Annotated in this window: 34 protein-coding genes (1 of these 34 only partly in view); 18 read left to right on the top strand and 16 right to left on the bottom strand. The window is 60.5% G+C overall.

Features of this window, described 5'->3' with window-relative positions; translation table 11 throughout:
* Positions 1 to 447: the end of a Pls/PosA family non-ribosomal peptide synthetase gene (locus QP934_RS05515; protein WP_419127009.1), read on the top strand. It extends 3,477 nt beyond the left edge of the window; 447 of the gene's 3,924 nt are visible here — the last part of the coding sequence; its start codon lies off the left edge, out of view; the stop codon is at positions 445 to 447.
* 22 nt (positions 448 to 469) lie between these two features.
* Here QP934_RS05515 and QP934_RS05520 read toward each other — a convergent pair whose 3' ends face one another.
* The 5 genes from QP934_RS05520 to QP934_RS05540 all read right to left on the bottom strand — a co-directional run bounded on the left by QP934_RS05520 (position 470) and on the right by QP934_RS05540 (position 8,862).
* On the bottom strand, positions 470 to 2,116 hold the full coding sequence (locus QP934_RS05520; protein WP_419127010.1) for a metallophosphoesterase family protein: 1,647 nt from the start codon (positions 2,114 to 2,116) through the stop codon (positions 470 to 472).
* Between the two features lie 115 nt (positions 2,117 to 2,231).
* Positions 2,232 to 3,374 carry a lysophospholipase gene (locus tag QP934_RS05525; RefSeq protein WP_340419027.1) on the bottom strand — a complete coding sequence of 381 codons (1,143 nt, stop codon included), beginning with the start codon at positions 3,372 to 3,374 and terminating at the stop codon, positions 2,232 to 2,234.
* 272 nt (positions 3,375 to 3,646) lie between these two features.
* Positions 3,647 to 4,546 (bottom strand): polyphosphate kinase 2, encoded by a 900-nt coding sequence (gene ppk2 / locus QP934_RS05530; RefSeq protein ID WP_284787260.1) that lies wholly within the window; start codon positions 4,544 to 4,546, stop codon positions 3,647 to 3,649.
* 465 nt (positions 4,547 to 5,011) lie between these two features.
* Positions 5,012 to 6,658, bottom strand: coding sequence for a chaperonin GroEL (gene groL, locus QP934_RS05535; protein ID WP_086588229.1), 1,647 nt, complete (start codon positions 6,656 to 6,658; stop codon positions 5,012 to 5,014).
* 233 nt (positions 6,659 to 6,891) lie between these two features.
* Complete coding sequence (locus tag QP934_RS05540; RefSeq protein ID WP_419127011.1) at positions 6,892 to 8,862, bottom strand: OPT family oligopeptide transporter; 1,971 nt, start codon at positions 8,860 to 8,862, stop codon at positions 6,892 to 6,894.
* Between the two features lie 228 nt (positions 8,863 to 9,090).
* Here QP934_RS05540 and QP934_RS05545 point away from each other — a divergent pair, with 228 nt between their 5' ends.
* The 8 genes from QP934_RS05545 to QP934_RS05580 all read left to right on the top strand — a co-directional run bounded on the left by QP934_RS05545 (position 9,091) and on the right by QP934_RS05580 (position 18,757).
* Positions 9,091 to 10,458: a dipeptidase gene (locus QP934_RS05545; protein WP_419127012.1), complete on the top strand. Its 1,368-nt coding sequence runs from the start codon at positions 9,091 to 9,093 to the stop codon at positions 10,456 to 10,458.
* 331 nt (positions 10,459 to 10,789) lie between these two features.
* Positions 10,790 to 13,771: a Na+/H+ antiporter subunit A gene (locus QP934_RS05550; RefSeq protein ID WP_419127013.1), complete on the top strand. Its 2,982-nt coding sequence runs from the start codon at positions 10,790 to 10,792 to the stop codon at positions 13,769 to 13,771.
* Complete coding sequence (locus QP934_RS05555; protein ID WP_198492095.1) at positions 13,772 to 14,272, top strand: Na(+)/H(+) antiporter subunit C; 501 nt, start codon at positions 13,772 to 13,774, stop codon at positions 14,270 to 14,272.
* A complete protein-coding gene (locus tag QP934_RS05560; RefSeq protein ID WP_349821071.1) occupies positions 14,265 to 16,091 on the top strand; it encodes a Na+/H+ antiporter subunit D in 1,827 nt (608 codons plus the stop codon). Before QP934_RS05555 ends, QP934_RS05560 begins: the two co-directional genes overlap by 8 nt.
* Positions 16,084 to 16,611, top strand: a complete 528-nt coding sequence (locus QP934_RS05565; RefSeq protein ID WP_349821070.1) for a Na+/H+ antiporter subunit E — start codon at positions 16,084 to 16,086, stop codon at positions 16,609 to 16,611. Before QP934_RS05560 ends, QP934_RS05565 begins: the two co-directional genes overlap by 8 nt.
* Positions 16,611 to 16,886: a monovalent cation/H+ antiporter complex subunit F gene (locus QP934_RS05570; RefSeq protein ID WP_086588236.1), complete on the top strand. Its 276-nt coding sequence runs from the start codon at positions 16,611 to 16,613 to the stop codon at positions 16,884 to 16,886. Before QP934_RS05565 ends, QP934_RS05570 begins: the two co-directional genes overlap by 1 nt.
* Entirely contained in the window at positions 16,883 to 17,263 is a 381-nt protein-coding gene (locus QP934_RS05575; protein ID WP_349821069.1) for a monovalent cation/H(+) antiporter subunit G, read from the top strand. Before QP934_RS05570 ends, QP934_RS05575 begins: the two co-directional genes overlap by 4 nt.
* Positions 17,264 to 17,278: 15 nt before the next feature.
* A complete protein-coding gene (locus QP934_RS05580; protein ID WP_349821068.1) occupies positions 17,279 to 18,757 on the top strand; it encodes a glycosyltransferase 87 family protein in 1,479 nt (492 codons plus the stop codon).
* 25 nt (positions 18,758 to 18,782) lie between these two features.
* On the opposite strand, the gene QP934_RS05585 is transcribed toward QP934_RS05580, so the two are convergent.
* The 3 genes from QP934_RS05585 to QP934_RS05595 form a co-directional block, all read right to left on the bottom strand.
* Entirely contained in the window at positions 18,783 to 19,919 is a 1,137-nt protein-coding gene (locus tag QP934_RS05585) for a glutamate--cysteine ligase (protein WP_349821067.1), read from the bottom strand.
* Positions 19,920 to 20,099: 180 nt separating this feature from the next.
* Positions 20,100 to 20,900 (bottom strand): LytR C-terminal domain-containing protein, encoded by an 801-nt coding sequence (locus tag QP934_RS05590; RefSeq protein WP_419127014.1) that lies wholly within the window; start codon positions 20,898 to 20,900, stop codon positions 20,100 to 20,102.
* 23 nt (positions 20,901 to 20,923) lie between these two features.
* On the bottom strand, positions 20,924 to 21,199 hold the full coding sequence (locus QP934_RS05595; RefSeq protein WP_337887895.1) for a DUF3263 domain-containing protein: 276 nt from the start codon (positions 21,197 to 21,199) through the stop codon (positions 20,924 to 20,926).
* On the opposite strand from QP934_RS05595, the gene QP934_RS05600 reads away from it, so the two are divergent.
* The 4 genes from QP934_RS05600 to cls all read left to right on the top strand — a co-directional run bounded on the left by QP934_RS05600 (position 21,198) and on the right by cls (position 25,172).
* Positions 21,198 to 21,821: a peptide deformylase gene (locus QP934_RS05600; RefSeq protein ID WP_198492102.1), complete on the top strand. Its 624-nt coding sequence runs from the start codon at positions 21,198 to 21,200 to the stop codon at positions 21,819 to 21,821. The genes QP934_RS05595 and QP934_RS05600 overlap by 2 nt on opposite strands.
* Positions 21,821 to 22,810: an N-acetyltransferase family protein gene (locus tag QP934_RS05605; RefSeq protein ID WP_419127015.1), complete on the top strand. Its 990-nt coding sequence runs from the start codon at positions 21,821 to 21,823 to the stop codon at positions 22,808 to 22,810. Before QP934_RS05600 ends, QP934_RS05605 begins: the two co-directional genes overlap by 1 nt.
* 88 nt (positions 22,811 to 22,898) lie before the next feature.
* Positions 22,899 to 23,708 (top strand): exodeoxyribonuclease III, encoded by an 810-nt coding sequence (locus QP934_RS05610; RefSeq protein WP_337888551.1) that lies wholly within the window; start codon positions 22,899 to 22,901, stop codon positions 23,706 to 23,708.
* Positions 23,709 to 25,172, top strand: a complete 1,464-nt coding sequence (cls, locus tag QP934_RS05615; protein ID WP_419127016.1) for a cardiolipin synthase — start codon at positions 23,709 to 23,711, stop codon at positions 25,170 to 25,172. It abuts the gene before it with no gap.
* A gap of 114 nt (positions 25,173 to 25,286) precedes the next feature.
* On the opposite strand, the gene QP934_RS05620 is transcribed toward cls, so the two are convergent.
* The 3 genes from QP934_RS05620 to QP934_RS05630 are packed head-to-tail and all read right to left on the bottom strand — an operon-like array spanning position 25,287 to position 27,580.
* Positions 25,287 to 26,066: an ABC transporter permease subunit gene (locus tag QP934_RS05620; RefSeq protein WP_419127017.1), complete on the bottom strand. Its 780-nt coding sequence runs from the start codon at positions 26,064 to 26,066 to the stop codon at positions 25,287 to 25,289.
* Between the two features lie 6 nt (positions 26,067 to 26,072).
* Positions 26,073 to 27,056, bottom strand: a complete 984-nt coding sequence (locus QP934_RS05625) for an ABC transporter ATP-binding protein (protein WP_419127018.1) — start codon at positions 27,054 to 27,056, stop codon at positions 26,073 to 26,075.
* 29 nt (positions 27,057 to 27,085) lie between these two features.
* Complete coding sequence (locus QP934_RS05630; RefSeq protein WP_049377936.1) at positions 27,086 to 27,580, bottom strand: NUDIX domain-containing protein; 495 nt, start codon at positions 27,578 to 27,580, stop codon at positions 27,086 to 27,088.
* Between the two features lie 70 nt (positions 27,581 to 27,650).
* Here QP934_RS05630 and QP934_RS05635 point away from each other — a divergent pair, with 70 nt between their 5' ends.
* From QP934_RS05635 to QP934_RS05645, 3 genes are read left to right on the top strand one after another with little or no spacing between them, the layout of a single operon-like run.
* Positions 27,651 to 29,096 carry a hypothetical protein gene (locus tag QP934_RS05635; RefSeq protein WP_419127019.1) on the top strand — a complete coding sequence of 482 codons (1,446 nt, stop codon included), beginning with the start codon at positions 27,651 to 27,653 and terminating at the stop codon, positions 29,094 to 29,096.
* On the top strand, positions 29,096 to 30,109 hold the full coding sequence (locus QP934_RS05640; protein WP_340419778.1) for a glutamate ABC transporter substrate-binding protein: 1,014 nt from the start codon (positions 29,096 to 29,098) through the stop codon (positions 30,107 to 30,109). The genes QP934_RS05635 and QP934_RS05640 overlap by 1 nt, the downstream gene beginning before the upstream one ends.
* The gene (locus QP934_RS05645) at positions 30,106 to 32,679 is read left to right on the top strand and encodes a tetratricopeptide repeat protein (protein WP_419127020.1); all 2,574 of its coding nucleotides are present in this window, start codon (positions 30,106 to 30,108) and stop codon (positions 32,677 to 32,679) included. The genes QP934_RS05640 and QP934_RS05645 overlap by 4 nt, the downstream gene beginning before the upstream one ends.
* A gap of 119 nt (positions 32,680 to 32,798) precedes the next feature.
* Here QP934_RS05645 and QP934_RS05650 read toward each other — a convergent pair whose 3' ends face one another.
* Together QP934_RS05650 and pta are read right to left on the bottom strand one after the other, a co-directional pair.
* Positions 32,799 to 34,022, bottom strand: a complete 1,224-nt coding sequence (locus tag QP934_RS05650) for an acetate kinase (RefSeq protein WP_337888545.1) — start codon at positions 34,020 to 34,022, stop codon at positions 32,799 to 32,801.
* Complete coding sequence (pta, locus tag QP934_RS05655) at positions 34,023 to 35,384, bottom strand: phosphate acetyltransferase (protein ID WP_419127021.1); 1,362 nt, start codon at positions 35,382 to 35,384, stop codon at positions 34,023 to 34,025. It abuts the gene before it with no gap.
* Between the two features lie 228 nt (positions 35,385 to 35,612).
* Here pta and QP934_RS05660 point away from each other — a divergent pair, with 228 nt between their 5' ends.
* Together QP934_RS05660 and QP934_RS05665 are read left to right on the top strand one after the other, a co-directional pair.
* Positions 35,613 to 36,974 carry an FAD-dependent oxidoreductase gene (locus QP934_RS05660; RefSeq protein ID WP_419127022.1) on the top strand — a complete coding sequence of 454 codons (1,362 nt, stop codon included), beginning with the start codon at positions 35,613 to 35,615 and terminating at the stop codon, positions 36,972 to 36,974.
* Positions 36,975 to 36,977: 3 nt separating this feature from the next.
* Positions 36,978 to 37,484: a GNAT family N-acetyltransferase gene (locus QP934_RS05665; protein ID WP_337887900.1), complete on the top strand. Its 507-nt coding sequence runs from the start codon at positions 36,978 to 36,980 to the stop codon at positions 37,482 to 37,484.
* Here the strand turns inward: QP934_RS05665 and purT are convergent.
* The 3 genes from purT to QP934_RS05680 all read right to left on the bottom strand — a co-directional run.
* Positions 37,481 to 38,833: a formate-dependent phosphoribosylglycinamide formyltransferase gene (gene purT / locus QP934_RS05670; RefSeq protein ID WP_419127023.1), complete on the bottom strand. Its 1,353-nt coding sequence runs from the start codon at positions 38,831 to 38,833 to the stop codon at positions 37,481 to 37,483. The genes QP934_RS05665 and purT overlap by 4 nt on opposite strands.
* Before the next feature lie 151 nt (positions 38,834 to 38,984).
* The gene (locus QP934_RS05675; RefSeq protein WP_419127024.1) at positions 38,985 to 39,818 is read right to left on the bottom strand and encodes a class F sortase; all 834 of its coding nucleotides are present in this window, start codon (positions 39,816 to 39,818) and stop codon (positions 38,985 to 38,987) included.
* 155 nt (positions 39,819 to 39,973) lie between these two features.
* Positions 39,974 to 40,667, bottom strand: a 694-nt coding sequence (locus QP934_RS05680; RefSeq protein ID WP_419127025.1) for a VaFE repeat-containing surface-anchored protein, incomplete at its 5' end; no start/stop codon positions are given.

The raw sequence follows: 40,667 nt of genomic DNA on the forward strand, positions 1-40,667 counted from the left end.
GACCATCCGCTGTGGTCCGCTTTTGTCTGGCTCAATGAGCTGCAGGATACCTTCGTGGAGGTCGTCGCCGCGCCGTGGTTCTTCCAGCACACCTACGGCTCCGGCGAGATCAACCTGGGGCTGCGCGCCCTCGGCGTGGAAATCGGCCGCGGTGCGTGGATCAATTCCTACTGGTTCCCGGAAACGGACCTCATCCGCGTCGGTGAAGCCGCCACCGTGGGCCCTGGCACGGTGGTGCAAACCCACCTTTTCCAGGACCGCGTGATGAGCTTGGATACCGTCACCGTAGAGGCCGGATCTACACTGGCCTCCCATTCGGTGGCGCTGCCTGCCTCGCTGATTGGCAAGGCCTCCACCGTAGGCCCCGGCTCGCTGGTTATGCGCGGCGACCGCGTTCCCACCAACGCCGTGTGGCAGGGCAACCCCATCGAGCCGTGGGAGCGATAGGTCGCCGGCCATAATCTGCGCCCTACCGCGCGAAGTCCTGATACTTAATCATTTCGCCGGACTTGAAGTCCCAGGCCTCCACCCGGACGCGGTCAGCAAAGACCTTGACCCGCAGTCCGGTGGAGGCCTCTTCCGTTTCCTTGACAATTTTCTCGTCATTATCGCCTTCCGGCAGGTACTCATTGAGGATGGCGCCGGTGTTGACTACTGGGAAGCCGGTGCGGCCGGCCTCGCCCGTACCGTCGTAGCGGCGGGTTCCCCACCAGTTATTCTGGCGGAGCGAGGAATGGCTGTGGCTGCTAAACCACACGATGTTGTTGTATTTATTAACCACATTGGATAGCGCCTCAAGGTCCTCAAAGTCATTCTGGTACCACGCCGAATGCGACATCGATACTGTCTCCGGCAAAAGAGGATGACTAAAGACCAACGCCGGAGTGCCCTTCGCATCCCAATAAGCCAGGCGCTCATCTAGCCAATCAAGCTGCTCCTTGCTGATGCGCTGGAACGGCTCCTTGCCGTGGCGCAGGATATCGGAATAAAACTCGGTATTCACCGAAATCAGTGGCACTCCGTCAACTACCTCTTCCTTCCACGGTTTATCCTGGCCGGAGTATTTGAGGAAGCGCTCGAGGTACGTCTCAGATCCTTCCTTGCCATACATTTCGTGGTTGCCGATGGTCCACAATTCCTTGCCCGAATCGTGCGGCACCTCGCTGTGCGCGGCCAAGAAATCATCCCACTGCTGCTGCGAGCCATCGTCCACGAGGTCGCCGTTGAGCACCAGCGCCCCGGCCTTGTCCTCCATACCGTTCAACTGGCGTACCGCGTCGTTGTAGTCTTGGGGGTCGCCTTGGACGTCGGAAAGCACGTCCACGATAGCCTGCGGCGAGCTCTGAAGCTCACCGAGCGGCTTGACGACGCCCACGTTATCCACCGCCCACCACCAGTCATCATTGCCGTTGTTGTAGCTGAAGCTAACCTGCATATTCTTTGCGCCGGCCGGCACGTCCACGCCAATGGACTCGTGCTTGGAGAAGACGTCTTTATCAAAGACGGCGATTTCCTGGGCTTCCCCACCATCGAAGGAGACAGTCACCGTGGCATTTTGCCCGTCCTTGCCCTGGCGGTAATGGTGGTCGAATTCCACATTGACTCGCTCCTGCCCCGCCACCGGGATGGCCGGGCTCTTTAGACCCGCGGTCATGGAATCGCCTTCGGCTAGGCGCTGCTGCTTATTGTCGATGATGGCGAAGGTGTCATGCGCTTGGGTGAAGTAGTGACGCATATCGGTACCGGACGCCCAAGTCCAGTGGCGCATGTTGCCAAAGGTCCAGCCCTTCCAGCGGGCCTCCCCCGAGTCCACGCCGTGCACGTCGGTCTTCCACCCCTCCGGCGCGCGGTGGGTAAACCATGCCGGGGTATCCACCCCGTCGAAGCTTTCCTGCCACAGCACCCGCGAGTCGACGCCTTCGCGTTCTTCCGCTTTCGGTTGCGCCTCCTCTCCTGCAGAGGATCCCTGGGAAAAGTCATGAGAAGAGCCAAGCGACGACCCCAAAGACGAGCGAAGGGAAGATCCAGAAAGCGAAGACTGAGCCGCCGCCATGGGTGCACACAGGACTCCGGTAAGGGCCAGGACAGATGAGAAAGCACAAAGTTTGTTTTTCATAACTTTATTTCTATCTGACCTGGGCAACAAGGGGGTTACATATACGTAAACTCTTGGCAAGCACAACAAGCCTGCCAAGAGCTTTAGCGATTATTCTCCCTAGAGAACCTTCCGTTTAGGCGTGGCGGTCCAGCCAATCAACCACCGCATCGAGGGCCTGATCGGCGGCCGGCTCATTAAAGACCTCATGCTTCTGACCCTCCCAGGTCACATACTCCACGTCCTTGGAGGAGATAGAGTTATACCAATCCTGGGAAAAGTACGGCGGAACAATGCCATCCTTAGTGCCGTGCATAATAAGCGTTGGTGCGCTAAAGAGGTCCGCATTGACGGCGTCATAGGTTGCAATCGCCGCCAACTGCAGAGCGGTTCCAGCGCTGGTCTTCTGCGCGATGAGCGGGCTAGAGGCATACTCGTCCTTCACCGCCTGGCTAGTGGAGATACCATCCGTAAATGGATTAGACAGCTGAATGTCCTTGCTCCACTCCGGCGATTGTGCGCCGATTTTGGTGCGGTGCGGAATCAAGTTCTGCGCATAGTGCGCATTAAAGCTGGTGAGCTGGGCTAGCGGCAAGCGCTCAAAGATGGTGGGATCGAGCTTCTTCTGGGTCTCAGAAATGTCATCCGGGGTGATATTCTTTCCGGCCACATTCTTGCCCGAAAGGTTCAGCGGTGCACCACCACCGTTGGTGATAATGCCATCTACCTTGCCCGGCTCGCGAATCCCATAGGCCTCCACGGTCAGCGCACCCATCGAATGGCCCAGTAGGAAGGTCTTTACTCCCTGATTTTCTTCCTTCGCCATGTCCACGACACGGTCGAAATCATCGAGGATGTTCTGGAAATTATCGATATGCCCCATCGGTACGCTGCCGCCGGCGGATTTGCCGTGGCCGCGGTGGTCAACGCGGTAAACGTTGTAGCCGGCATCGAGCAAGCGCTTGGCGACGTAATCATAACGCCCCGAGTGCTCCGATACACCGTGCGCCAAAACCACCGCACCGCGTGGGTTTGCCACCTTCTGCTTCCGGTAGTAGATCTTTACACCCTGACCGCGCTGGCTATCGAAGTAGCCGTCCTCATCAGAAACCTGCTTGTCAGAGACGGTCGGGCGTCCCAATACATCTGGCTTCTTGTCTGCCGCTGGGGCCGGTGCCTCTTGAGCAGCTGCGCCAACTGTGAGCGTTCCGGATACCGCCACTGGTGCCGCCATGACAGCAGCCGCTGTCAAGCAAGCGGTTATATGCTTCTTCATCATCACCGTCTCCTCGTGGTGTTGTAGCTCATATTATTTTCCCAGATGAGATTGAGATAACAGTGATGCTAATTAAGTGACGATATAAAGAACAAATAAGTTCCAATAATGGAACCTACGGTTCCGTAAAATAACCGCACGGAAACGAACCTTTAGGAAGAACAAATCCTGCCGAAACTATTTCCCATCCCCACCCCACTACCCCCTAATACAAAAAGCGGGAAACTCGGAGTTTCCGGGTTTCCCGCCCACGTGGTGGCTAATTCATCTCAAGCTTAGTCACCAATCTGGTCGCGACCACGCTTAACAATATTCTCATCAACCTCGCCCACCAGCTCGTGATCCTTGTTTGTATACTCGAACTTGGACAGTACATAGCGCATAGCGTTAATGCGGGCACGCTTCTTGTCGTTGGACTTAATGGTAATCCACGGCGATTCTTCCGTATCCGTATAACGGAACTGCTCTTCCTTAGCACGGGTGTAGTCATCCCACTTATCCAGCGAGGCCAAGTCCATCGGGGACAATTTCCACTGGCGCACTGGGTCAATCTGGCGAATAGCGAAGCGAGTGCGCTGCTCCTTACGAGTAACCGAGAACCACAGCTTGGTCAGGGAGATACCCGAGCCCAGAATCATATTCTCCAGCATCGGAACCTCGCGAAGGAATTCCGCGTGCTGACTTTCGGTACAAAAGCCCATAACCCGCTCCACCCCGGAACGGTTATACCAAGAGCGGTCAAAGAAGACGATTTCACCACCGGCCGGGAAATGCTCAATGTAACGCTGGAAGTACCAAGAGGTGGACTCACGCGGCGACGGCTTTTCCAATGCCACTGTGCGGGCACCGCGCGGGTTCAGGTGTTCGTTAAAGCGCTTGATAGTGCCGCCTTTACCGGCTGCGTCGCGCCCCTCAAAGATAATAATATGACGCTGACCAGTTTCCTTGGTCCAGTTCTGCCACTTCAGCAATTCAATCTGCAGCGCGCGCTTAACGGACTCGTACTCATCGCGAGTCATGCGTTCATCGTAGGGGTAATTTTCACGCCAAGTCTGAACCGGGGAACCATCCGGCATGATCAGCGAAGGGTCATCCTCGTCGGTTCCATCGACGACGTAGCCGTCAGTTTCTGCCAGGTCGATCTCGGGAAGGTCGTCGTCTTTAATATCAGCCATGCATTAAGTGTAACCCGAATGTAGCCATCTAGCGCGATGAATCTTCACAGTTCAGCCTTCGAATTCTTCCCTCCTATGAGAAAAGCTCAGAGGCCCAAGATGGGGCTAACGAACCGGAGAGTCTTTTTTAAAGCCCTAAAACTCCCACCTATCAGCCCCGATCAAAAACATAACTAGAGCAGTTCGGACGGTTATTCAGCGCATCAACGATGCAGCCGAATAAACCTCACGATAATTCAATAAACTCGATATGCAGACAAGGACCCGTAGTGTTTGCGAGACCCTAGAAGAACTGATCAATACTCGTCATCCTATGCTCAATCTCCCGTTACGGAAGTGAACCGAGGGGAAGCTCTGCTTCTCAGAGTGCCGAGTCCATTAGATACCCAAATGTGCCCCGCAACATGCTTTCCAAAGCATGTTGCGGGGCACGAGGTCAAAGCCTACTAGCTATGTGTAGGAAAATTAGAAGCCCATACCGCCCATGGCGTCAGCATCCGGCATGCCGTTGTTGGCGCCGGCCGGCTCAGGCTTGTCGGCGACGACAGCCTCGGTGGTCAGGAACAGAGCTGCAATGGAAGCAGCGTTCTGCAGCGCAGAGCGGGTGACCTTAACCGGGTCATTGATGCCAGCCTCCATGAGGTTGACGTACTCACCGGTAGCAGCGTTCAGACCCTCGCCTGCCGGAAGGGAGGCAACCTTGTCAGCAACAACGCCTGGCTCGAGGCCCGCGTTGTGTGCAATCTGCTTCAGCGGTGCAGACAGGGCCTCGCGGACGATCTTGACGCCGGTAGCCTCATCGCCCTTGAGATCATCCAGGGAATCCAGGACGGAAGCGGCCTGCAGCAGGGCTACGCCACCGCCGGCAACGATGCCTTCTTCCACGGCAGCCTTTGCGTTGCGGACTGCATCCTCGATGCGGTGCTTACGCTCCTTGAGCTCCACCTCGGTAGCGGCACCGACCTTGAGGACGGCAACGCCGCCGGAGAGCTTAGCCAGGCGCTCCTGCAGCTTCTCGCGGTCGTAGTCGGAATCGGAGCTTTCGATCTCGGCACGAATCTGCTTGATGCGGCCGTCGATCTGCTCCTGGGAGCCAGCACCCTGAACGATGGTGGTCTCGTCCTTGGTGACAACGACCTTGCGTGCCTGGCCCAGGTACTCGAGCTCGGCGGTCTCGAGGGAGAGTCCGACCTCCTCGGAGATGACCTGGCCGCCGGTGAGGATGGCCATGTCCTGCAGGGTGGCCTTGCGGCGGTCGCCGAAGCCCGGTGCCTTAACCGCAACGGACTTGAAGGTGCCGCGGATCTTGTTTACAACGAGGGTGGACAGGGCCTCGCCCTCAACGTCCTCAGCGATGATGAGCAGCGGCTTGCCGGACTGCATAACCTTCTCCAGCAGCGGAACCAGGTCCTTGATATTGGAGATCTTGGAGGAAACCAACAGGATGTACGGATCCTCAAGGACGGCCTCCTGACGCTCCATATCGGTAGCGAAGTAGCCGGAGATGTAGCCCTTATCAAAGCGCATACCCTCAGTTACCTCGAGGTCAACACCGAAGGTATTGGACTCTTCCACGGTGATAACGGAGTCCTTGTTTACGGAGCCGTTGCCCACGGTGTACATAGCCTCAGCGATCTTCTCGCCGATGGCCGGGTCAGCAGCAGAGATGCCAGCGGTGGTAGCGATCTGCTCCTGGGTTTCTACTTCCTTGGCGGAAGACAGCAGGGAGTCCACAACCTTCTTGGTTGCGGTCTCGATGCCGCGCTTGATGCCCATTGGGTTGGAACCTGCGGCTACGTTGCGCAGACCCTCGCGTACCAGAGCCTGTGCCAGCACGGTTGCGGTGGTGGTGCCGTCGCCTGCGACGTCGTCAGTCTTCTTGGCAACTTCCTTGACCAGCTCGGCGCCGATCTTCTCGTAAGCATCCTCGAGCTCGATTTCGCGAGCGATGGAAACACCGTCATTGGTAATAGTCGGGGCGCCCCAGGACTTTTCCAGGACGACGTTGCGGCCCTTGGGGCCGAGGGTGACCTTGACGGCGTCGGCAAGCGTGTTTAGGCCGCGCTCAAGGCCGCGGCGGGCCTCTTCATCAAAAGCGATAATCTTTGCCATTGTGTTTGTGCTCCTTGGTTTATTGAGGACGACACTCACGTCTTTCTCGCTGCGGACGCCCGCGACGGCATGGCTGGTGAGTGTGAACCAACCTCAACCACAACGATGTAGATTTATCTAGCACTCATACTGTGCGAGTGCTAACGACCATTCTGGCACTCTCCCACCGTGACTGCAAGAAAAAATGACGCCCCCGCGAAGAGACGCCATTATATTAAGGAATGGATCAGGAACTAAGCGCTTTTCACCGTGCGCTTGGTCCAGCGGTAGATGAACGTCAGCGCGACGATAAAGAGAATCACGCCGACGATGGTGGCAGACGTGCCGCCCTCGAAGATTTCCAGCGGACTATCGCCCCCGGCAGCGGCGATGATGCCGGCATTGACCACGCCAAAGAGGGACTCGCCCACGATGAGGCCGGTGGCCAAGAGGGTGCCCATGCGCTTGGCAAATTCCGGACGGGACTGCTTTGCAGCCCACTTGTCATAGAAGGTGCCCAAGATGGCGCCAATCGGAATGACGATGGTCAGCGCGGCCGGCAGGTACATGCCCATGCCTACCGCCAGCGGGGAGAGCGAGTACTTATCGGTAAATTTGCGCAGCAATTCGTCAACAATAATTAGGACAGCGCCGATGGCCATGCCAATAAAGATGAGGTTCCAGTCCAGCGAGCTATCGAAGATGCCGGAGGCAACGGAGGACATCAGGGCGGCCTGCGGGGCGGCCAAGGCGTCTTCGCCGGCGCCTTCCATACCTTGGAAGCCGAAGCCATTGAGCATGACCTGCAGGATCGGCGGGATAACGAGAGAGCCGAAGACCACGCCGATAATGAGCGCTACCTGCTGCTTCCACGGAGTAGCGCCAACGAGCTGACCGGTCTTGAGGTCCTGCAGATTGTCATTGGAAATGGTGGCTATGCCAAAGACGATGGCCGCGGTGAAGAGCGTGTAGGCCACCAAAGACAAAGGATCCGCAGTGGTGCCGCGGGTGACGGCCGCGATGAGCAGCGAGGCAGCGAGCACGGCGATGATGCCGATGGAGGAAATTGGCGAGTTAGACGCACCAATCAGGCCGGCCATGTAGCCGCACACGGAGGCGATAATCAGGCCTACCAACAGGGTGAAGAGGACGGAGACGGTAATGAGCACGGCCATGTGGTCGTGAATATCAGTACCGCGCACAAAGTCCCACAACAGCAATGCGATAGGCACCATGAACGCCACGATGGTGGTGGCGACATAGGGGAAGGGAATATCGCGCTCGGTGACGTCCACGACGGAACCGGACTTGCGCGCACGCGAGGAGGCCAGGGACTGGCGGATGCCCACAGCAATGGGAGCGGCGATCTTCAGCAGGGTCCAAATGGCGGCAATGGCCATGGTGCCCACGCCGATGAAGCGGATGTCATCGGAGAAAGTGGTATCGACGACGTCGGCAAGCGCGGTGGCGCCCGTAATATCGCCGGTGGTGAAAATGGGCAGCAAAATGAAGTAGGAAATCACCACGCCGACCAGCATGGCAATGCCTACCGGCAGACCCACCAAGTGGCCGACGCCGATAAGCGCGGTGGACAGGCTGGTGCCCAGGGTGGTCGCGCCGGCGCCGAGCTTGAAATAAGCGATGACCTCGGAGGCGGCGGCCTTCATTGCGGCCAGCAGCGCCATGACGGCCGAGGTAATGCCGCCGGCGACGATGACGCGCAGGCCCTTGGCATTTTCTTCCTGGCTGGTGCCGGAAGCATTCTCATCGCCCACCTTGAGGACCTCGGCCGCGGCCACGCCCTCCGGGTAGGGCAGATCGGAGCCGGTCACCAAAGCGCGACGCAGCGGGATGGAATACATCACGCCCAGCACGCCGCCGATGATGCACACGCCGGCCGTCTGCAGAAAGCCAAAGCCCTGCCAGTACCCCACCATCACCAGGCCCGGGAGGACGAAGATGATGGCGGACAGGGTGCCCGCAGCAGAGGCAATGGTCTGCACAATGTTGTTTTCTTTAATGTTGTGACCCTTGAACCGGCGCAGCACCGCCATAGAAATCACGGCGGCAGGGATGGAGGTAGCAAAGGTCAAGCCCACCTTCAGGCCTAAGTACACATTGGCAGCGGTGAAGATGAGGGTAATCAGGCCACCGATGATAATGCCGCGCAGAGTCAGCTCGGGCAGGGAGGCCTTGGAACCTGCGGCGGATGATGCGTTCGCCATGCCAGGTCCTTTCTATTCTCGGCTATGAAAGTTTCTCGTTTCACCCTGCGTAGCAAACCGCGGCCTGCCACGTCCGTTTCTGTCTGTTTGACGCCGGTTTCTTCCCGGAATAGGGTCCGAACGGACAAAATCCGCACAGGGTGGAATGAATAAATTTTAGTTCACCACCCCAGCGTTTTCCTATTCCGGTTGCTCTATAGCTTGGGGCGGGCGGGTACCGTAGAGAACATGACTGTACTTAATGAAAGCATTCGCAACGATCGCGAGACCATTTTCCGCCAGCTCAGCGAGCTCGTGGCCTTTAACTCCGTCCATGACGAGGAAGGCCTGGAGGACCAGACCAAGGGCGCGAGCCAGTGGGTTAAGTCCGCACTGGAAGAAGCCGGAGTGAGCGTGGAAACCATCACCACGGCCGATGGCTCCACCGCCATCTTGGGTGAGCGCAAGGGCGATGAAGGCGCCAAGACGGTGCTGCTCTACTCCCACTATGACGTGGTGCCGGCCGGCAACCGCGAGGCTTGGAAATCCGATCCGTTCACTCTTACCGAGCGCGAGGCCGCCGATGGCTCCACCCGCTGGTATGGCCGCGGCGCCGCCGACTGCAAGGGCAATGTGGCCATGCACTTGGCCGCTCTGCGTGCGGTGGACAATAACGGCGGCACCAAGGTGAACCTGAAGTACCTCATCGAGGGCTCCGAGGAGCGCGGTGGCGAGGGTTTGTCCCAGCTCATCAAGGACCGCCCGGAGCTTTTTGCTGCCGACGCCATCCTCATCGCCGATGCGGGCAACGCCGCTGTGGGCCAGCCGACCTTGACCACGTCCCTGCGCGGCGGCGCGCAGATTGGCGTGCAGGTCGATACCTTGGCCTCCGCCGTGCACTCCGGCCAGTTTGGCGGCGCGGCACCGGATGCCGCTAAGGCGCTGATGCGCGCCATCGACTCCCTGTCCGATGAGTACGGCCGCACCGTTATCGACGGCGTGGATACCACCGCCGAGTGGTCCGGCCAGGAGTACTCGGCCGAGGCCTTCCGCGCCGACGCGCAGCTGCTGGAGGGCACCAAGATCATGGGCGAAGACGACCCGGCCGGTGCCACCTCGGTGGCCAACATGGTCTGGTCCCGCCCGGCCATTACCGTGACCGGCTTTACTTCGACCCCTGTGTCTGAGGCTGTCAACGCCGTGCCCGCCACCGCTACCGCGCAGCTCAACTTGCGCGTTCCGGCCGGTGCCGATGCCGCCGCGATTGCCGACGCCGTCTGCGATCACCTCCGCGCCCACACCCCATGGGGCGCCCACGTTAAGGCCGAGGTGCTGGAATCCAACGCCGGCTTTGCCACCGATCCTGAAAAGCCAGCCGCTGCCCTGCTGGGCGAGTGCCTGTCTGAGGCTTATGGCAAGGAAACGGCCGCACAGGGCATGGGCGGCTCCATTCCGCTGACCACGGAGCTGCAGGAAGCTCACCCCAACGCGGAGATCGCTCTCTACGGCGTGGAGGAGCCAAAGTGCACCATCCACTCCGCCAATGAGTCCGTCGACCCCACCGAGATCGAAAACATCGCCGCCGCGGAAGCACTCTTCTTGCAGCGCTATTCCTAAGGCTTGCGCCCCCTAGCCCAGCCTGGGCCCTACCTACCGCCGCGGCACTGCGGCATACCCTGCTCCTTGGGGAGCGGGGTTTCTTTATGCCGCAAAACAGCAGCATATAATACAGTGCCAAAAATAATTCTTTCAAAGCCGTAGAAAAGCCGGTAAAATAGCAAAACGTTGGCCCCGCGCTCGGCCATGTTGCTTGCACTATGCCACCGCGGCGTACTCAGCGGCGTGCGGCTCGTGAATGTTCTCGTCTCTCATTAGTTGTGATGCTCGTGGTATTCGCGGCAGCGGGGCAAGAGAACGTGACACAACCAAAAGGAGCGCAGTAACCAACGTGCTAATACTCCTGGGTACTCTCATCGCCGCCACCGTGGTAGCACCGCTGCTCATCATGCGAATGGGTCGCCCGGCATTTGGAATTTTGGCCTTAGTCCCCGGCGCAGGCTTTGTGTGGACGCTCATGCACTTTTTGCGCGGCACCTTCGCAGACGGTGGCGCAGTTGATCACACTGTGGAATGGATGCCGTCCGCGAACCTAAGTTTTGACCTCCGCTTAGACGGACTAGGCGCGCTATTTAGCCTCATCATCTTGGGCATGGGCGCGTTGGTATTGGTCTACTGCTGGGGCTATTTCGACGGCACGCGGCGCCGCTTGGCCATGTTCGCGGCGCAAATGGTGGGCTTTGCCACCGCCATGTTTGGTCTAGTGGCCGCGGACAATTTCCTTCTCATGTACGTGTTCTGGGAGATTACCTCCCTGCTGTCTTATCTCTTGGTTAGCTACTATGCGGAACGAGCCTCCTCCCGCCGCGCGGCACAGCAGGCGCTGATGGTCACCGCTCTGGGCGGGCTGACCATGCTCATGGGCATTATCTTGCTCGGACGGCAAACTGGGGCGTGGACCTTTAGTGATATCTCCGCCTATGAGAACTTTGCGCAGACGCCCTATGTCACGGTGGCCATCGTGCTTATCTTGGCGGGCGCACTAACAAAGTCTGCAATTGCACCGGCGCACTTTTGGCTCCCCGGCGCGATGGCGGCACCGACTCCAGTCTCCGCTTATCTCCACTCCGCCGCGATGGTTAAGGCCGGCATCTATCTAATCGGGCGCCTGGCGCCCTCAATGTATGAGGTGGCCACTTGGCACGTGGTGGTTATCTCCCTAGGCGTATTTACCATGCTGCTCGGCGGCTGGATGGCGCTCAAGCAGCGCGACCTGAAGCTGATTTTGGCTTATGGCACCGTCTCCCAGCTAGGGTTTATCACCTCCATCATGGCCGTAGGCTCGCGGGAAGCCATGCAGGCCGGTCTCGCGCTGACCTTTGCACACTCGCTATTTAAGGCGGCGCTTTTTATGGTCGTCGGCGCTATCGATCACTGCTCAGGCACGAGGGATATCACCAAGCTATCCGGATTGGGGCGCAAAGAACCATTCCTCTTCGGTATTGCAATCATTTCCGGGTTCTCCATGGCCGGCGTCCCACCTCTATTTGGCTTCGTGGCCAAAGAGGCCGTGCTGGAAGCCACCATGCACGAGGAGCTCTTGGTCGGCATGCCACGCAATATGATGCTTGTGGCCTATGTCCTCGGTTCTATCCTCACGATGGCCTATACGCTGCGCTTTTTGTGGGGTGCCTTTGCCACCAAGAAGGAGGTCAATGGAACGGAGCCGGCAGAGGCCGTCGCCAAGATGCATCCCGTAACTATGGGATTATGGCTCTCTCCTGCCCTGCTCACTGCCCTAACCGTGGCACTTGGTGTGTTCCCCAAGCCTTTATCGGCAGCCTTTGACCAGCACCTCGACTCCACCTTCGCCCCGAAGGAGCATAGCGAACTAGCCCTGTGGCATGGACTTACCGTGGCACTCGGCCTCTCCGCACTCGTTATCGTGGGCGGTATTATTATGCACTGGCAACGCCAGGTCCTGGTCAAGTGGCAATTCGCCTACCCTGCGCTGGGCAATGCGGATGATGCCTATGATTCGGTCATCGCTCTTTTGCGCCAGCTCTCGCTGCGCACGACGGCAACCACGCAGCGCGGCTCCCTGCAGCTGAACTTGACGGTTATCTTTGCCACATTGATGCTGCTGCCACTGGCTATGATCATCAAGGGTGATCTCACCGATATCCGCATGATTGTGGCGGAAAATCCTTGGCAGATCGTCGCCGCCTTCATCATCATGGTGGCCGCCGTAGCCGCCACGGTCACCGATAATCGTTTATCAGCCGTGATCATCGTCGGGGTGACTGGCTATACCCTCGCCTTCATCTTCGCTCTGCACGGTGCGCCGGACTTGGCGCTGACGCAGCTGCTGACTGAGACCATCGTAATGGTTCTTTTCATGCTGGTTCTTCGCCGCATGCCGGCCTCCACCGAGTGGAAGCAGGACCCCAAGATGGGGCGCCTGCGCGCGTGGCTTTCCGTGGGCACAGGCCTTACCGTCACCGTGGTGGCGATGTTTGCTATTAACGCACGTCAGTCTAAGCCCATCTCCGAGTTCATGCCGGATCTGGCCAAAGAGATTGGACACGGCGCCAATGCTGTCAACGTCTTGCTAGTGGACTTGCGCGCCTGGGATACCTTTGGCGAAATCACGGTGATCATCATCGCCGCACTGGGCGTGGTCTCTCTGATTTATCGCACCCAATCCTTCGGCCGCGAAAGCCGCCGTCCCACCCTGCGGGTTACCGGCCGGCGGTGGCTGGCCGCCGGGGTGGAATCAGAGCAAGCACTCAACCGCTCGCTGATGATCGATGTCTCCACGCGCGTGCTCTTTCCGTCCATGGTCGCACTGTCCTTCTACTTCTTCTTCGCCGGCCACAATGCCCCTGGCGGCGGCTTTGCCGGCGGCCTCGTCGCAGCGCTAGCACTCATCTTGCGCTACCTGGCTGGTGGGCGCGCGGAGCTGGAAGAAACCCTGCCTATTGATGCCGGCCGCACCATGGGCACCGGTCTCTTGCTGTCCGCACTGGCCACGGTGACCCCGATGTTCTTTGGACACCCGCCGCTTACCAGCGGATACACCTCGCCGGAGATTCCGCTCATCGGCAAGGTTTCACTGCCTTCAGCGTTGGTCTTTGACGCAGGTGTCTACCTCATCGTCGTGGGGCTCACGCTCTACATCCTCAATTCCTTGGGCGCCAAACTGGATGAGGAAGAGGATATGCGTAAGCAACGCGCCCGCGATCGCGCTCGCTCGCTGGCCCGGCAGCAACGCCAACGCACCGCCAAGCAAAAGGCGCAACGGGCCCAGCGCAAGGAAAAGAAACGAGCCGCTACAGCAAGCACAACCGCCACCACAGGGAAGGAGAAATAAATGGAAGCCAACCTCTTCCTCCTCTTGGCCGCCGGTGTGCTCGTAGCCGCGGGCGTCTACCTACTCCTAGACCGCGCCATGACCAAAATGCTGCTTGGCCTGTTGCTTTTGGGCAATGGCGCTAACCTCTTCTTACTGCAGTCCGGCGGTTCAGCCGGTTCCCCGCCTATCGATGGCCGCGAGTCGGAGCCTTACGGCGCCGAGATTGCGGATCCACTGGCGCAGGCAATGATTCTGACCGCCATCGTCATTTCCATGGCGTTGACGGCTTTCATACTCACCTTGGCATACCGGCAGTACCGCTACCGTACAGACGATGTCATTGAAGATGACGCGGAAGATACCGCAATTGCCGCCAAGGCCGCACGCCCCGGCAATGCGGCCGCCAGCCCGGACCACGATGCGTCCAATGATCCGACTACGGGCCGCGCCACCAAGCAAGGCGATAATTTCGGCCCCGCATCTTTCGAGGAACCAGTAAAGGGAGCCCACGATGAGTGAGACCGTACAGCCGCTTGTCGATGTCCTCTTTCCCTACATCGGCTACCTCATTCCGCTGCCGATTATCATCCCCGCAGTGGCCGCAGCACTCGCATTGATTTTTTGCCGCACGCCCAATGCGCAGCGCCAGATCGTGTTTTTCTCGCTGCTCCTTACCGCAGTAGTTAATGCCCTTCTCATCCTCATCGCGGATTTTGAAGGCATCCAAACCCTGCAGGTAGGAGGTTGGGACGCCCCGGTGGGCATCACGCTCGTGGCGGATCGCCTCTCTGCGGTCATGCTCTTTACTTCCTCCGTAGTGCTGTTTTCTGTCATTTGGTACGCCATTTCCCAGGGCGTGCGCGATGGCACAAAGGACGAGCCGGTGGCCGTATTCCTGCCCACCTACATGCTGCTGACCATGGGCGTTAATATCTCCTTTTTGGCCGGCGATCTCTTCAACCTCTACGTGGGATTCGAGGTCTTCCTCGTGGCGTCCTATGTGCTGTTGACCCTAGGTGCCTCAGCCGGTCGAGTTCGCGCCGGCGTGGGCTACGTGATGGTGTCCATGGCTTCGTCAATGATCTTCTTGCTCGCGTTGGGGTATGTGTATTCCTCTGTGGGCACGATGAACATGGCTCAGATCGGCCAGCGCATGCAGGATATTCCAGAAGGAACTCGTACCGCCATCTTTGCCACTCTGCTCGTCGCCTTTGGTATTAAAGCCGCCGTGGTGCCGCTGGACGCCTGGCTGCCGGACTCCTATCCCACGGCCCCTTCACTAGTCACGGCCGTCTTCGCCGGCCTACTGACCAAGGTGGGTGTCTACGCCATCATCCGCGCCCGCACTTCCATTTTCACTGCCGGGGGACTCGATACCGTGCTCATGTGGATAGCCCTCGCCACGATGCTGGTAGGTATTTTGGGCGCCATCGCGCAATCCGATATTAAGCGCCTATTGTCTTTCACCCTGGTCAGCCACATTGGCTACATGATCTTCGGCGTCTCGTTGGGAACCGCACAGGGGCTATCCGGCGCCATCTTCTACGCCGTACACCACATTCTGGTCCAGACTGCGCTGTTCCTGGTGGTCGGACTGGTCGAGCGCCAGGCCGGAACGTCTTCGCTGCGCCGTTTGGGCTCGCTAATGTATTCTGCCCCGCTCATCGGAATCTTGTATTTCATCCCTGCCATTAACCTGGGCGGCATCCCGCCATTCTCCGGTTTCCTGGGCAAGGTCATCCTGCTGCAAGCCGGTGCGAATGAAGGCTCCTGGATGGCGTGGGTACTCATCGTCGGTGCCATAGTCACCTCGCTGCTTACGCTCTACGTCATGATGTTGGTGTGGGCCAAGGGCTTTCAACGCGACCGCGCCGATGCCCCAGAAGGCAACGTGGCGCTCGCCCGCCCAGCCCCGCTTTCCGATATCACCGATGAGGTGGAATTTTCTTCTCGCCAGGATGTAGGCAGGGTACCCTTTGGCATGATCGCCTCTACGACCCTGCTGGTGGCAGCGTCTACGTCCATTACCTTCTTGGCCGGACCGATTTCCGGTATCACCTCACGCGCGGCCGAATCCGCGCAGGATACGTCCATTTACCAGTACGCGGTACTGGGCGACCGCGCGGATGACCCCACCCGCCACCTCAACCAGAAGGAGCGCTACACCGGCGGCGCTGATTCCTATAAGAATCGCCGCAACCCTTCCCCGGAGGTGGAGCCGCCGGATTCAGCGGGTTTGGATGCCCGCACCGACCCGGAAGCCGGTGGACGCGATGCGCATTCCACCGGCGTAAAGTCCCCGGATGCCGCCAAGAGGAAGGATATTAGCGATGACTAACACGCGCTTTTCCGGCCTGCGCCACCGCTTCCGCCCGTGGTTCATCGTCTGGCTGGTAATCATGTGGTGCATGCTCATGGGCGAGGTCACCGTGGGCAACCTGGTGGCTGGGTTTATCATCGGCGTCGTCATTGTCTTTGCCCTGCCGCTTCCTGCTATGCCCATTGCCGGCATTGACGTCTCTTGGGGCAAGCTCATTGCATTCATGATCCGCTGGTTCTGGGAGTTGTTCTACGCCTCGCTCAAAGTGGGCTGGCTGGCCGTGCGCCCGCAGCCGGTGCCCAAGACCGCCATCTTAGAGCTGCCCATGCGCTTGGATAATGAGTTTGCTATCTCTTTGGCGGTGACGCTGTACAACCTGCAGCCGGGTGGCACGGTGACCGATATCGACATTGCAAACCGTATGATTACCGTCCATATCTTGGATGCCCGCGATGAGGAACAAATCCAGCGCGAAATCAATGCTGTAGCCCGTTTGGAGGCCTCATTCATCGACATCTTTGAAAGGAGCCACCCCTAATGGATCCCCAGATCTATAACGCAATTTTGCTGGTGGCCGCCGCGCTGCTGGTCGTCTCTTTCCTTATTACCGTCTGGCGCATCATCACCGGGCCCAATTCACTGGACCGTTTGGTGGGTATGGATGGTTTTACCGCAATGTTCCAGTGTGCACTTGCTACCTACATGTGCTGGTCGCTCAATACCACGGTGGTCTCAGCCATGCTGGTCATCGCGCTGCTGGGATTCATCTCCACCGTATCCGTCACCAGGTTTAGGAAGAGGGATAATCAATGAGCTGGTCTTTTATCGCAGATGTGCTCTCGCTCATCCTGATCATCGGCGGCAGCCTCCTCACCTTAGCCGCGGCCATCGGCGTCGCCCGGTTCAAGGACACGATGTCGCGCGTTCACGCGGTGAGCAAGCCACAGACCACCGGTCTTATCCTCACCATGCTGGGCGCGTTTATCCGCATCACGGGCGCGGAATCCTTCAGCGTAGCCGAGCGCGGGGATTTAGGAATACTGGTTTTGCTGGTACTGTTTGCCATGTTCACTAGCCCGGTAACCGCACAGCGCACCTCGCGTATTGCACGCCGTGAGGGTCTGTACGGCACCGAGGAAACCATGTCCCGCAACGACCGACCCGCCGCGAAGTCGCTGCGCCGAAAGTAGGAGACGCTTTTCACCGTGAAAAAGCTTTATGGGCTTCCCACTATGGTGACTGTGCTCGCCGCTCTTATCGGCGTCATCGTCTACCGCTTTAGTATCTACGATGGCAATAGCGCCTTTGTGTGGCGCGTTCCCCTGGATCTGAAGATTTATTGGCTCGCCGGCGGTGAGGTAGCCGAGGGCGCGGATCTCTACGATAACGCCTACATCGGCGACCTGCCTTTTACCTATCCGCCCTTTTCCGGCACTCTTTTCACGTGGCTTTCCAGGCTTGCCGACGCCCCCTTGATCCTCCTCTGGCAGGGCGGCATCGCCCTCGCCTTGTTCACGGTTATTATGCTGGTCCTGCGCGAGCGTGGACTCAAGCTTTCCCCGGCAATGTGGCTGCTGGGCCTTTTGCTGCTGTGCTGTACCCCGGCGAATGAGCCGGTGCACGGCACCTTATTCTTTGGCCAGATCAACATCTTTTTGATGCTGCTGGTGGCCTTGGACATCCTCCCGCGCAAGCACGCTTTGCCGGGCATCGGCATCGGTTTGGCCGCGGGTATGAAGCTCACCCCGGCCTATATGGGGCTGGTCTTGCTCTTCCAGAAGCGCTGGTGGCAAGCGATCATCGCTATCCTTACCTTCGCGGTGACCGTTGCCATTGGTTTCGTGACGATTCCGGATGCCGCTGATTTCTGGACCGACGCTATCTTTAAGTCCTCCCGCGTGGGCGAGCACACCAACCCAGGTGCGCAGTCCATTCGCTCGGTGATGGTCCGCGCATGGGGCATCGATGGCGGCTGGATCTGGCTCGCCGCCGTGGTCGTGGTCTTCATTTTGACCTGCCTGGCGCTGCGTACCGCGATGAAGCACCGTAATAACTCGGCGGCGCTGGCGCTCGCCGGTATCAGTTCCTGCTTGGTCTCGCCCTTCTCTTGGTATCACCACTGGGTGTGGACGGTGCCGCTGGCTATCGTGGTGATGGTCTCGGTCAACCAGGCGCTGGGCAAGCGCCTGACCGGTTTCCTCGGTGCGCAGTTGTCAGGGCTGGTTTCTGTGCTCGCAATGTGCGCCGTAACGATGCCGTTTATTTCTGCAGCCGTGTGGCTTTCTGCGGCCAGCCGCTCGCTCAATCACTGGGATTTGCAGCCGTGGGGCATGCTGGCTTTCACCGGCGCCGGTGTCCTGTATATCGCCTTCTACGCGGTGTGGGGCTTCATCCCTGGCACCCAGCCGGCCGAGGAAACGACCGCCCCTGGTAACCCCCAGCAGCTCGCGCAACCTTCTGTCGCGCAACCCGCTGCCGCCGCGACCGCGGCCCGACGAGCGCGCTCTTTGAGCACCGAGTCTACGACCCGTGGTGGTCAATCACAGGCAACGCACACTATCAGCGATGAGACAGCAGAAATGCCCGCGGTGGGCCCCGAAACGCGCGCTTTTCCTGCGTCCCAGGACATCACCGATATCCCCGATACCCCGGCCTACGGTCGCCATTCGCGCTCCGAGGACTAGCCCCGGGCCCCGCCTGACCGCCGCTTTAGAGCGGGCGGAAGGTGTGCAACTCGCGGCAGGTCTCCTCCACTACCTTGCGCCAGCTGCCGGTCTCTTCGAAAAGGCGGCGTTGCCGTTCATAGCCGGCACCATTATCGATAATTTCATAGATGAGCTTTAACTCGTTAACACATCCCAGCTCGCGCGCGATGGGGGTTAGCTCTTCCACCATCTCCGCCAGCTCGTCCTTGACCCAGGCCTCATCGGTCTCGCGGGAGGTAATCACCAGCGCGTCCATGCCGTAGCGGGCACCGCGCCATTTATTTTCTGCTACGTGCCAGGGCTGCAGTATGGGGAGGGGCTCCGCGGCGTCGATAAGCCGGTCGTAATAGACCACCAAGCAATGGGTGAGCGCCACGATGGCGGAGAGCTCGCGCAGGTTGGACGTCGCATCAGAGACGCGCACCTCCACCGTGCCCCACTTGGACGCCGGCCGAATATCAAAGTGCATGGAACCGGTGTGGTTAATAACGCCGGAAATGGCTTGGTCGCGCATATAGGACTGCCACTCGGCCCAATCACGGAATTGATACGGCATGCCTGCGGTGGGCAGCTGCTGATACAGCATGGTGCGGTTGGAGGCATAACCGGTATCGAGGCCCTCCCACCCAGGCGAGCACGCAGAAATGGCCAGCAGGTGGGGGTACTTGGTCATCAGCGCATTGATGATGGGCCATACGCGGTCCTCATGGCTAAGGCCCACGTGCACGTGCGTGCCCCATAGCAGCATCTGCTTGCCCCAGTACTGAGTGCGCGCGATGATTTCCTGATAGCTCGGCTTATCCGAAAGCGGGTTCTCGCGGAAGTCCGTAAACGGGTGGCCGCCGGAGGCCCAGACGTCTACGCCCAGCTTATCGGCTGCTTCTTCCACTGCCTTCAGGGAAGTGTTCAGGTCAGCGATGGCTTCCGGCACGGTATGGCAGATGCCAGTGACCAGCTCCACCGTGTTCTGGAGGAATTCCTTTTCCAGATGGATCTCGGGGTGGGCTGCAGTGGCGAGGTCAATGAGCTCTGCGCCGCGCGGGACAAGGTCGCGCGTGTCGCGGTCCACGAGCGCCACCTCCCATTCCACGCCGAGTGTTGGTTCGGGAGAGCGGGCGAATTGTTCTGCCGGGATCTTCACCCATTCAGCTTAACGGGTGACAGGTATTAAGGCGGGGATTTTATTTAAGCTGTTCGCACCGGCGGACCTGCGGGCGAGGAAAAGTTCAGATCACAAAAGTCCAAGGCATCCGGCCGAAGAACTATGGTGCTTGTTCTTCGGCCGGAGGGCCTTGGACTTTAAGTCAGGTGCGTGGCTTGCTTAGGCCTGCGGAACCGCTAGGGCCACGACGACGGCGCCGTCATCGGTGGCTTCCTTTGGCAGGTCGCGGTTCATGGGGGCGACATCGGCCTGGTAGCGGGCGGCTACCTCCTTGGCCAGCGCCTCAGCAGAGGCGTCGCCCTCGGGGAAGAAGACGGTGGTCTTCGGGACGGTAAGGACGTCGCCAGGCAGGTTGCCCACGTAGCCAACCTTGAAGCCGCCACCCTTGAGAGAATCGGCTTCCTTCTTGGCCTTATCTACCTCGCCGGAGTTATTGAGGACGCTGACCTTAATATCATTGCGGTCACGCGCGGCGGAGTGGGCGTTTTCCTCGCCTGCGGCGGCATCTCCCTCGGCCGCGGCTCCCTCATCGGCAGCGCCGTAAGCGGCCGAGTCGCCTGCGGCATCGCCTTCACCTGGGGCGGGCGCCGGTGCGGGGGCAGGGGCGCTAGCGCCTTCGGAAGCGCCAGGGGCACGGGAGCCTGCGGCGTCGGGGCCGGCAGATCCTTCGGGCGCGGCACCGATGGTGGAACCGGTGGAATTTTCCTGCGTGCTCTCAGACGCCACGGTGGAGTCATCGTCGCCTGAGGTCATGGAGTACAAAGCCCAGAGTCCGAGCATAACGGCCACGGCGATAAGGACCATCGCCAGGCCGCGCAGCGGGAGGCCGCCCTTTTTAGCGTGCGCGCCACCACCAGCGGGGCGCTTAGCTGCACGGGAAGCGGACGCACCGTCAGCAGAGCCGGCGCGGGTTTCGTCGGATACCTTGTCGGTCGAATTTTCCGGATTCACATTAGTCACATACGCAACACTAGTACTCAGGATTAACTATCTGGGATATTTCCCCGCGCGGCGCGCCGCGTGTCTTCTCGCTCCTCGCGCAGGCGCCGCAACCGTGCAACCAGGAGGGGATGGGATTGGGCGGCCGCGGGGGCGTCGAGAAGCAGGTTAAGGCGCTGATGATAGCGCACCGGGGAGATGTCCAGTTGCGCGCGGATAGCCTCTTCCTTGCGGCCGATGCTACGCGGCGCGGTTTCCTCGAAGTCCAAAATGGCGGCGTCTAGGTCAGACAAGGGGTTCATGCCTAAACTGTAAGGCATGACTATTCGCCCCATCGTTATCCACGGCGAGACCGTGCTTCACGAACCCACCCAACCGGTGGAAGAATCCGAGATTTCCACCCCGGAAATGCAGCAGCTCATCGCGGACATGTATGAAACCATGGATGCCGCCCATGGCGTAGGCCTGGCCGCTAACCAGGTAGGAATTGGCAAGCGCCTCTTTGTCTACCACTGCCCCGATACGGATGGCCCCAATGGCACCGAGCTGCCGTCCGAAAAGGCAGGCATGCGCAAGGGCTGCGTTATTAACCCCGTGCTGGAGACCTCCGAGATTCCAGAGACCATGCCTGCCGACGACGGCTCCGATGACGAAGGCTGCCTCTCCGTTCCTGGCGAGGGCTTTCCCACCGGCCGCGCCGACTGGGCGCGCGTGACCGGCAAGGACGAAAACGGCAACGACATCTCCGTCGAAGGCTATGGTTTCTTCGCCCGCTGCCTGCAGCACGAGACCGGCCACCTCGATGGCTTCCTCTACACCGATACCCTCATTGGCCGCTATAAGCGCCAGGCCAAGAAGGCCATTAAGCGCCACGGTTGGACCGAGCCGGGGTACTCCTGGGTACCGGGCGAGGACGCCGATCCCTTCGGCCACGACGACTAATGTCACGTATTTTCCGCTCCGATGCCGTCCAGGTGGGCGAGCGCGTGGTGGCCCGGCGCGATTTCGGCGATGTACATAGCGATGTCATCGGGCATGTGCTCAGCCTCAATCCGCTGGTCATTCGCCCACAAGAGGTCGGCGGTTACCCTTCCGACCTAGATGCGGTGGAGATCCCGCCGGAGCAGCTGAAGATCATCAAACGGCTCTCCCCGCGCATGGTCCGCAACTCCGACATCCGCGCAGTGGAGGTTGCCGCGGCCGCGGCTTCCCCCGGCACGGAGCACGCTTGGACCAGCGACGGTTCCTGGCTCATGCGCGCCGGCGATGGGGTTACTGGCCGCTCCAACTCGGCCGTTCCCCTGGGCCCTTCCGCGGGCTTTACCCCGGTGCCGCTGGAAGAGATTAAGGCCTTCTACGCCCGCCACAACCTCCCGGTGCGCCTGGTGGTTCCAGAGCGCATTGGCAAGCCGGCCGAACGCCTGCTCGCCGACCCCGCCTGGGAGACCGAGCCGGAGGTCCTCGCCATGGTCCTGCGGGATCTGCCCACGCTTGCCGACGCCCCCTCTACCTCCCCCACCTTCCACATCGCCGCCCAGCCCGATGACGAGTGGCTGGCGATGTATCAATCGCGCACCGATGCCCTTCCTGCCGAGGCGGTGCAGAGCCTTGGCGCTCACGTCGAGGGAATGCTCGGCTTTGGCCGCCTAGTCCTCGATGGCGAGACCGTCGCCATCGCCCGCGGCATCCTGAGCGAATCTGGCGATGACACCACGTGGCTGGGTCTTTCTTCCATCGAAGTGGCCAAGGACTTCCGGCGCTGCGGATACGGCACGCTCACGCTCCAGCACCTGCTGCGCTGGGGCCGCGATAATGGCGCGGAGCATGCCTACCTCACCGTGCCGGCTTCCAATACCGCAGGAGTGCGGCTGGCTGAGAAGCTCGGCTTCATCGAGCAACACCGCCGCATCTACGCCTGCCTGCGGGGCTAAGTTCCGCGCTGCGGACTTCCGGTCTGGGCGGTGAGCCTTATGGGACTGCCCGCTGACCTCGCTGCAGCGGGCAGGTACTGTATGTGGCATGCGCATCGCCACGTGGAATATTAACTCCGTTCGCACCCGCATACAGCGGGCGCTGGACCTTATCTCCAAGCACGACATCGACGTTTTGTGTTTGCAGGAAACTAAGGTGAAAGACGATAAGTTTCCACGCGAGGCCTTCGAGGACGCGGGCCTACACGTCACGTGCCACGGGCTCAACCAGTGGAACGGCGTGGCCATTGTGTCCAAGGAAGAGCCGGAGGAGGTCTTTGTAGGCTTTCCGGGCCAGCCGGGCTTTGCCAAGGATCCGGAAAAGCCGCAGGACCGTGAGGCCCGAGCACTCGGGGCCCGCATCCGTGGCGTAGAAATCTGGTCACTCTACGTGCCCAACGGCCGCGAGATCACGGACCGCCACTATGACTACAAGCTGGACTTTCTCTATCACTTGGCGCACTATGCGGAAAATCATGCGCAGTCCAAACTGCTCATGACCGGTGATTTCAATATTGCCCCGCGCGATGAAGACGTATGGGATATAGAGGCCTTCCGCGGCAAGACGCATGTCACCGAGCCAGAACGCGCCGCATTGCAAATGCTGGAAGAGGCCGGGCTCGAAGAAGTTACCCGCCGGTTCACAGAGGATCAGCGCTATACCTACTTCGATTACAAGGGCATGCGCTTCCAAAAGAACGAAGGCATGCGCATCGATTTCCAGTTGGCTTCAGCCCCACTTGCTCAACACGTAACCGGCGCACAGGTAGACCTGGTTGAGCGTGCCGGCGATAAAACTTCCGATCACTGCCCGCTTCTCGCAGATTACGATCTGCCCGATTTCGATTCCGTGAAATAGATGTCTTGGTCGCTTGATCTCAGTTTTTGGCAGCTCGTATTCCTGATCCTGGATTACGGGATCAAGATCGTTGCCGTCGGCTTCGTGCCCGAGGGCCGCCGGCCTTCCAGCTCCACCGCGTGGCTGCTGGCAATTCTGGTACTGCCGTTTATCGGCCTGCCGCTGTTTTTGCTCATGGGCTCGCCGTATATCAACCGGCGTCGCCACCGCATCCAGCAAGAAGCCAATGAGAAGATTGAAAGTGTCACGGCCCGCACCCCGGACCATCCGCAGGGCATCCTTTCGGCGGAAATAGAGTCGGTCATCCGGCTCAACCGCGAGCTAACCGGATTCCCGGCGTTGGTGGGCCACAATCTTGGTCTACACGCGGATTATGACGAGTCCATTCGCGCCATCGCAGCCGCCATTGACCGCGCCGAGAAGTACGTGTCCATCGAGATCTACATCCAGTCCTGGGATGAGGTCACGGACGTATTCTTCGAGTCGCTGCGCAGGGCTACCGCCCGCGGCGTAAAGGTGCGGCTGCTGCTGGATCAGATCGGCAGTTTTAAGTACAAGGGCTATTTCAAGCTGGGCAAGCAGCTAACAGAGATAGGCGTGGACTGGCATCTCATGCTGCCTATTCAGATACACAAAGGCCGTTTCCGGCGTCCGGACCTGCGCAACCACCGCAAGCTGGTGATCATCGATGGCAAGGTGGGATTTATCGGCTCGCTGAATATGATTAAGCGCCAGTACAAAACCAAAGATCGCTACTGGATTGACTACATGGTGGAGCTCTCCGGGCCAATTGTAACTTCTATGTCTGCAGTCTTCGCCGTGGATTGGTACCTCGAGGCAGAAGAGAATCTTCCGCTCGATGAGCTGCCTTATGATGACGCCCAGACTGCCGACGCCAACCACCTCCAAATAATCCCCTCCGGCCCTGGTTATACCACTGAGCCAAACCTGCGCATGTTCAACTCCTTGGTGCACCACGCTAAGGACCGGCTAGTTTTGTGCTCGCCCTACTTCGTCCCGGATGAATCCCTACTGGAGGCTGTGACCACCGCCTGCTACCGCGGCGTGGACGTGGAACTTTATGTATCAGCAAAGGCGGACCAGTTTATGGTCAACCACGCCCAGTCCTCCTACTACCAAGCCCTGCTAGAGGCAGGCGTACACATCTACCAATTCCCCTACCCCTTTGTGCTGCACTCCAAGTTCATCATTACCGACCCGGACGATCCCGGCCGCGACCCGTTGTGCATGTTCGGCTCCTCCAATATGGACCCGCGCTCGTTCGGCCTGAACTATGAATCCACCATTTTGGTGGCCAAGGGCGACCTCATTGACCAATTCAACCAGCTCGTAGCCAATTACCGCACGGTGTGCCACGAGCTAACTTTGGAGGAGTGGAATGAGCGCGGCTTTATCCGCCGTTACGTGGATAATGTCATGCGCCTTACCTCCGCGCTGCAGTAGAGCGAACACGAACCATCACGACTGCAGCGAAGACAGCCTGGCAACAAGAAACCGCCCCGGCGGGCAGCGAATGAACTGCCGGCCGGAGCGGTGAAGCGTTATATGGGTGGGTATTTAGGCGTCGCGCTTTTGCAGCAAGAGGACACCGAGGACCCACAGGATAACGGCCCAGGCAATAAATACCAGGCAGAATCCCCAATTTTCCTTCCACGGAGCATCAACCGGTTCCATCTCCAGCAGCCACGACTGGAAAGACTTAAACGGCATGTAGTTGACCAGCTTGCTGCCGACCTTGGGGATGGTGGCCACGAGATTGTCCACGCCGAGGAAGAGGATGAGGCCAATGGCCACGGAGCCAGCCGTCGAGCGCAGCAGCAGGCCTAGGCCTTGCGAGAAGAGGACGAGCAGCGCGGCAGCCAGTGGGTACTTCCACAGCTGCTTTTGGCCCATCTCATCGTCCCAAGGGTGGAATTCCGCGGCTACCTCATCGTGGGCAAAAAGCTCGGTCAGTAGGTAGGCGCCCGCCACGGCGATAAAGGTCAGCGCGGCCGCAATAACCGCGTACATGAGCAGCTTGACCAAGGCCACCGACCAGCGGCGCGGGGTAGCCATAAACGTGATGGTCTGCGTGCCATAGCGGTACTCGGTGGTCACGATCATGATGGCTTGGATCATGAGCACGGGCAGGCCGAGGAACAATAGGAAGGACACCGCGCCATCCGAGGTGATAATCCCCATGCCCATCGCTGCCTCTTCAGGGGTTTCTGCCGGCTTAGTCAAGCGAGCATTGAGGATGGCCCAACCCCAGGCAAAGAAGAGAAAGATGAAGGTGGTCCACCAGAAGGAGCGGGTGGTGTGCAGCTTGGTCCATTCGGACTTCAAGGTATTCAGCATGGCGAATTAAACCTCCTGCTGGGTGGGTCGAGCGAACGGAGTGGCGGCGCCAGCGGTTCCGGGGGTGGGGGCGCCGGTGGAGCCGTGGTACTGGACGGCGTCGCCAGTAAGCTCCATGAAAGCATCCTCGAGGGAGGCGCTCTTGAGGCTGAGCTCATTAAGCGGCACACCGGTGGAGTAGGCCAGCTGACCTACGAAATCCGTGGTCTGGTTGGCAATCACCAAACGGGGGCGGCCTTCCTCGTCGGTGGACTCGGTAAAGGAGATTCCCTCGGCGCGCAGAGCAGAGCCAAAGGCATCGAGGTGATCGGAGCGCACCAGCACGGAGGACTGCGAGTGGTTCTTCACAAAGTCATAGGTGGGCTGGTCCGCTACCAAACGGCCCTTACCAATGACCACGAGATGGTCGGCGGTTTGGGACATCTCCGAAAGCAGGTGGGAAGAAATCAAAATGGTGCGGCCCTCATTGGCTAGGGCGCGCACAAGCTGGCGGACCCAGCGAATGCCCTCCGGATCGAGGCCGTTGACCGGCTCATCCAAAATGAGGATGCCCGGGTCACCGAGCAGCGCGCCGGCTAGGCCTAAGCGCTGGCCCATGCCGAGGGAGAAGCCACCGACCTTCTTACCGGCGACGTCGGAAAGCCCTACCAGCCCCAGGACCTCATCAACGCGGGAAGTAGAAATGCCATTGGACTGCGCAATCCATTTCAGGTGGTTGGCGGCGCTGCGATTGCGGTGCACCGCCTTAGCGTCGAGCAAGGCGCCTACCTCACGCAGGGGTTGTTTGAGCTCGTGGTAGTGCTTGCCGTTGATGCGCGCCTTGCCGGCCGTCGGCGTGTCCAAGCCCAAAATCATGCGCATGGTGGTGGATTTGCCCGCGCCATTGGGGCCCAGGAACCCGGTGACCATGCCGGGTTTTACCTGAAAGGTGAGATCATCAACGGCGCGGACAGACTTATATTGTTTAGTCAGTCCTTCTACTTCGATCATGGCACTAGCGTGCCATAAATCCGGCAACTTTACCTGTTCAATGCCTCCACACTCTCCCGCAGGGCGGGAAAGGCATGGCGGAAGGCGGCCAGAAGGGGGAGACTTTCTACCTCCTCAAAAGGCACCCAGCGCAGCTCATAGGACTCTTCATTAGCTGTAGTAGGAAGCGGTGCGCCAGTACGCGTGCGTGCTAGGACGGTGGTATAGGTCCACTCCCCCGGCAGATCCCCCGCCGCGGGATAGGGCCCGGCCGTTACTCGCGCATCGAGCACCTCCACATCTTGGGGCGCAATCGCGCATTCTTCATGGGTTTCACGCAGCGCGGCCTGGGTAGGCGTCTCCGTAAAATCACGGGCGCCACCCGGAATCCCCCAGGTATCGCCGTGATTGGTCCACGCGGCGCGGTGCTGGAGGAGCACCTTGCGCCCGGCGACGAGGAACAGGCCGGCGGCACCAAATTTTCCCCAGACGCGAATGCCGCCGGGGCCTGCCGCCCAGCCGTCTCCACTGTGAGGGTTATGCATGCTGCCTATCCTAGCCACACACGCGGGTATATGGTGGCGCCCAGCACACTGCGGGCGCTATTCTGAGTGAATGACCGAGCAGGCAGTCCGGGCAGAAAGCGTGCACGACGAGCGCGCTCACCCGAGCGATCACTGGCTCGATGAGGTTACCGCGCCCACCGGCCCGGCCTTCAGCGGGCTCAGTAGCCGCGCCATGGAATGGTTCGCGGGCCCGGCGCGCCTGCTGCGCCGCTTTTACTACTTCGCCTCCACTACCCCAGGCAAGCTTTTTACGGTCACGCTCATTCTCACCGTAGCCCTAGGCGCTGCCGGCTTATCGATGTCCCAATCTTCCGCCGCCCGCCACTCCGATTTGGACGAGCTGCTAAGCACCACCGAGCCGATGTCGAATGCGGCGCACCACCTTTATAGTTCGCTTTCGGTGGCCGATACCGTGGCCACCACCGGCTTCGTGCAGGCCGGTGTGGAATCAGAGCACAACCGCGATAGCTATAACGAAGCCATTGATGCCGCTTCGGTGGCAGCCACCGAATCCGTGCTGGGTACCACGCAGGAAGACGGCCGTGTGCGCGAGCTGGTGACCTTTATCCAACGCGAGCTCCCTGTCTATACCGCAATGGTGGAAAAGGCCCGCGCCAACCACCGGGCGGGCAATGCGGTGGCCAATTCTTATATGTCCAATGCCTCGGCGCTGATGCGCGAGCGTATCCTGCCGGCTGCCTCCGAGCTGTTCCAGCTGACCACCGCCAAGGTAAACCAGCAACAGCAAAAGCTCACCTCCCCGCAGTGGGTGCCGCTCTCCGGCCTCTTGGCGGCGCTCTTCTTCCTCGCCGTGGCCCAATGGTGGCTGTGGCGCCAGACCCGCCGGCGTTTTAACCGCGGCTTCTTAACTGCCAGCGTGCTGCTTTTCTTGGCCATCTCCTGGGTGGCACTATCCAACCTCGCCACCTGGTCCACCGGCCACCAGGGCTTTGAGACGGCCTCGCGCCCGTGGGATTCGCTCACGGCCTCGCGAATTGAGGCGCAGCAGGCGCGTACCTCTGAGACCCTGGCGCTGGTGCTGCGCTCCTCCGAGGAGGATTCGATGGTACGCTTTTCCAGCTCCATCAACTCCATCGAAAGGGCCCTCGAGGATTATGAGGAAGCGCTCAATGATGAGGACGTGGAGGTCACCGACCCAGAACTCATTCACAGCGCCCGGGCGGCCGCCGAGCAGTGGCGCGGTACCCACGACAAACTCATGGGTGCGCTCAAGGACGGCGACTATGACGAGGCCATCTACCAGGCTACGGCCACCGAGCCCAAGGACGGCGAAATGACCACAGCGCGTTCCTATGACCAGCTCGACGCGGAGCTCTCCGATCTCATCGGTCAGGCGCGCATCGCCATGCGCAGCTACTTGGAGCGCGGCCTGACCGCCATGACTGCGGTGTCCTCGGCCGTGTTCCTGCTGACCTTGTGCGCCATTATTGCCGTGTGGCTGGGCATCCGTCCTCGACTGCAGGAGTACCTCTAATGCGCCGCACACGCCTTGCCCTCGCTACCCTTGCCTGCATCTGCGCCGCGCTGCCGCTAGCCTCGTGCGATGTTCGCTCCACCCCGCCGCTCGAGGCGCCCGCCGAGCACGCCCTCGATTCAAAGCCGGGCCCGCCGCTGCCGGAAGGAGCGGAAATTGAAAAGGCGGGATCTACCGCAGCTCACCGTGCCTCTGATGAGGAAATCAGGGGCAGCTACCGCCCGGATGATAAGAAGGCGAAGGAGCGGGTGCCGGACATCGTCAAGCGCGGCCGTCTCATCGTGGGCGTGGACCGTTCCAATAACTTGCTGAGCTACCGCGATGCCGCCACCGGTGACGTGCGCGGCTTCGAGGTGGATATTGCCCGCGAGATTGCCCGCGATATCTTTGGTGATCCCAACAAGGTGGACTTCCGCTTCGTGGAATCCTCCGACCGCGTCGATACCCTCAATACCGGCGCGGTGGACATGATTGTGCGCACCATGACCATTAGCCCGGAACGCGAGCGCGACGTGGCCTTTTCCATTCCCTATATGAGCACCCAAACCCGCATGCTGGTGCTCACCAATTCCGGCATGAAGTCCGTGAAGGACGCCGCCGGTAAGACCCTATGTGGTGTGGGCGCGTCCACCGCGCTGGAAACTATCCGCGAGCACGCCCCCAAGTCCGATATCTTGGTTACCCGTTCCTGGGGCGATTGCCTGATGGCCCTACAACTCAACCAGGCCGATGGCATCGTCGTCGATGATGCCTTGCTCTCCGGCATGGCCGCCCAAGACTCCTATACCTCCATCGTGGGCGAGCCGCTAGAGACCGAGAACTACGGCGTGGCCGTGCGCCGCCCCAGCAAGCAGCAGGACACCCGCCCGCTGCTGCGCCAAATAAATTCCACGCTCGAACGCATCCGCCGCGACGGCACGTGGTTTTCCCTTTTTGAGGAGTGGCTCGGCGCCTACCTGGAAGAGCCCACCCTGCCGGCTGGAAAGTACATCGAGGAGGACGCTAAGCCATGAGCCATAACCCAAACTTCAGCGACGACGAGCTCGAGTACATCGAGCCCGAGAACCTCGATACCCAGCGCGCCTTCCGCCAGCCCACCACCGCCGCCAACTCCGCGCAGGAGCCGGATGCACTGGACGATGCCCCCTTGGATGATGGCCCCACCACCGCCGCCGTGGCTTTCGACCCCTTTGCGGACGAAGACGAAGAGGGCACTGCGGCCGTGGCCTTCGACCCCTTCGCCGCCGAGGATGAGCCCAGCGATGATGCCGGCACTTCCGCGGTTGCCTTCGATCCCTTCGCGGACGAAGACGAGGACGGCGATGGTTCCATCGACCCAGACCACATCTCCAGCCTTCTGGCGGATCTGGATAATATCCGCGCCCAACGCGAACAGCAGCGCGTCCAAAAATCCCAAGAGGACTCCTCGCAGCGCTCGCGCCGCCGCGCGCTCGATACCTTCCGCGAACGCCGCGGCACCCACCGCACCGAACGCCGCGTGGCCGATGGCATGGTGCGCCTGCCCTTTATCACCCCGGCCGAGCCGACCGATGCGCTCATTGACCCCACCGAGGAATCCTCAGGCAAGAAGATTCCGCCACCACAGCTACAGCCCGGTGACATGGTGGCCGGACAGTACGAAATCTTGGGCGTTATCGCCCACGGCGGCATGGGCTGGATTTACCTGGCCAATGATCACTTTGTCTCCGGAAGAGTGGTGGTCCTCAAAGGCATGCAGGCCCAAAAATCGGCCGATGAAACCGCCGCTGCGGTGGCAGAACGCGAGTTCCTTGCCGATATCACCCACCCTGGCATCGTCAAGATTTTCAACTTCATCGATGACGCCCGGGTGCCCGGCGGCTTTATTGTCATGGAGTATGTCGGCGGGCCGTCGCTAAGAAGCAGGCGCAAAAAGCAGCCGGATAAGCTCCTGCCGGTCGATATCGCCATTGCTTATATCTTGGAAGTCCTGCCCGCGCTGGAATACCTGCATTCGCGCGGGGTGGTCTATAACGACCTAAAGCCGGATAACATCATCGTCACCGAGGACCAGGTCAAGCTCATTGACCTGGGCGCGGTCTCCGGCATTGGCGCGTTTGGCTATATCTACGGCACCAAGGGCTACCAAGCCCCGGAAGTGGCCACCGAGGGCCCTTCCATCGCCAGCGATATCTACACCATCGGCCGCACCCTGGCTTCGCTCTGCCTCAAGCTGCCCACCGAGGACGGCGTCTACCTGCCCGGCATCCCTACCCCCACCGAAGAGCCGGAGCTGCGCCGCTTTCTGTCGCTCTACCGCCTGCTACAGCGCGCCACGGACCCGGATCCAAAGCGTCGCTTTACCTCCATCAAGGAGCTGCGCACCCAGCTCTATGGCGTGCTGCGCGAGGTCATTGCCATCCGCGACGGCCTGCAGTACCCATCCCAGCACTCGCTCTTTTCTCCGCAACGTACCACCTTTGGCACCAAGCACCTGGTCTTCCGCACGGATCAGCTTATCGACGGCATCGATCGCACCGTCCAAATCACCGCTCCCGAGGTCGTCTCCGCCCTGCCTACCCCGCTGCTGGACCGTGACGATGTAGGCGCCGGCCTGCTGCAGGGTGCATCCTATGCGGAGCCACAGGAGGCCCTGGAGACCCTCCGCCAGGCCATGCAGACCCCCGAGTACGAGCACTCTGCCGAAATCCCGCTAGGCGTGGTGCGCTCCATGATCGACCTTGGCTATACCGGCCAGGCCCGCCAGTGGCTTAGCTCCATCGAAGACCGCCTCGGCCGCGACTGGCGTTTCCAGTGGTACGCCGGCATTACCGAGCTGCTTCACGACGACTACCGTGACGCTCAAAAGTACTTCTCCACCGTCCTCGATCTCCTGCCAGGCGAGGCGGCTCCCAAGCTCGCCATCGCCGCCATCAACGAGCTCATCCTGCAGCAGCTGGACTATAGCGATACTTCGCTTATTGACCCCACCGTGGCGCGGGCCTGCTCCAATATGCATTCCACGCTGGCCGATCTCCCTAACTCCGCCTTTGAGGGCCAGCCGGAAATCTGGAACCACGTCACCCAGGATCCGGCCGCACTGCGCTTTAACTCCATGCGCCTCTACGGCATTGTGTGGTCCACCAACCCCACCACCGTCTCCTCTTCCTTTGGCCTCGCCCGCCAGCTGCGCTCCGAGGGCCAGGTGGAGGTAGCCGTCGTGGTCCTTGACAAGGTCCCCAATGCCTCGCGCCACTATCGCATGGCCCGCTTGACGACGATCCTCCAGCTCATCGTCCACGATCTCTCCGAGTCCCGCATCCGCCGCGCCGCCCGACGCCTCGAAGAGGTCCCCACCAACGAGCCGCGCTTCCTCCAGATCAAGATTGCCGTCATCTCCGCCGGCCTGAATTTCCTGCGCAATGCTGATCTCTCGCGCGCCGCCTCCCCCAACGACCTCTTCGAATACGCCTTTACCCAGCGTGGTCTGCGCACTGGTCTCTCGGAGACACTCCGCGCCCTCGCCCGCCAAGCCCCGTTTAGCCGCCACCGCTACGCACTCGTTGACCTAGCCAACCAGGTCCGCCCCGTCACCACTTTTTAGTCTGCCTTCCTGCTACCAGCCAACAGGGTGCAGAAAACTAGAAAAGGGGCGCGCAGTCTTCTACACCACACGCCCATTTGTCCAAAGTCCGGTCACTGCCGCCGGACGGAGGGACTGTCTTACTTGTAGAGGCCAGCCTCACGCGCCATTGCGGCGATTTCGGCGGACTTCTGAGCGATAGCCAGCTCCTCGTTGGTCGGAACGACGAAGACCTTGACCGGGGAATCCTCGGTGGAGATCATGCGCGGCTGGTCGGAACGGACCAGGTTGCGCTCCTTATCAAAGTGGATGCCGTACATATCCAGGTTGTACAGGGAGTCCTGACGCACCTCGGTATCGTTCTCGCCCACACCGGCGGTAAAGGTGATGGCGTCAACGCGGCCCAGGGAAATCATGTAGGAACCGATGAAGCGGCGCAGCTGGTGAATGTAGATATTGTAGGCCAGCCAAGCGTCCTGGTCTTCGTTGTCAATGCGCTCGCGCAGCGTACGGAAGTCATTGACACCGGAGATGCCCTTGACACCGGACTGCTTATTGAGCAGGGTGTCAATCTCGTCCACGCTCATACCCGCCTGGCGAACGAGGTGGAAGATGATGCCCGGGTCAATATCACCGGAACGGGTACCCATAGCCAGACCGGCCAACGGGGTCAGGCCCATCGAGGTATCGATGGCGCGGCCATTGCGGATAGCCGCAGCGGAAGCACCATTGCCCAGGTGGAGGGTGATCTGGTGGGTGTGCATCGGGTCGCGGCCCAAGAGGGCCGGTACCTGCTGGGAGACGAACTCGTGAGAGGTGCCGTGGAAGCCGTAGCGGCGGATATCGTACTTGGATGCCACCTCATTGTTGATGGCATATAGCGCAGCTGCCGGCGGCAGGGTATTGAAGAACGCGGTATCGAAGACGGCAACGTGCGGAATATCCGGCAGCATCTTGCGGGCCACGCGGATGCCGTCCAGGTTGGCCGGGTTGTGCAGCGGAGCCAGCGGGATGAGGTCTTCAATCATGGACTCAATCTGGTCCACGATGAGCTGCGGCTCGGAGAAGAGGCGGCCGCCGTGAACAACACGGTGACCAACGGCGATAACATCCACGTCGGTCGGGCCAACGTTGTGCTCGCTCATGATGGCAAAAGCGCGCTCGAGGCCGAAGGAGTGAGTAGGGATTTCCAGCTCTTCCTTGTACTTCTCACCACCGGTCTTGACGGTGACGGCGCCGAGGGGCTCGCCAACCTGCTCGACCAGACCAGAAACCAGCGGGGTATCCGTGGCGCTGGATTCGGGATCGACCAGCTGGAATTTAACGGAGGAAGAACCTGAGTTAAGGACCAGAACGTATGACATTTATTTCTCTCCAGCCTGAATAGCGGTGATTGCAACGGTGTTGATGATGTCCGGAACGGTCGCGCCACGCGACAGATCGTTTACCGGCTTGTTCAGGCCCTGCAGGATCGGGCCCACGGCGAGTGCGCCGCCGGTGCGCTGTGCCGTCTTGTAACCGATATTGCCGGCCTCCAAATCCGGGAAGACGAAGACGTTTGCCTTGCCGGCCACTTCAGAATTCGGCATCTTCTTAGCCGCAACGCCTGGGTCGCAGGCGGCGTCGAACTGCAGCGGGCCATCCACCTTGACGGAGGAATCCAGCTGCTTGGCGGCCTCCACGGCGGCCACGACACGCTCAACGTCCGGGCCGGAGCCGGAGGTGCCGGAGGAGTAGGACAGCATGGCCACGCGCGGGTCGATGCCAAACTGGGAGGAAGTCTGTGCGGAAACGATGGCGATCTCGCCCAGCTGCTCGGCGGTGGGGTTCGGGTTGACGGCGCAGTCACCGAAGGCCCACAGGCGGCCGCGCATGACCATCAGGAAGATGGAGGAGACCACGGAAGCGTTCGGCTTGGTCTTGATGATCTGGAAGGAAGGCTTGATGGTGTGGGCAGTGGTGTGAGCAGCACCGGAGACCATGCCATCGGCCAAGCCCTTGTGCACCATCATGGTGGCGAAGTAGGAGATGTCCTTCATCGTTTCGCGAGCCTGCTCGAGGGTGACCCCCTTCTTCTTGCGCAGCTCCGCAAAGTCGGCGGCGAACTCCTCTGCCAGCGGGGACTCGAGGTGGTTGATGATCTCGGCACCAGCCAGGTCGAGCTTGAGCTCCTCGGCGCGGGCCTTGATATCGGCCTCGTTGCCCAGGATGGTCAGCTTGGCAACCTTATCGCGCAGCACCACGTGTGCGGCCTCGAGGATGCGGTCATCGTCACCCTCTGGCAGAACGATGTGCGAACCGACGGCGCGGGCCTGGTCAATAAGCTGCTTCTGGAAGAGGTCTGCGGACATGACCGGGGAGACGTCGCCAAGCGCAGCAAGTGCGCCCGGAACTGCTTCGAGATCGGTGAAGATGCCAGCAACGGTGGCCCCCAAGGATTCCGCATTGTGCTGTGCCAGCTCGCCGGTGCGCTGCGGGGCGCCGGAAATGATGGCCAGCGGCAGGCCAAGGGCGGCAGCTACTTCGGCATCGAAGGCGATATCGCCGGTGCCCTGCGCCACGATGTTCTCAGCGGCGGGAGCCTCAGCAAGTACGGCGGCGACGGTGGCATCGAAGTCTTCGAGGCGGATGAGCTCCGCGCCTAGGTCTTTAGCCAAGGCGGGCACATCGAGGCCATCGAAGCCACGGCCGATAGCGCTAATAACTGCGGAATGAGATGCAGACATGCAATTTACCTTTCAGTCACGGTCACTTGAACACAATTAACGCGTGTCATAACTTCATGTCAGCCATCACAGTTATTAACACGCGGTGACTATTCCACTGTACGCGATTTACCCCCTCCTATGCCCCATCGTGACCGCCCTAAACTGGGGTTAGTAATGCTGTGGTTTTTATCGCATAGTGACCGCGTAGAATATGCAGCACAACGAAAGAAAGGACACCCTAAGCACATGACTAACCCAGCGCGCGTCGCCGTGGTCGGCTCCGGCCCGGCAGGCATTTACGCCTCTGACCTTCTAGTGAAATCCGACCTCGATGTGCAGATCGATCTTTTTGAAAAGATGCCGACGCCGTTCGGTTTGATCCGCTACGGCGTGGCACCGGATCACCCGCGTATTAAGGGCATCGTGCAGTCCCTGCACAACGTTATGGAAAAGGAAGAGATCCGCTTCCTGGGCAATATTGAGGTGGGCAAGGACATCACTGTCGAGGAGATGCGCGAATATTACGACGCCATCATCTTCGCCACCGGTGCTACCGCCGATAAGCGCATGGGCATCCCGGGCGAGGATCTCAAGGGCAACCATGGCGCCGGCGAATTCGTGGGCTTTTATGACGGCAACCCCAACTTTGAGCGCGACTGGGATCTCTCTGCAGAGTCCGTCGCCGTCGTCGGTGTGGGCAATGTCTCCCTCGACGTCTCCCGTATCCTAGCCAAGACCGCCGACGAGCTACTTGTTACCGAGATCCCAAATAACGTCTACGCAGCACTCAAGAAAAACCGCGCCAAGGAGGTCCACGTCTTCGGCCGCCGCGGCCCGGCACAGGCCAAGTACACGCCGAAGGAGCTCAAGGAGCTAGACGAGTCCCCGACCATCGAGGTCATTGTCAACCCCGAGGACATCGAGTATGACGCCGCCTCTGAGGAGGCACGCCGCGCCGCCAAATCCACCGACCTGGTGTGCCAGACACTCGAGTCCTACGCCATGCGCGAGCCGGGCGATGCCCCGCACAAGCTCTACATCCACTTCTTTGAGTCCCCGGTAGAGGTGCTGGGTGAGGACGGCCACGTCACCGCCATCAAGACCGAGCGCACTGAGCTCAACGGTGATGGCACCGTAACCGGTACCGGCAAGTACACCGAGTGGCCGGTCCAAGCCGTCTACCGCGCCGTGGGCTACTACCCTCAATCCGTCGACGGCGTGCCTTTCGACGAGACCAAGGCCACCATGCCCAACGACGGCGGCCATGTGCTGGCCAATGTCGACGGCGAAAAGCTCCCCGGTCTCTACACCACCGGCTGGATTAAGCGCGGCCCGGTGGGCCTGATTGGCAATACCAAGTCCGATGCCAAGGACACCACCACCATGCTCATCGCCGATTACAAGGCCGGCGACTTGGAGCCTGCCACCAAGCGCGACCCGCAGGACATCCTAGACTTCCTGGCCTCCCGCGATATCGCCGTGACCACCTGGGAAGGCTGGCACCGCCTGGATGCCGCTGAGCGCGCCGCCGGTGAACCGCACGGCCGCGAGCGCATCAAGATCGTCGAGTGGGACGAGATGGTCAAGCACGCCGGTCCACAGGCCTAGCCCATGCCGCATTTCATTTCCGCCGCGCCCTTGGGCCAACTGGCAGCCTTGGACGTCCACCAGCTCTACAAGCTGCGGGTAGACGTCTTTGTCCACGAGCAGCGCAGCCCGTACGCCGAGATTGACGCCACCGACGCCGACCCCCAGACCGTGCACCTGCTGGCCTGGGATACGGACTCCCACGAGCTGCTCGGCACGGCCCGCGTCTTTCCGGCTGCGCCTGCCGACGACGCCGCGCTTGCCGACGCCACGCCTACCAACGCCCCGACCACCGGCGCACAAATCGGCCGCTTCGCGCTCGCGCCGGCCGCACGCGGCACGGGACTCGGCCGCGAGCTACTCCAGGCGGCCATAGACCTTGGCGAGCGCATGCGCCCAGGCCAGCCGCTCTATCTGGAGGCACAGGCCGGACTAGTGGACTATTACGCTTCCTTCGGCTTCACGCCGACTGGAGAGCCATTCGATGACGAGGGAGTCCCCCACCAGCCGATGCTGCGCCCCGCTTCTTAGTCGGCGTCGTCCACCCCGGAGGCGAGCTTCGGGTCGAGCTCCACGCCGCCCTCGTATTCCACGACCTCAATATCGGGAACATCCTCGGTTTCTGGATCGATGCCGCGGGCGCCGCCTTGCGCCAGCAAGCCCGGCGTGGAGGTCACCTCGATCTTGTGCGCCGCTAGTGCTGCCCGGTCGCGCGCCTCCTCCGCGCTTTCCGCGGTGGCAGACACCAAGCCCATGCGACGGCCCTTGTAAGCCCCGGGCTTGCCAAAGAGCTTGACGTCCGTCTCCGCATAGCTGAGGGCTGAGGCGATGCCGGTATAGGCAACCTCTCCCAACTCCTCGTCCGCGTGGATGACGACGCTAGCGCCCGGGGTAACCAGGGTGGCGTCAATGGGGTAGCCCAAAATCGCGCGCGCGTGCAGGTCAAACTCGGAAAAGCGCTGTGTGTAGGCGGTAAGCATCGCCGTATCCGCGGGGCGGGGGGACACGGAGGAAAAGTACACGTCATCACCCGCAACGAAAAGCTCCACGCAGTACACGCCGCGCCCGCCCAGCTCATTGGAGATGCGCGCGGCCACCGAGCGTGCGTTTTCCAGCGCGATCTCGCTCATGCCAGTAGGCTGCCACTCTTCCACGAGGTCACCGCGCTCATGGCGGTGACCGATAGGCTCGCTAAACCACGTGGCCAGCTTGCCCGTGGCCGGGTCGATGGACCGGATGGCCAATAGGGTGACTTCCAAGTCAAAATCTACGAAACGCTCGGCCACTACGCGCTGCGAGTCCGAGGACACGCGCCGCACGGTCTCCCAGGCCACTCGCACATCATCCTCTTCGCGCGCGATCATGTGGCCCTTGCCGGAGGTAGACACATCCGGCTTAATGATGCACGGAAAGCCCAGCTCCCCGACTGCTTCTTCCAGCTCCTCCACGGAGCTGGCAAAGCGATACGCGGAAACCGGCAGCCCAATATTCTCCGCCACCTCGCGCACGCACTGGCGGTCCTGCGTCATGGCGCAGGCGCGAGCGGAAGGCACCACGATGGCATCGCTATGCGCTTCCATCTCTTCCAAAGCTTCTACCGCAACGGTTTCTACCTCTGGGACCACAAAGTGCGGCCGAATCTCCTGCGCTAGCTGCAGGATGCGGCCGGTGTCCTTAATATCGGCGACGTAGCTAAACTGCGCCACCTGGTGCGCCGGCGCGCCCGCATATGAGTCCACAGCGTGGACCTCAAGGCCCAGGTTCTGGAAGGACATGGCCAGCTGCTTGCCCAGCTCGCCCGAGCCCAGCAGCAATACCTTGGTGGCATTGCTGGTCAGCGGCGTGCCAATATGACCGGCGATCTCGCCTGGATTATCCATGAAAATGCTCCTTCTAAGCCGCAGGCAGCGGCGGTTACTGGCTTAGATTATTTCATATTTAGGCTCCAACCCCACTACCCACATGCCAGGTGCCACGGATAAGCAAAGGTGCCCTGTGGGCAATTCCACAGGGCACCTGAAACATTTCCGCCTAGGCTGCAGGAGCCTCAGCCGGAGCCTCCCCTGCCGGCTGCTCAGCGGGCTGCTCTGGCTCGCCTACCGGCTCCGCCACGGTAATGATGTTGTCCTCATAACCCAGCGCGCCACCAACAAACTGGCCGCCACAGGTAATGAGAACCAGGCGGTTCTCGCCCTCCTTATCATTAACCACGTCCGGGAATCCGGAGCCCTTAGGCAGGCGGTACGGCGCTTCAGTCACGCGGAAGGTACGCTCCTGGCCGTCAATGACCACGGTGAATTCCTGGTCCTTCTTCAGCTTGGTGAACTTCTCCGCATAACCGGTGCCCTGGCCCTGGTAGTTAATGTGGCCGGTAATCACACTCGAGCCCACATTGCCCGGTTCACCCGGCACAGCGGAGGCGGAGTACCAGCCCACGCGGGTGACGTCGTGTGGCGGAAGCAGCACGCCCTGGTCCGTGACCTGTATGGGGTCCACGGCCGCATACTCGCCATCGATGCCCACGGACATGCCCTCAAAGCCCTTGAATTCACCAGGCGCGGCATCATACTCGTGCTCCTGCTGGCCCGAATCATCCACAAAGGCATCGGACTTCGGCCCAGATTCCTCAGGGGCACTCTCGCTGGCCACCGTCTCCGGCGCCGAGCCAGCCCCATCCTCATCATCGCGCGCCAGATACAGCACTACCTGCAACAAGACCAATGCCACCACAATGATGGCCGCGATAATAGCGATCAGCTTGCCACGGCCCATGCCCCGCTTGCCGACGCCCCCTTCTTCCCCACTCGCCGGATACTGCGACATTCCATTGTCTTCCGGCTGCTGTGGTTCAGTGTGCTCTCCCATAGCTAGCTTCCTCTACTTCCTCGTTTTGTCTACCTTGTGCAGGTTATATGCAAATCCCCTCCAGCGTGTGCAGTCACACCCTGGAGGGGATTTTTGGTGTTTAAGTCTCAGCCCCGGCGGGGCGGCCCGTGGGCCGCCTCACCGATGCTCAGGGATTACTTGATGTAATCCTGCATACCCGGCTCAAGCTCGGTTGCGCCGGACGGTACGGACTTAATCTCAACGCGTTCGGCGTTGGATGGCAGTGCGTTACCAATCTCTTCAGGCTTCTGACCCTGGGTCTCGACGCCGCGGCCATGTCCATTGTCAGACTTGCCGTCCTTAGGAGCATCCTGGCCCTTGATCTCCTGGGATGTCACGGTCTGATCCGCATCGTTGATGTCCTTGTGCTCAGCAATGTGGTTCGGTTTCTCCGGAGTAGTACCCGGGGTGTCCTCACCCTTGTCATTGACCTCGGTGGAGGTGAGCTCCTCAAAGGCCACCGCAGCCTGGACAGGCTCGGTCACATCATCGTTCACGGTGATGGTGACAGGCTCCATACCCTTGGACTTCTTCGGAGTGAAGGTAGCTTCGCCCTCGCCCAGAACGGTCTTGCCATCCTCCTTGGAAATCAGCTCGGCCTTCAGGGTGTATTCCTTACCCGGAACTAGGCCACCATACGTCACCTCATCGATGACCTTGGCACCAGCAATAACCTCATGGGAACCCTTGGCAAAGTCAGCATTCGTGGTAACCCACGGCTCACCTGGCCTGTGCTCCTCAGTCGTTGGCTCGCTAGGCTCGGAAGGCTTAGCAGGAGTGGTCTCCTTACCCGGCTCCGAAGGCTCAGTGGTCTCCTTACTGTCTCTT

Source organism: Corynebacterium sp. MSK122 (assembly GCF_030229435.2).
GTDB lineage: Bacteria > Actinomycetota > Actinomycetes > Mycobacteriales > Mycobacteriaceae > Corynebacterium > Corynebacterium marquesiae.

What these genes read in the sequence shown, in the direction of transcription:
- QP934_RS05625 (WP_419127018.1), bottom strand. Translation starts at nt 27,056, where the DNA reads ATGATCGAAGTAGAAGGACTGACTAAACAATATAAGTCTGTCCGCGCC.
- groL (WP_086588229.1), bottom strand. Translation starts at nt 6,658, where the DNA reads ATGGCAAAGATTATCGCTTTTGATGAAGAGGCCCGCCGCGGCCTTGAG.
- pta (WP_419127021.1), bottom strand. Translation starts at nt 35,384, where the DNA reads ATGTCTGCATCTCATTCCGCAGTTATTAGCGCTATCGGCCGTGGCTTC.
- QP934_RS05665 (WP_337887900.1), top strand. Translation starts at nt 36,978, where the DNA reads ATGCCGCATTTCATTTCCGCCGCGCCCTTGGGCCAACTGGCAGCCTTG.
- QP934_RS05560 (WP_349821071.1), top strand. Translation starts at nt 14,265, where the DNA reads ATGAGTGAGACCGTACAGCCGCTTGTCGATGTCCTCTTTCCCTACATC.
- QP934_RS05525 (WP_340419027.1), bottom strand. Translation starts at nt 3,374, where the DNA reads ATGATGAAGAAGCATATAACCGCTTGCTTGACAGCGGCTGCTGTCATG.
- QP934_RS05650 (WP_337888545.1), bottom strand. Translation starts at nt 34,022, where the DNA reads ATGTCATACGTTCTGGTCCTTAACTCAGGTTCTTCCTCCGTTAAATTC.
- QP934_RS05675 (WP_419127024.1), bottom strand. Translation starts at nt 39,818, where the DNA reads ATGGGAGAGCACACTGAACCACAGCAGCCGGAAGACAATGGAATGTCG.
- QP934_RS05540 (WP_419127011.1), bottom strand. Translation starts at nt 8,862, where the DNA reads ATGGCGAACGCATCATCCGCCGCAGGTTCCAAGGCCTCCCTGCCCGAG.
- QP934_RS05630 (WP_049377936.1), bottom strand. Translation starts at nt 27,580, where the DNA reads ATGCATAACCCTCACAGTGGAGACGGCTGGGCGGCAGGCCCCGGCGGC.
- QP934_RS05635 (WP_419127019.1), top strand. Translation starts at nt 27,651, where the DNA reads ATGACCGAGCAGGCAGTCCGGGCAGAAAGCGTGCACGACGAGCGCGCT.
- QP934_RS05600 (WP_198492102.1), top strand. Translation starts at nt 21,198, where the DNA reads ATGACTATTCGCCCCATCGTTATCCACGGCGAGACCGTGCTTCACGAA.
- QP934_RS05545 (WP_419127012.1), top strand. Translation starts at nt 9,091, where the DNA reads ATGACTGTACTTAATGAAAGCATTCGCAACGATCGCGAGACCATTTTC.
- QP934_RS05660 (WP_419127022.1), top strand. Translation starts at nt 35,613, where the DNA reads ATGACTAACCCAGCGCGCGTCGCCGTGGTCGGCTCCGGCCCGGCAGGC.
- QP934_RS05595 (WP_337887895.1), bottom strand. Translation starts at nt 21,199, where the DNA reads ATGCCTTACAGTTTAGGCATGAACCCCTTGTCTGACCTAGACGCCGCC.
- ppk2 (WP_284787260.1), bottom strand. Translation starts at nt 4,546, where the DNA reads ATGGCTGATATTAAAGACGACGACCTTCCCGAGATCGACCTGGCAGAA.
- QP934_RS05570 (WP_086588236.1), top strand. Translation starts at nt 16,611, where the DNA reads ATGGATCCCCAGATCTATAACGCAATTTTGCTGGTGGCCGCCGCGCTG.
- QP934_RS05610 (WP_337888551.1), top strand. Translation starts at nt 22,899, where the DNA reads ATGCGCATCGCCACGTGGAATATTAACTCCGTTCGCACCCGCATACAG.
- QP934_RS05645 (WP_419127020.1), top strand. Translation starts at nt 30,106, where the DNA reads ATGAGCCATAACCCAAACTTCAGCGACGACGAGCTCGAGTACATCGAG.
- cls (WP_419127016.1), top strand. Translation starts at nt 23,709, where the DNA reads ATGTCTTGGTCGCTTGATCTCAGTTTTTGGCAGCTCGTATTCCTGATC.
- QP934_RS05605 (WP_419127015.1), top strand. Translation starts at nt 21,821, where the DNA reads ATGTCACGTATTTTCCGCTCCGATGCCGTCCAGGTGGGCGAGCGCGTG.
- QP934_RS05620 (WP_419127017.1), bottom strand. Translation starts at nt 26,066, where the DNA reads ATGCTGAATACCTTGAAGTCCGAATGGACCAAGCTGCACACCACCCGC.
- QP934_RS05575 (WP_349821069.1), top strand. Translation starts at nt 16,883, where the DNA reads ATGAGCTGGTCTTTTATCGCAGATGTGCTCTCGCTCATCCTGATCATC.
- QP934_RS05520 (WP_419127010.1), bottom strand. Translation starts at nt 2,116, where the DNA reads ATGAAAAACAAACTTTGTGCTTTCTCATCTGTCCTGGCCCTTACCGGA.
- QP934_RS05555 (WP_198492095.1), top strand. Translation starts at nt 13,772, where the DNA reads ATGGAAGCCAACCTCTTCCTCCTCTTGGCCGCCGGTGTGCTCGTAGCC.
- QP934_RS05640 (WP_340419778.1), top strand. Translation starts at nt 29,096, where the DNA reads ATGCGCCGCACACGCCTTGCCCTCGCTACCCTTGCCTGCATCTGCGCC.
- QP934_RS05565 (WP_349821070.1), top strand. Translation starts at nt 16,084, where the DNA reads ATGACTAACACGCGCTTTTCCGGCCTGCGCCACCGCTTCCGCCCGTGG.
- purT (WP_419127023.1), bottom strand. Translation starts at nt 38,833, where the DNA reads ATGGATAATCCAGGCGAGATCGCCGGTCATATTGGCACGCCGCTGACC.